Consider the following 57,671-nt stretch of genomic DNA (forward strand, 5'->3'; position numbering starts at 1 on the left):
CAGCGACTGTTCGGTTGTGCGTGAGAACAGCGAAGATCCCAAGCTCCCCGACGGTTGTAGCCGGAGGGTGGACGGGCGACATCGCCGAGCGAGGGGCCTGGCGGCCGCCAGGCCCCTCGCTACGTCGATCCTTGAACAGGATTCGACGACAGCTTCCAGATACAAGGGTGGCGCGAAGCGCCGGGTGGGGTCTCTCCGCTGGGAAGTCTTCAACGATTGGCCTGAACGAAACACCTTGCTTGAGAGATCTTCCTTGCGGAGACACCCCACCCGTCGTGCTGACGCACGCCACCCTCCCCACGCTTCGCGTGGCGGAGGGAGAGACCAAGAGCGGAGCATGAGCATGGAGCGTATCGGCGTCGGCCTGATCGGGACCGGATTCATGGGCAAGTGCCATGCCATGGCCTATGGCGCGGTGAAGGCGGTGTTCGGCGACGTGCCGGTCATCGACCGCGTCGCGCTCTGCGATGTCGATCAGGGCCATACACGCAAGCGAGCGGAGGAATGGGGTTTTGCCCGGGCGACGACGGACTGGCGCGATCTTCTGGCCAACTCTGAGATCGCGCTCGTCTCGATCACCTCGCCCAACGGCCTCCATCGCGAGATGGCGGTGGCCGCACTCGATGCGGGCAAGCATGTCTGGTGCGAGAAGCCGATGGCGCTGACGCTGGCCGATGCCGAGGCGATGACGCAAGCCGCGGCAAAGGCGAACGGCCAGGCGACGGCCTTGGGCTATGGCTATTTGCGCAATCCGGCGCTGCAATATGCCAAGCGGCTCATCGAAGAAGGGGCGATCGGCGAGGCCTTCGATTTCAGGGGCAGTGTGGATGAAGACTATATGGCCGATCCCGACCTCGCCTGGTCCTGGCGGCTCAAAGCGCGGGAGGCGGGGCTGGGGACGTTGGGTGATCTCACGGTTCACCTCATCTCGCTGGCGCAGGAATTGATGGGCCCGATCGCCAGCCTGACCGCGATGGTCGATGTGGTGCATGAGGAGCGGCCGGTGCCGGGCGGGCATGAGCGCGCCAAGGTCGAGAATGACGACATCGCCCATGCGCTCCTGCGTTTCGCCTCGGGCGCGCGCGGTGTCATGACCTCGAGCCGCGTGGCGCATGGACGCAAGAACGGTCTCAAGGTCGAGGTGCATGGCTCGAAGGGCATGCTGTGGCTCGACAATGAGCGGATGAACGAGCTCAATCTCTATCTGGCCGAAGGGCCGCCGGAGCGCCGCGGCTTCCGCCGCATCCTGTCGGCGCCGCATCATGCCGATTACGGCCGCTTGTGTCCGGCGCCCGGCCATGGGCTCGGCTTCAACGAGCTCAAGGTGATCGAGCTCGCCGAGCTGCTCTATGGGGTGACGGGCCGGCCCTCGGCCTCCGTCACTTTCGCGCAAGGGCTCGAGATCGAGAAGGTGATCCACGCTTTCGCCCGCTCGGCCGCCAAAGGCCAGTGGGTGAGGGTGGGATAATCCCCTCTCCCCCGCTGGGGGCGAGGGGGTTCCGTGTGACATTTCCCACAGCCTGTGCCGCACAGTTCCTGTTATCATACTGTCATCCAACTTTAATTTGATGCCCGGCCAGTGCGCCGGCCCGGGGGCGCTTATCTGCTCTGCCGTGCCGGCGCGCTTTCGAGAGGGCGTTCCGAGGGAGGCTTCCATGAGCACGTCCTTTCAAGTGACGGGCAGCAATGCCAATGCGCCCTTTACGCTGAAGATCCATCGCGGCGACGGCATGGTGCTGCTGGCGATGAACTGGCGGAACGGCAAGCCGCCGCGCGACTTCGTCGGCTTCGCCATCGAATATCGCGAGCCCGGCTCCGACCGCTTCTGGCCGCTCAAGAACCGCATCGGCTTTCCGGGCGAGCGGGTGAAATTCTCCGATCCCAGCATTCCCTCGACCAAGGCGCCGTTCCAGAAATTCCGCTGGGTGCATTTCCCGCGCCATTCCGAGAAGCCGGGCGACTTCCGCTATCGCGTGACGCCGATGTTCATGAACAGCGAAGGCGTGCTCGGCAAGGGTGAGGCGCAGACCGCCGATGTGCGCCTCAGGCGCGACACCATCCCCGGCCATCTCAATGTCGCTTTCACGAGGGGCTATGTGTCCTCGCAATCCTTCGCCGACAAATTCGCAGCTGACGGCAAACTCTCGACGCTCCTGCCCGACAAGGCGAAAGAAGGTCTCGCCTTCAAGGCGACGCATAAGGGGGCGAAGGCGGCGCATGAATGGATGGGCTTCGAGGCGCGCCAGGTGCTCCACGAGGTGCTGGACGAGGCGGTCGCCTCCAATGCGCAAGTGCGCATCATCGCCTATGATTTCAACTTGCCGGAGCTTCTCGACAGGCTGGTCAAGCTCGGGCCCCGCCTCAAGATCATCATTGACGATTCGAAGGGCACCGGCGGCGGCCACCACGCCGAGGATTCGCCCGAGAGCATCGTCGCCAAGAAGCTCAAGGCGAGCGCCGGCGCCCAAAACGTCAAGCGCCAGCACATGGCCAATCTCCAGCATCACAAATCGATCGCCGTCTCGGGTGCCGGCCTCCACAAGGTCGTCTATGGCTCGACCAATTTCACCTGGCGCGGTTTCTATGTGCAGTCGAACAATGCCGTGGTGGTGACGAGCGAAAAGGCAGCGGATCATTATTTCGATGTCTTCGACGCCTATTTCAACGCCGGCGATGCGGGCGACTTCCGCTCAGATGCGGCGGCGAAGGACTGGCAGGATCTCGAGCTGACGGATATTGACGCGAAAGTCGGCTTCTCGCCCCATGCCAAGGAGGAGGGCCTGCTCAAGGGCATTGGCGAGGATATCGACAAGGCGAAGACCTGCGTCTTCTTCTCGCTCGCCTTCTTAGGCCAAATGACCAAGGGGCCGATCGGCCCGGCCTTGGGCCGCGCCATCAGGAGCAAGACGGTGCATGCGCTCGGCATCGCCGATGCGCAAGTGAAGGCCGGCAATCTCGGCGTCACGGTGCTGAGCCCCGACAACAAGCGCCGCGTGGTACGCGCTTCGGCGCTCACCGGCAATGTGCCCGCACCCTTCCGCACCGAGCCCACGGGTCTCTCGGGCTCGGGCGGCCAGCATCGCGGCACGCGCATGCATCACAAGTTCCTGGTGATCGATTTCGACACCGCCGATGCCCGCGTCTATTTGGGCTCCTATAATTTCTCCGAGGATGCCGATCTCAACAATGGCGAGAATCTCCTCTGCATCAGGGACCGCACCGTGGCCACGAGCTACATGATCGAGGCCTTGCGCATCTATGATCACTATCGCTTCCGCTCGCTGCAGGAAGATGCGAAGAAGTCGAAGGGCAAAAGCGAGAGCAAGAAGGTGATCACGCTCAAGCTGCCGCCCAAGACGTCCGCCGAGAAGCCGTGGTGGCAGCGCGACTGGGACGATCCCATCCGCAAGCTGGACCGCGAATTGTTCGCTTGAACACGTGATCAGGAAAATTGGGCATCGGTTTTCCGTCCGATTACGCGCCTAAACAGAGTTCGGAACTCTAACCCGGCGGCAATACTATCCTCCTTGTCCATTTATGAATGGCGCTCAATAGCCCATGCAGCAAATGCGCGCTTGTCTGGAAAGGTGAGCATCACCAGATGAACACATAGAGGTCTTGCTTGTTTCAGATTCCAGACAAGGAACATCGCCATGCGTAAGCTGATCTTTTCCACTCTCCTCATTCTTCCATTGCTGGCTGGCGCCGCGCTTGCCGCGAGCAGCAGCGGCACGGTGAGCGCCGTCAACACCAGGACGGGCACTTTGCAATTGTCCAACGGCGCCACCTATTATGTGCCCAACCGTGTGATGCTGTCGCGCTACCGCCAGGGCGACGTGGTGCGCATCCAGTATGAGCGCCGGGAAGGCTTGAGAGTCGCGGACGACGTCGTGAAGACGGGCAGCAGCGAAGGTGCCACAATCGTGACGCCGACGCGCGATGTCGGCGTGAACAAGAATTTCATGAATCAGAAGAGCGACATGTGCGAGCCGACGCCGAGCAACCGCAATCCGTGCTACGATATCGGCGGGCAGTGATACGTCAGTAACGACCGCTTCCATCGTTCCCCTTCTCACGCGCGAAGCGTGGGAGAAGGTGGCCGATAGGCCGGATGAGGGCTCTTTGGTGTTGAAGAAAGAGCCCTCATCCGCCCTCTCGCCTTCGCGAAGCCGGAGTTTCGTTTCGGCGCAGCAAGGTTGCTTCGCTTCGGCGGAGCAAGGTCGGGCCCCCTCTCCCATCCTTGCGGACGGGAGAGGGGGATAATTGAGCGATAGTAATCCGCCCGCTCTAGGCCGCGCGGGAGAGCCCGTCGGCTTGCTCCAGCGCCTGGTCGAGATCGGCGATGATGTCGTCGATATGCTCGATGCCGACCGAGAGCCGCACATAGCCGGGCGTGACGCCGGTGGCGCGCTGCTCGTCTTCCGAGAGCTGCGAATGCGTGGTCGAGGCCGGATGGATGGCGAGCGAGCGCGCATCGCCGATATTGGCGACATGGTAGAAAAGCTTCAGCGCATCGATGAAGCGCCGTCCCGCCGCCATGCCGCCCGCCAGCTCGAAGCCGACGAGGCCGCCGCGTCCGCCGTTCAGATAGACACTGGCGCGCCGGTCGATTTCCTTCGACTTGTGCATGCCGGGATAGATGACGCGCGTCACCGCGTCGTGGCGCGAGAGATATTCGGCCACGCTTTGCGCATTGCGGCAATGCTCGCGCATGCGCAAGGCGAGTGTCTCCAGCCCCTGGATGAACTGGAAGGCGCTGAACGGGCTCATGCAGGCGCCGATGTCACGCTGCACCGTCGTGCGGGCCTTGATCAGATAGGCGATCGGACCCAAGGGCTTCACCACCTCGGTCCAGACGAGGCCGTGATAGCTGGGATCGGGCTGGTTGAGCATCGGGAAGCGCTCGGCATGGGCTTCCCAGTCAAAATTGCCGCCATCGATGATGACGCCGCCGATCGAGGTGCCGTGGCCGCCGATATATTTCGTGGTCGAATAGACGACGATCGCCGCGCCATGGTCGAAGGGCCGGCAGATGATCGGGGCCGCGGTATTGTCCATGATGAGCGGGATGCCGAGGCTCCGGCCGATGCGCGCCACTTCCGCGATCGGGAAGACCGCGAGCTTGGGGTTGGGCAAGGTCTCGGCATAGTAGGCGCGGGTGCGGGCGTCGCTGGCGCGGCGGAAGGCTTCCGGATCGGTGGGATCGACGAAGCGCACCTCGATGCCCATGGTCTGGAACGTATGGGCGAAGAGGTTCCACGAGCCGCCATAGAGATCGGTCGAGCTCACGATATTGTCGCCGGCATGGCAGATATTCTGGATGGCGAGCGCGCTCGCCGCTTGCCCCGAGCTCACCGTCATCGCCATGGCGCCGCCCTCGAGCGCCGTGAGCCTGAGCTCGAGCGCCTCGTTGGTCGGGTTGGTGATGCGGCTATAGATATGCGCCACTTCCTTGAGCGCGAAGAGATTGGCGGCGTGCTCGGTGTCGCGGAACTGGAAGGATGTCGTCTGGTAGATCGGCACCGCCACCGCGCCGGTTGCGGAATCGCTGCGCGGACCCGCGTGCAAGGCGAGCGTGGCGGCATGCTTCGAAGAAGTCATTGTCGTCTCCATATAATGAAAGAGTGTGATGAGGTTCAGGCCACGCGCGGTTTGGGGCGCGCGGCATGGGCTTCGGCGGCGAGAATATGCGTGTTGAGCATTTTTGCCGCCGCCGCGGTATGGGTTACGGGCAGCATATGGCCGGCGGCGCTCACTTGCAGCACTTTCGCAGCTCCCATTGCGCCGGCGACGAGCCGCATCAGATGCTGGACGAGAAGTGGTGAGTGCTCGCCGAAGACGCCGAGCGTCGGTGAGGACACGCGGGCGCAATCGGCCAAGGGCCAGGTCTCGAGGTCGAGCGCGGCGAAGTTCGCCAGGATCATCGGCAGCTTCGCCGTCACCTTCTGGCGGGTCTCCGGCGCATAGGCGGCAAAAGTGCCCGGGCCATTCCAGAAGTCGATGAAATGCGCGACACCCACCTCGGGCGCGCCTGCCGCATCGGCTTCACGCAAGCGCTGCTCGACGCTCGCGATGTCGGCATGCATCTGGCGCTCGATCGGATGGCCGTCGCGCAGCAGATGGAACATCGCCGGCTCGAACATCGTCAGGCTGCGGACGAGGCTCGGCCATTCGATCGCGATCCGGAGCGCCAGCGCCCCGCCATAGGAGTGGCCGACGAGGTGGAAAGGCTGGCCCAAACCGCGCAACCGGTGGACGAGCGTCTGGGCTTCCTGTGAAAGGCTTCGCGGCGCGGAGCGAATCTCATGCACGCCATAGTCCGGCAGATCGAGGGTGAAGATCTCGAACTGATGCGGCAGATGGCTGATGAGCTCGCGCCACTGGCGCGGGCTCGCCGCCGTGCCATGCAGGAAGACGATGGGTGCTACGGGGGTGCAACACATGGGCATGTCAATCACGGCGGTACACCTTTCCATGGGCGGCCGAGAGGATGTCGGCGCGCGTCAGGCCGATATCCTTCAGCATGAAGTCATTGAACCGACCGAGCCGGCTTGTATCGCACCGGGCCTTGCGGTGCCGTGCGAAAGCCCACAAAGCCTTGGCATTCAAGACAAAATCCGACAGGTGAGCGGTCAAGCTCCCGGGGGAAGCTTTGCTCATTGCAATCTCCATTCGCTGTGCTGTATCTGAGTAGTAACCTAGGGTAATAACCCACCCATGCGGGACCGCTTCATCAGCGCCCCGTCTCGCGAGGGTGGTTCTACTCGAAGTTCTGCCGGGGCTTAATGACTGTGCCGCCGGATCAATTGACCGATCAGCCGGATATGGAGCACGTGCGTTGGAGGACACACTTTCCGATATCTTTCGCACTTTGCGGCTGAAGGGCGGCATATTCCTCGATGCGCGTTTCACCGCCCCCTGGTGTGTCGCGTCCAAGGTTACGCCTCAGGACATCACGCCATTCCTCAAATCGCCGGCCGAGATCATCACCTTGCATTATGTCGTTACCGGCCGGACCTATGTCGGGATCGGCGATGGCGAGCGCGTTGTGGTCAATAGCGGAGAACTTGTGCTCCTGCCGCGCAATGATGCCCATGTCATGGGGAGCGGCGTCGATGGCGAGCCGATCAACTCGCATCATCTGATCGAACTCGCGCCCGAGGGCGGCCTGGCGCGCATCGTCCATGGCGGCCAGGGCGAGCTCTGTCATATCATTTGCGGCTTCCTCGCGACCGAGGAGCAGCGCAATCCGCTCATCCAGTCCCTGCCGCCGCTGCTCAAGGTCAATATCCGCGAGGCCGTGTCGCGCGACTGGATCGAATCTTCGGTGCGCTATGCCGCGGAGGGCTTGCATCATGGCGCCGTCGCCGCATCGCCGGTGATGGGCCGCTTGTCGGAATTGCTCTTCGCCGAGGCGGTCCGCGCCTATGCCATGGGCCTGCCGGAAAGCGAGCGGAGCTGGCTCAAGGGGTTGAGCGATCAATATGTCGGGCGCGCCATCGCGGCACTCAATGCCGATCTCGCGCATGACTGGACGGTCGATGAGATCGCCGCCAAGGCCGGCCTGTCGCGCTCGGCCTTCGTCGCGCGCTTCACCGATGCCGTCGGCCTGCCGCCGATGAAATACCTGACCTTGTCGCGCCTGGCGCTCGCCAAGCAGTTGCTGCTCGACCGGCGCCAGCCGGTGGCGCAGGTCGCGGCCAAGGTCGGCTATGAGGCAGAGGAAGCCTTCAACCGCGCCTTCAAGCGCGAATTCGGCCAGCCGCCGGCCAAATGGCGGGACCTGCAGTAGCGGCGACGTTCTCGCTCGGTCGTTCCGATATCGTCATCCCGGCGAAAGCTGCTATCACGTGGACACATCTCGCAGGCAAGCCTTTTACCCTCGCCCTGCAAGCGAAGCGCAGCGGGGAGAGGGTAGGGGCCCGCCGCGACCTTGCTCCGCCGAAGCGAAGTCTCCTTGCTCTACCGAAGTGAAATCTCGGCTTCGCGAAGGCGAGAGCGGTGGGAGGGGCAATGGGCGTCGCAGGACTATTTTGCCTCCTTGATGAAGGAATCGAGTCCACTTCCCCACTAAGCCCCTCACCCTCCCATTGCTTCGCAATGGGCCCCTCCCTCTCCCCGCTAAAGCGGGGGCGAGGGGAAGGCGGCAATCCGGCCCGATATGTGAATCAGACAACGGCTTTCGCCGGGGTGATGGAGCTGGTGAATCGTCTGTTCCCCAAAAGCATCAGAAAATTTTCAGAATTCGGCCGGGATTCGGAAGCGCCCTTTGCGTCATAAGGGCCCCGTTGGTTCTCCCCACCAACCCTTCGCCTCCCCCAAGGCGTCCCTCGGCCGGCATGAGCCCTCCCGAAATCATGCCGGCCGAGCCCCTCGGAGGGTTTTCGCGAATATTACGAGGAGGCAAGAATGCTGAAGAATTTCAATAGCTTGCTATCGAACCACCCGCTGGTGGCGGCAGTTCCCTTGCTGGCGGGCGCGGCTTTCCTTGCGGTGCTCGGCTGGCCTGAGAGCGAGGCCCGCGACATCGCCCCAGAGCCCCAGGCCGAACTGCACCTCGTCCGCACGACGACGGTCCGGGCCGAGCTCATCGGCGAAAGCTACAGCGCCATTGGCGAGATCCGCCCGAGGCAGGAGAGCGATTTCGGCTTCCGTGTTTCGGGAAAGCTCGTCGAGCGCCTGGTCGATGTCGGCGCCACGGTGGAGAAGGGAGCCCTTCTCGCCCGCATCGAGGATCAGGACTATCGCAACCGCCTGCTCAGCGCCAAGGCCGACCGCGCCGCCGCGGAAGCCGTCTTCGTCGAAGCCGAAGCCGCCGAAGCGCGCAGCAGCGCTTTGATCGTGAAGGGTTTTACGACCCGCGCCAATCACCAGCTGGCGGTGAAGAACCTGCGCTCGGCCGAGGCCAAGCTCGATTCCGCCAAGGTGGCCTATGCCATGGCCGAGGACCAGTTGCGCTACACCGAATTGCGCGCCGATTTTTCCGGCGTGGTGACGGAAGTCATGGCCGAGCCCGGGCAAATCGTCAATGTGGGGCAAATGATCCTGCGTATCGCCGACCCATCCGAGAAGGATGCGGTGTTCTCGATCGCCGAATCGGCCTTCGCGCATCCGCCGGAACCGGGCGAGACACCCAAGATCACCGTGTCGCTGTTGAGCAACCCCAACGTTGCCGTGACGGGCACGGTGCGCGAGATCGCACCCGTCGCCGACGACACGACACGGACTTACAAGGTCAAGGTGGCGCTCATGGACGCCGGCGATGAGATGCGCTTCGGCGCCTCGGTTTCAGGCCGCGTCGAGCGCATGACCAAGCCCGTCATGGTCCTGCCCGGGAGCGCGCTCTTCGACCGCGCCGGCGCCCCCGCCGTGTGGGTCGTTGAGAAGGGATCCGAGGTCAGGCTCAAGCCCGTCACCGTGGCGCGCTACGAGACCGACCGTATCATCGTCAGTGACGGCCTCGCCCAAGGTGATATCGTGGTCACCGCCGGGGTCAACCGTCTGCGCGAAAACCAGAAGGTTAGATTGCAGGAGAAGTGAGATGAACGCCCTCAACACGCAAGTGCTTATCGTCGGCGCGGGGCCTACCGGCCTCACTTTGGGCCTGTGGCTCAAGCGGCTCGGCGTGGACATCCGCATCATCGACAAGGGTTCGGGCCCCGGCGACACGTCGCGGGCGCTCGCCGTGCAGGCGCGCACGCTCGAATTCCATCGCCAGATCGGCATCGTCCAGGACGTGCTGTCGGCGGGCGTCAAGATCAAGCAGCTCACCATGCGCAGGCCCAAGGGCATCGCGGCCGAGATTGCCTTGAGCGAATTCGGCGCAGGCGTGACCCGCTATTCTTTCGCCTTCGCGCTGCCCCAGGATATTCATGAGCGCGTCCTCCTCGGCCATCTGCAGGAAGCGGGCGTCACGGTGGAGCGGCATACCGAACTCGTCGATTTCGAAGATGACGGCCAGGGCATCACCGCCAAGTTGCGCAAGGAAGACGTAACGAGCTTCGCCCGGGTGGATTATCTCGTAGGCTGCGACGGCGCCCGCAGCGCCGTACGTCATGGCATGAAGCTCGGATTTCCGGGTGGGACTTATGAACAGTCCTTCTATGTCGCCGACGTCAAAGGCCACGGCAATATCACGCATGAGGGCATCGACATTGTGCTCGGCGACTATGGCTTCGCGCTCATCATGCCGGTCAGGCAGTCCGGGTCGATCCGCCTGATCGGCGTTGTGCCGAAGCGCGTCGAGGCCGAGCCCAATCTCACTTTCGAGATGATCCGCGCGGATGTCGAGCGCGAGAGCGGCGTTAAGGTCGAGACGCTCAACTGGTTCTCCTCCTACCGCGTGCATCATCGCGTCGCCGATCATTTCCGCAGTGGTAGAGCCTTCATCGCCGGCGATGCCGGCCATATCCACAGCCCGGCCGGCGGCCAGGGTATGAATACGGGCATGGGCGATGCGGTGAACCTCGCTTGGAAGCTCGCCGCGGTGCTGCAGGGCCGGGCCAAGCCTGAGCTGCTCGACAGCTATGAGCCGGAGCGCATTGCCTTCGCTCATTCGCTGATCAAGGGTACCGACCAGGCCTTTCGCCTGGTGAGCGGCCGCTCCTGGCTCTCCGACGTGTGGCGGCGCTTCGTGATGCCGAACATCCTGGCGCGCCTGCTTCAGACGAAACTCGGCTCGCGCTTCTTCTTCGGGCTGATCTCGCAGACGCGCATCAACTACCGCGGCAGCGCCCTGAGCCAGGGCAAGGCCGGCAAGGTCGAAGGCGGCGACCGCCTGCCCTGGGTCGACCATGAGCAGGGCGACAATTTCGCAGCCCTGTCGTCGCTCGACTGGCAAGTGCATGTCTATGGCGAGGCGCAACCGGCCCTTGCCGCGAACGTCGCCAAAGCAGGTCTTGCGCTCCACCGCTTCGAGTGGACTGCGGCGGCCGGCAAAGCCGGGCTCGTGCGTGATGCAGCCTATCTCGTCAGGCCCGACGGGCATGTCGGCCTCGTCACCGAGACGCAGGATGCGCAAGCCTTCGCGAGCTATGTCGCCAGGCTCGGTATCAAGCCGCGCCACGTGAATGGCGGAAGCGGGAAACAAAGTCTCTCTTCCGCCGCCTAGAGCAGCCTAACTCACCACTGAATTCGTCGAGCGGACCGGCATGCGCCGATCCCTAGAGGATATCGTCATGCTGTCTTTCAACCTCTCTGACTGGGCTTTGCGCCACAAGAGCGTCGTCGTCTATCTGATGATCGCGGCGGCCGTCGCCGGTGCCTTCGCCTATGCGCGCCTGGGGCGCGAGGAAGATCCGGCCTTCACCATCAAGTCGATGGTGATCAAGACGACGTGGCCGGGCGCCACTACCGGCGATACGGTGAAGCAGGTCACCGACCGTATCGAGAAGAAGCTCGAGGAACTGCCTGATCTCGATTACGTCAAGAGCTACACCAAGCCTGGCGAATCCGTCGTCTTCGTCAATCTCAAGGACACGGTCAAGGGCGCCGATGTCGAGCCGCTGTGGTACCAGGTGCGCAAGAAGGTCGAGGACATCAAGTCGACCTTGCCGTCCGGCGTCCAGGGGCCGTTCTTCAATGACGAGTTCGGCGACACCTTCTCGCTGATCTATGCTCTCTCGTCCGACGGCCTCACCCATCGCGAGCTCAAGGACCTGGCGAGCGATCTTAGAGCCGAATTCCTGCACGTCCCCGATGTCGCCAAGGTCGAACTCATCGGCCAGCAGGATGAGAAGATCTATCTCGAATTCTCGACCCGCAAGGTGGCGGCGCTCGGCCTCGATGTCTCGTCCTTGTCGCAGGTGCTGCAGGCGCAGAACGCGCTCGCGCCGTCGGGCGCGGTCGATTCTGGGCCTGAGCGCATCGCCATCCGCGTCTCGGGCGAGTTCAAGTCCGAGGACAGCCTGCGTGCGATCAATTTCTACGCCAATGGCCGGTATTTCCGCCTGGGCGACATCGCCGAGGTGAAGCGCACCTATGCCGACCCGCCGCAGCCGATGTTCCGCTTCAAGGGCGAGCCCGCGATCGGGCTTGCGATCTCGATGACAAAGGGCGGCGATGCCCTGGCGCTGGGCGAGCATGTCAAGGAAAAGGTCGCGGAGCTTAAGGCCGACCTGCCCCTTGGCGTCGATCTCGATCTCGTCGCCGACCAGTCGCAGGTCGTCGAGGAATCGGTCGGCGAGTTCACCAAGAGCCTCGCTGAGGCAATCGCCATCGTGCTGGTGGTGAGCTTCCTGGCCTTGGGCTTTAGGCCCGGCATCGTCGTCGCCGTCGCTATCCCGCTGGTGCTCGCCATCACCTTCGTGGCGATGGACTATTTCGGCATCTCGCTGCAGCGCATCTCGCTCGGCGCGCTCATCATCGCGCTCGGCCTCCTGGTCGATGACGCCATGATCGCGGTCGAGATGATGATCTCCAAGATGGAGGAGGGCTTCGACAGGGTCAAGGCGGCAACCTTCGCCTATACATCGACCGCCTTCCCGATGCTCACCGGCACCTTGGTGACCATTGCGGGCTTCGTGCCGGTGGGATTCGCCAAGAGCGGGGCCGGCGAATATTGCTTCTCGCTCTTCGCCGTCGTCGGCATCGCCCTCGTGGTCTCCTGGGTCGTGGCCGTGCTGTTCACGCCCTTGACCGGCGTCGCCATCCTGCCCGCGAAGCTCAAGTACAAGGCACATCACCGCGGACAGGGCAGGTTCTCAAGGCTCCTCGACAAGGCGATGCGCGCCAAGTGGACGGTGCTTTCGGCGAGCGCCGGCCTCTTCGCGCTCTCGGTCGTCGCCGTGGGCTTCGTGCCGCAGGAATTTTTCCCGAAGTCGGACCGGCCGGAAGTCATGGTCGATCTCACTCTGCCGCGCACCGCCTCGATCTCGGCGACGCGAGAGGCGGTGGACCGGGTCGAGAAGCTGCTTGCCGCCGATCCCGATATCGAGCGCTGGAGCTTCTATATCGGCCGCGGCGCCATCCGCTTCTATCTGCCGCTCGATGCGCAGCTCGAGAACGACTTCTTCGCGCAGGGCGTGGTCGTGACCAAGGGCCATGCGGTGAGGGCCGCCGTCATCGACCGGCTCGAAAAGGCGCTGGCCACCGGCTTCGATGACGTAATGGCGCGCGTGACGCCGCTCGAAATGGGCCCGCCCGTCGGCTGGCCGCTGAAATTCCGGGTGAGCGGCCGCGAGCCTGAGAAGACCAGGCAGATCGCGCAGGATTTCGCGCAGGTGCTGGGCGCCAACGCCAAGGTGCGCAACATCAACTATGACTGGAACGAATCGGCCAAGGCGATCCGGGTCGAGGTCGACCAGGACCGGGCGCGCGCATTGGGCCTCTCCTCGCAGCAGCTCGCCGACAATATCAATGCCGTGCTGTCGGGCGCCAAGATCACGCAGCTCAGGGACGAGACCTATCTCATCGATGTCGTCGCCCGCGCGGTCAAGGAAGAGCGCGCCGATATCGATACGCTGAGGTCGCTGTCGCTCAGTCTGTCCAATGGGCAGCGCGTGCCGCTCGACCAGGTGGCTGAGCTTTCCTATGGCATCGAGCAGCCCTTGATCTGGCGCCGCGGCAGGCTGCCCACCATCACGGTCCAGGCCGATGTGGCAACGGGCGTCGCGGCCGCCTCGGTGGTCAAGGAGCTCGAGCCTGCCATCGCCCGATTCCGCGCCAAGCTGCCCGCGGGCTACAGCGTCGAGCTTGGCGGCGTCATGGAGGACAGCGCCAAGGCGCAGAAGAGCATCTTCGCCGTCTTCCCGCTGGTGCTGTTCCTCATGTTCACGCTGCTGATGGTGCAGCTCATGAGCTTCCAGCGCCTGCTGCTGGTGTTCATGACGGCGCCCTTGGCGCTGATCGGGGTCGCCGGAGCGCTCCTCGTCTCGGGCTCGCCCATGGGCTTCGTCGCTATCCTCGGCGTCATGTCGCTGATCGGCATGGTGATCCGCAATTCGGTGATCTTGATCACCCAGATCGACCAGCATATCGCCGAAGGCGAGGAGCCGTGGTTGGCGGTGATCAGCGCCACCGAGCATCGGCTGCGGCCCATACTGCTCACCGCCGCGGCGGCGATCCTCGGCATGATCCCGATCGCGCCCACCGTCTTCTGGGGCCCGATGGCCTATGCGGTGATGGGCGGTCTGGTCTCGGCCACCGTGCTGACGCTGGTCTTCCTGCCCACACTCTATGTCGCCTGGTTCCGCATCAAGCCTTCCGATGTCCATCGGATGACGGATGCCGCTTCATCCGCGGCGCCCAGCCCCGCCGGCCTGCCGGCAATCGCCTGAACCTTAAACTCAGTCTTAGGAGAAACCCATGTCTGCCTCTGCTAAAAATCGTTTGCCCTTCGCCCTGGGCCTAGGCCTGGTACTGATCCTGGCCGATCTCGCGGCCTTGCCGCTATTGCCGGGCTTCACGAGCCCCGCCGAGGCACGGATCGGGCGGCCTCTGACGCCGCTCAGCGGCGCTGGCGTCGCGCGGCGCACGACGCGCCGGGTCATCACCCGCTCGGCCATCTATGTCGCGTCCCTGCCGGCGGCTTGCGCGCGCGTCACAGTGAACGGCACAACGGTGTGGCGTTGCGGCGGCACCTACTACCAGGCCTATAATGGCCGCTATGTCGTCGTCTATGTGAAGTGACTCAATCCCCTCTCCCCCTTCGGGGGAGAGGGTTAGGGTGAGGGAGAGCCGGCGGGCAATGTTGTCTCAGAATGGAAACACTTCACTGTCGGTTCCCCCTCACCCTCCCAATGCTGCGCATTGGGCCCCTCCCTCTCCCCCGTAGGGGGCGAGGGTATTCCGGCATCAGCTCTTCTCCCCCAGCGCCAGCAGGACGCCTTCCTCGAAATGCGCCGCATCGGCGGGACTCTCGAAGGGGATGATCTTCATATAGGCGCGGGCCGAGAATTTCCCGCCCATGTCGTCGATGAGCGCGATCTGCCGCCGCGCTTCGTCGATCTCGCCGAGTTGCGCATAGCAGGCGGCGAGCCTGGTCCTGATCCAGGGTGTCTGCTTGGTCGATTGCTCGAGGGTTTCCGCAGCGGCGCGATAATCGCCAATGAGATAGAGCGCCAGAGAACGGTCGAACTCAAACCAGTAAGGCTGCAGCGGATCGATGCGCTGGGCACGCGCCAGCCACGCCAGGCCGTCGACAGGCTTGCCGCGCATCACCAGGAGATAGCCCATCTGCTCGATGCAATCGGCGTCGAAGGGATTGAGCTCGAGCGCGATGCGCAGATAATGTTCGGCCGCCTCATGCTGGCGCATGAAGGCGCGGACCAGCGATTGGATGCGTCGGGAGGTGGCCTGGTCGGGCGCCAGTTGCGCGCCCTTGTCGGCGAAATCGCGGGCCTGGGCCAGGATCTCGGGCTCGACCGGATAGAATTCGGCATTGAGCGAGCGCGCCAGCGCCAGATAAGTATAAGCGAGGCCATAGGCCGGATCGCGGGCGATCGCCGCGTTGAACAAGGCTTCGGCGCCCTCGAGGTCCGCCTGGGCCGGGTCGCGCAAGAGGGTCACGCCTTTCAGCACCAGCTCGTAGGTGGCGAGGCTGGTGATCGGCTTGCGCGACGAGCGCTTCAGCCCGGTGGCGGTGACCCGGTGGACGAGCCGGCCGATGATCGCCTCGACGATGTCGCGTTCGATGGCGAAGAAGCCTTCGCCTTCCGCCTGGTAGCGCTCGCCCCAGAGCTGGCTGCCGACCTTGGCGTCGATGAGATTGACGGCGGCCAGCACCCGATCCTCCTGTCGCCGGACCGAGCCTTCGACAAGGAAGTCGGCGCCGATGCGCGAACGGATTTCGCCCCATTCGGCGGCGGCGTGCGAGGCGAAGGAGAAGCTGGTATTGCGCGCCAGCACGGTCAGCGTGCCGAAGCGGGCGAGGCCGTTGATGATGTCCTCGGCGAGGCCGTCGACGATCGCCTCATTGGCAGGATCGCCGCCTTCATTGCGGAAGCGCAGCACCGCGACGATCGGCTGGTTGCCGATCTCGGGCAGGGCTTGCGGTCCGGTCCCGGCTGCCAGCATGTAGCCGCGCTTCGACACCGTGCGCACCAGCTCATCGCCCAGCACCTTGCGGATCTCCCGGATCGACTGGGTAAGCGAATCCTCGGTGACATAGACGCCGGGCCAGACGGTTTCGAGAAGCTCGCCCTTGGGGACGACACGGCCCATATTGCGGGCGAGATGGGTGAGGCACGCATAGGCCTTGGGCCTGAGAAATAAGGGCTCGTCGTCCTGCTCGATCGTGCCCTTGCGCAGATCGAGCGTGAACCGGCCAAAGCGAAAGACCTCATCCGCGACCGACATTTCCTTCCCCAGGAAGCTTACCGGCCTCTTCTTCGTAACACAGTCCCGCCCTGCCACTCTAGGGCGCCTGCGGCTGCGGCACCTCATGCTCGATCGGAGCGAGTTCCTCACCACCGATCGCCGCCTCGAAAGTGCGCAGGCGCTTATAGATCGACTGCAATTCGACGATGGTCGTCCAGGCTCTGACGAGATACTGGAAGGACTGGCTCACCTGCGAGAAGACGTTGAGGATCTGCTGCATCGGCCCGAGCGTGAGCTTGCCGGCGACAATCGAGGGGATCAGAACAAAGTAGCCGAAGATATTGTCAGTCTGCAGATAGAGGATACGACCGACATTGAAATAGCAGTAGTGCAGGTAGAGGCGGAAGTAATTGGCTCTGACCGCCCGGAACAATTCGGCAAGTGTCGGCGGCTGGGCGCGCTCGGCATGATCCTCGCCGAAGACGAGCTCCTTACGATAGGCAGCCTCGACCCGCTGATTGCGGAAATAGAGCCCCGGCAGCTTGATGCCGAGAAACGCCAGAAAGGTCGTGCCAAAAACCGACCACAGAACGGCGGCAATCACCAGCGCATTCGGCACGGCTCCGACGACCGGGAGCTCCGTGACGAGGGTGGAATACTGCGCGAGTATTGGAAGGAAGGCGATGAGTGTCATGACGCTGTCGATCAGGTTCACACCCAGGCTTTCCATGGTCTGGGAGAAGCGCATCGTGTCGTCCTGAACGCGCTGCGCCGCACCTTCGATCCTCCGCAGCGTCGGCCAATGAGAGACATAATAGTCGTTCATGGCGGTGCGCCACCTGAAGATATAATGACTGGCGAAAAAATGCGTCAGAGTCCCGATTACCACATAGACGAAGGCCAGCTTGAGGAAGCCCCAGAGCCCTTCAAAATATTGTACGGGCGTCACCGGCGCCGTCTTGGCAAGGCCGGCCTGGATCAGGTCGAAGAACGGGCCATACCATTTGTTGATGGCAACGCTCACTTGCACCTGGAAATAGACAACGAAAATGATGAGGGCTGAACCCAGGATCGACCAGCGCGCCCAGGGATGCGGCGCGTAGATCAGCCAGAAGGCGGCAAAGATCCCGATCACGACGACATAATAGATGTAGAACCAGATGAAGCCGCGAGACCAGAACACATTGATGGTGGCCGGATCCACCGCATCAGGCGTCGTGGGCAGGACGCCGAGCATGAGGCCGAGCGCGCTGCCGAAGCGGTACCAGACCGCGACCGCGAGCAAGGTCCAGACGAGCACCGACCAGAAGAACAGCCTGGGCTGCGGAAAGAAGGAAACGAACATGGGGGATCCTTTCGCCGGGGAAGCCTCACTAGAAAGCAGCGGAAACGGCGAAACAAGGGCGAAGGCGATTACATTGTCTTAAGCTTAAGGCCTATTTCCCTCTGATCCGCGCGCCGGATGCCGTCTCGAACAGGAATACGGCCGGATCGGCGAAATCGATGCCGATCGGCTCATCCATCTGATATTGCGCCGACTTGTCGGCCTTGACCGTGATCGTCCGCTCGCCGATCTGGGCCGAGATCAGCGTATGGTCGCCGATGAGCTCGAGCGCATAGACGCGCGCCTTGATCTTGCCTTTGTCGGGCGCCGTCACCCGGCAGTCCTCAGGGCGCAGGCCCGCGGTGACCTTCTGCTGCGATTGCGCGATGCCGGTCGCGAATCTTCCTTCCGGCCAGGTGAATTGCCCATTGGCGAGCTCGCCCTCGAGGAAATTCATCGGCGGCGAGCCGATGAAGCCCGCGACGAAGAGATTGGCGGGATCGTCATAGATGCGCCGGGGCTCGGCGATCTGCTGCACCACGCCCTTGTTCATGATGGCGACGCGATGGGCGAGCGTCATCGCCTCCACCTGGTCATGGGTCACATAGATGGTGGTGACGCCGAGCTCGGCCTGGAGGCGCTTCAGCTCGGAGCGCATGGCGCCGCGCAATTTGGCGTCGAGATTGGAGAGCGGCTCGTCCATGAGAAAGACCGACGGCCGTCTGACCATGGCGCGGGCGAGCGCCACGCGCTGGCGCTGGCCGCCCGAGAGCTGGCGCGGATAGCGTCCGAGGAATTCCTCAAGGTGCACTTTCGTGGCGGCACTCGTGATCGCGGCATCGCGCGCCCTGGGCGCCACTTTGCGCATCTTGAGCGGATAGCCGATATTCTCCGCCACCGTCATATGCGGATAGAGCGCATAGGACTGGAACACCATGGCGACGTCGCGGTATTTGGGCAGCACCTGGGTGACGTCGCGCTCGCCGATGAGGATGCGTCCCGATGTCACCGATTCGAGTCCCGCCACCATGCGCAAGGCCGTCGTCTTGCCGCAGCCCGAAGGCCCGAGCAGCACCAGGAACTCGCCGTCGGCAATGGTAAGGTCGAGGCCCTTCACCACCTCGACCGGTCCGAAAGACTTATATATCTGTGCAAGCGTGACCTTCATGCGAACGGCTTTCGTAGAACACCCTCGCCCCCAACGGGGGAGAGGGAGGGGCCCATTGCGCAGCAATGGGAGGGTGAGGGGGAACGGGCCGCAATTATCCGGATTGTGTCGTGCCGCCGGTTCCCCGTCACCCTAGCCCTCTCCCCCGTGGGGGGAGAGGGGATTGAGAAGAGAGCCATAAACATCCCGCTCACCCTTTCACCGCGCCGACCAGGAGCCCGCGCGCAATGTGTTTCTGCAGCACGCTCGCGATCGCGATGACGGGCGCGATCATGACCACGATCAGCACCGACATGTTCCACCATTGCGGACCCCGCGTCGTGTTCTGCGCCGAGACCAGGACCGGCATGGTCTGCGCCTTGGCGTTGGAAAGGAAGAGAGCGAGCAGATATTCGTTCCAGGCGAGGATCAGCACCAGGAGGAAGGTGGCGACGAGGCCCGAGCGCACCAAAGGCAGCGCGATGGTGGCGAAGACCCGCAGCTTCGAGGCGCCGTCGATCTCCGCACTCTCCTCGAGATCGCGCGGGATGGCGGCGAAGAAATCACGCGTCAGCCACACGACGATCGGAAGGTTGACCGCGGTATAGGTGGCGATCAGCGCTGCTTGCGTGTCGAGGAGGCGGAGCTGCTGGAACATCACATAGATCGGCAGCACCGCGACGATCGGCGGCATGATGCGGTTGGAGATGATCCAGAATTCGACGTCATTGTTGCCGACGGCGGCTTGCGTGCGGTTGACCAAAGTGACGAGGGCGATGACGAAGAGGGCGAGCGCCACCATCGCGGCGCTCGGCCATTGGACGCCCAAGCCCGCCACCGCGACGATGACGGCGATGAGGAGCAGGATGAAGAGGGCGACGCCCAGAAGTTTTACCTGGAAGCGGATGCGCACCAGCGCGTAAGCCGCGAGCGCGCCGATCAGAACGCTGAGGATGGTGCTCATGAGCGCCACGACGACCGAATTGAGATAGGGACCGAGCGTATAGTTCTGCAGCAGCATGAAGTCCCAGGCGGCGAGCGAGGGCTGGAAATCGATGAAGGGAATATAGAACGGCCCGTTGTCGACCTCGCCTACGCCCTTGAAGGAGGTGATCAGCACCCAATAGAGCGGCACCAGCACGACGAGCGCCCAGAGAAAGAGCAGCGCATAGGTGATGACGAAGGCGACAGGCGACTGCTTGTCGATTGCAGCGGGCTCGAACAGGCGCTGGGCGAGGCTCCTTTCGGGTGCAGCGCTCATGCTTCATGCCTCCGCGCCGGGCGCACGACGAAATTGAAGAAGGACACGCAGAAGACGGTCGAGATGAAGAGCAGCATATAGCCGACGGCGGCCGAGCCGCCGAGATCCTGGGTGCGCCAGGCGATGAAGGAATGGAGCGTCAGGGATTCGGTGGCAAGCCCCGGGCCGCCGCCGGTCAAGACATTCGGCAAATCGATGATCTTGAAGGCTTCGATGAGGCGGATGAGCACGACGGTCGCGGCGATGGGCGCGATGGCGGGCCAGGTGATGTCGCGAAAGATCTGGAAGCCGTTGGCGCCGTCGAGCTTCGCCGCCTCGACCTGGTCGCGCGGCTGGTTCTCGACCGCGGCCAGGAGCACGATGAACATGAAGGGCGTCCATTGCCAGGTGTCGCCGACCAGCACCATGAGTCGCGCCGACCAGGCTTCCGTCGCCCATGACCATTCGGTGATGCCGAAGGCCTGGGTTAAGGGCGCGAAAGGCCCTTTCTGCATGTCGGCCAGCATGCGGAAGGTGTAGGCGATGCCGACCGGCGTCACCATCAGCGGGATGAAGAACAGGACGCGGAAGAAATTGCGCCCGCGGATCGGCTGGCCGCAGAGGAGGGCGAGACCGAGGCCCAGCGCGAATTGGATGGCGACGCCGACGACGACATAGAGCAGCGTGTTGACGACCGTCCCTGGCACGCCGCCTTGCGCCGTGGTGAGGATCACGACGAGGGCGAGACCCATGGCGGTCGCAGCCGCGATCAGCCGGCCGAGCGTGCCGCCGATCGTCGGCTGGCCCGACGTGAAATAGCGATAGAGCAGATAGAGCAGGAGGCCCGCGATGAGAAGGACGAGCAGCCACTGGAAGACACTCAACCGTCCGAAAGCACCGAGCAGATGATATTGCTGCGAGCCGAAGAGGAGTTTTCTGAAATTGGCCAGCCCGATGAAGCGCAAGGTGAAGCCGCCGGGTGCCAGAGCGAAGCGCGACAGCGCGAGGTAGGCGGAGATGATGAGCGGGAAGAGCGCGAAAGCGAGGATGACGATTACCGCCGGCAGCACCATCACCGGTCCGCAATTGCGGTCGAGCCATTCCGCGAAGCCGCGGGGGGAGGTGGCGTGATCAGCGGTCGCGGTCAAAAGCCCTTCTCAATTCTTTCTCCGTCCTCCCGTCGTCCCGGCGAAAGCCGGGATCCATTGAATTCTTTCAAGGGGCGCAATGCCGCCCGCTTGCTCTTATTCAGGGGGCCCCGGCTTTCGCCGGGTTGACGTTCTTTCGCCGGAATGACGGCATGGCGATGATAATCCGGCGCGGCTCTCGAAGCAGCCGCGCCGGATCAGGCGTCCCCTACTTCGCGCCAATCGTCGCCTTGTAGAATTCGAGCTGCTGGTCCTTGCCGATCTCGTCATTGAGCTCGTTCCAGCCGTCGACGACCGCTTTCACCGTCGCCTCCTTGTCGATCTCGCCCGCGAGGAAGCGCGACACCGCCTCGTCGAGCACCACTTGCTGGTATTTCTGGTTCTGCGGGATGCGCAGATCGAGGATCATGTTCGGGCTGCTCATGCTCTGATTGATGGCGCCGAGATAGACCTTGGCCTCGTCCTCGCTCATGCCGGCATTCTTCCACAGGTCGCTATAGGAGAGCTGCGAAGTGCGATAGGGGTTGAAGCCGGTGCCGCCGATGGTCACGTCGGAGTTCGACTGCGCCGGCTGCGTCATAAAGGAGAAATAGGCATAGGCCGCGTCCTTGACCTTGTCGCTCGCCTTGGCGTTGATGCCGCCGCCCCAGCCGCCGAAGGCCGCGAAGGGCGCATGATTGACGCCGTCGATGGCATGCGGGCAGGTCTCGGCCGAGCAGGCCTCGAGCTTGCCTGAATCCCAGTTGAGCACTTCCTTGGCGCCCGGCATGATCGCCGCACCCCATTTGCCCATGACCTTGGACTGCTTGGGATCGATCGAGATGGTGCCGACATCGCCCCAGTCGAGATTGAGGGCGCAGCGTCCCGAAGCGAAGAGCGGACGGGTATCCGAGACGTCGAGATTGAGCTCGTCCGGCGGCCCGTATTGGGTCGAGTCCTTGAGGAAGTCGAGCGCCTTGCGGAAGGCCTCGTTGTCGACGAGCGGCGTCATGTCCTTGGTGTTGAAGAAGGTGCCCTGGCTCGTGCCCTTGGACTGGGTCATCGAGCCGACCACGTCCGAGACGAACCAGTAGCTCTGGGCATTGCGCTTCTTGGCGATGCAGGAGCCGAAATCGGGCGTGCCGTCGCCATTCATGTCCTTGCCATGGGTGGCCTTGGCGACCGCGAGATACTCGTCCCAGGTCGTCGGCACTTTCTGGCCGGCTTCTTCCAGGACGTCCTTCCGGTAATACATCATGTGGAAGTCCCCATCGAGGGTAATCATATAGGTCTTGCCGTTGTACTTCTCGGAGAAGTCGCGGAAGAACGCACCCACGTCATCCTGCTTGATGTCCTTGTCGGCATCGACGCGTGGGGTGAGGTCCTCGAGAAAACCACCGGCGATATAGTCGACCATCCATTGCGGCGCGAAGACCGCGGCGTCGACCGAATTGGTGCCGCTCGACCAGTCGGTGAGGATCTTCTGATAGAGATCGGAGAAGGGCACGGCGACGACATTGATCTTGGCGCCGGTCAGCTTCTCGAAGTCGGGGGCGCGCCGCTGCAGCGGCTCCTGGATGGCGCCGGTCTGGGTGATGACATTGACCGTCACCCCTTCAAAGGGCTTGTCCTGCGCCACGGCCGGCGTCGCAAAAGCACACAAGGCCGAAACGCCGGCCAGCAACCAACCAAGTCTCATGTGATGTCCTCCCATATGGCCTGAATTTATCCAGTGTTTGTCATACAATACCGGCATCCACGGGTGAGTCCAGACGGTAAAAGTGGGCGGTGTCCCTGCCTCATGTTTGTGCAGATGCGAGTCAGCCCTCTCCCCCGCTTTTGCGGGGCGAGGGTAAGGAAGTGCTCACCCGTTCGCGCGCAGATTGCTGGGGGCGGTGCCGATCACGCGCTTGAAGGCGCGGCTGAAGGACGCTTCCGATTCATAGCCGAGCTTGCGGGCGACGACCGAGATGCGCATGCGGTCGCGCATCAGCCATTGCCGCGCCTGGTGCATGCGGACCTGCGCCACATAGCGCGCCGGCGTCTCGCCGACGATCTCGGTGAAGCGTTCGGCGAAGCCCGAGCGCGAGGCGCCCATCAGCCTGGCCAGCGCCTCGACCGACCAGTCGCGGCTCGGATCGAGATGGATCTGGGCGAGGACGCGCCCGACCTCGGGATTGCGCGCCGCGGCGATCCAGCCCGTGGCATCGCCGCAGGCCCGCTCGACCCAGGCCCTGATGATGCCGGCGGCCAGCACATCGGCGAGCCGTGCCAGGATGCCGCTCGAGCCGATGCGGTTCATCGTCACCTCGCAGGCCATCGCCTCGAGGAGATGAGGAATGGCGGGCTCGCTCAAGGCGAGTTCGCAGGACCGCATGAGCTCGGGCATGGCCTTGAGCAGGGGATGCGCGCGGTCGACATTGAAAGTGAGGCTGCCGCAGAAAAGGAGCGTGCTCTCGCCCTCGCCGCCGCCCTTCACATCGAAGATGTTACCGGAGACCGGTGCGATCTCGTAATGGGCGAGCGGCATCGGCTCGACGCCGGGGGCGCTGGCGAGCTGATGCTCGGCGCCGCGCGGCAAGAGGGCCGCATCGCCCGGTTTGATCGCGATCCACTCCTTGTCGGGTGTGAGAAGCCAGCAGCCGTTGCGGCCGATGAAATGGAAGCGCGCCGCTTCCTGCGCCGGCATCAGGATGGCCCAGGGCGCCTTGAGCTCGCAGCGGCCGTAATCGACGCCGTCGAGCCGCAAGCCGCGCAGCATGTCGCTCAAAGGATCGCTCGCGCTGCGCAGAATTCGTTTGGACGATCGGTCAAGCATTATGGCGTTTCTATCATAGAAGCCCCAAGGGGGCACAACTATCTCCAGCATCTCTGCATGTTGGAGATTGCATATGTCCGATTCCGCTTCTTGTGCCGCGACCATGGAACAGGTCGCTACGTCAGCGTCCGACGAATTCTCGCCGGTGTGGCCCGCCGTCGTCTCCTTGTCGCTCGGCGTCTTCGGCCTGGTCACCGCCGAGTTCCTGCCGGCGAGCCTGCTCACGCCCATGGCGAAGGATCTCGCCATCAGCGACGGCTCTGCCGGCCAGGCGGTGACGGCAACGGCGATCGTGGGCGCGATCGCGGCACCCTTGATGGCGATCCTCACCCGCGGCATCGACCGCCGAACCGTGCTGTGGGCCTTCTCCGTCCTCCTCATCGTCTCCAATATCATCGCCGCGACGGCGAGCGGCCTCGCCATGCTGCTCATCGCCCGCATCATGCTGGGCGTGGCGCTGGGCGGCTTCTGGTCGATGTCGGCGGCGATGGTGATGCGCCTCGTGCCGATGCGCCTGGTGCCGCGCGGCATGTCCCTCATGATGACCGGCGTTTCGGTCGCCACCGTCACCGCGGCACCGGTCGGCGCCTATATCGGCGAGCTCTGGGGATGGCGCACGGCTTTCTTCACCGCTGCCGGCGTCGGGCTTCTCGCGCTACTGGTGCAGATGCTCACTTTGCCGAAGCTGCCGGCTCTCGGCGCCGCCAATCTGCGCACGCTCTTCGATCTCTTGAAACGGCCGAGCCTCAGCGTTGCGGTGCTGACCGTGCTGCTCGCCATCTCCGGCCATTTCGCCGGCTTCACCTATGTGCGTCCGTTCCTCGAGCAGGTGCCGCATCTGTCGATCGAGGCGATCGCGCTGACGCTGCTCGCTTATGGCATTGGCGGCTTCTTCGGCAATTTCGCCGGCGCTTTCCTGGTCGAGAGGAGCCTCAAGGCCAATATGGTGCTGGGCATTCTTTTCATCAGCCTCATGGCCCTTGTCCTCATCCTCTTCGGATCGGCGCAAGGGATTGCCGCGGCCGCGGTGGCCTTCTGGGGCTTTGCTTTCGGTCTGCTGCCCGTCGGATTCCAGAGCTGGATCATACGCGCGGCACCCGATGAAGCGGAAAGTGCGGGCGGTCTCCTGGTCGCGACCTTCCAGGTCGCCATCGCCTCGGGTGCCATATTGGGCGGCGTGCTCGTCGATAACGCCGGTGCCACCGGTGCGGTCGGCTTTTCCGCCATCGCGACGCTTCTCGGCGCCGCTTTGGTCTTTGCCGCAACGGGCAAGGCGGCCGCGCCCGAGAGGTGACGGCCGTCATGCCTCTTGCCAGGCGCGCATGAAAGCCTGCAACATCGGGGGATGATCGACAGGCTATTCTCGCTCGGGGGGAAGCGGGCACTGGTCACGGGCGCCAGCCGCGGCATCGGCCGCGCTCTGGCCGAAGGCCTGGCGGCCGCCGGCGCCGACATGGCTGTCGCCGCCAGGCGGCTCGAATCCCTCGACGGCACCGTCGCCGCCATTCGCGAGCTCGGCCGCAAGGCGATGCCCATTGCCATGGACGTCACCCAGATCGCCAGCATCCGCGCCGGTGTGGCGGAAGCCGCCGTCACTCTGGGCGGGCTCGACATCCTCATCAACAATGCCGGCATCGAGCAAGTGGCGCCCTCGCTCGATATCGAGGAGTCGCTCTGGAACCGCATCGTCGACACCAATCTCAAGGGCGCCTTCTTCACCGCGCAATCGGCCGCCCGGCTCATGAAGAAAGGCGGCGTCATCCTCAATATCTGCTCGCTCACCTCCGAGCGCGGCGTGCCGACGGCCGCCCCCTATGGCTCGTCCAAATCGGGGCTCCTCGGCGCCACGCGGACGCTGGCCGCGGAATGGGCCCAGATCGGCATCAGGGTCAATGCCCTGGCGCCCGGCTATTTCCGCACCGATTTGACCGAGGTTTTCTATCAGAGCGAGGACTGGCAGGCCTCCATGCTCGGCAAGATCCCCATGGGCCGCTTCGGCGAGCTTGACGACCTTATCGGCGCCAGCGTGTTCCTGTGCTCCGATGCGTCGCGCTATGTGACGGGCGTGTGCCTGCCGGTCGATGGCGGCACGCTCGCCGCCCTGTAAACCCGGCCCTCCGGGCCGCCATGCAATGCAATATTGTCAGTCGGGCGAACCCATGTCAGATGTTGTATCCGGCGTGTCGGACCTGCGAACAGGCCGTTGCGCCGGATGGGGAACGGGGAATGTTCCGCGATCTTAGCACCAGCACAAAGCTTCTGCTTTTGTGCGGCCTTTTCATCCTTTCGCTCGCCGTAACGACCTACAGTCTCGTTACGGAGAAGCAGATAGCTATTCAATTCGCGCGAAAGGAGCTCATCGGCAGTCAGTACATTGCCGCTCTGCGCCCGACCTACGAGGTTGTCCTTGCCCAGCAGGGGGAGCGGGGGACGGTTGCCCTCATTCGCACCGACGAGCTCATCCGTGTGCTTACCTCGGGGCGGGCCGGGAGTGCCGTCGGACTGGAGACTGCCGAGCTCGAGCAGGCGCTTGTCAAGGCCTTGCGTGATCTGCCGCTGACCATGGCTGAAAGCGCCAATGGCAATGATCCCGTGCAAAACGTGCTCGCCAAGGCGCGAAGCCTGATCGTGCGCGCCGCCGACGATTCCAACCTGACGCTCGATCCCGATATCGACAGCTACTATCTTCAGACGATCGTCACCACCAAGCTGCCGGCATGGCTTGCCCAGCTGGCCCGGATGCAGGCTCTGTTTAGCCGCTCCGTTCCATCAGGCACCTCGGTCGAGGAACACAGGGTCCGCTTTCAGGTGCTGGAAGGCGTCCTGCAGTCGCTCCTGGACGACACGGCAGAGGATCTCAAAGCGGCGTTTCGAGGGAACAACGGCGACAGCGTGAAGAAGGCGACCGAGGGCGCGCTCTATACCGCCATCGCCGCTTCACGTTCCTATCTCGATGACTTGAAAGCCGGCATGAACGACAGCCCAGCCGACCCGGCCTCAGATCTTCTCGACCAGAGCTTTGCAAGGGCCACGAGCAGCGCAACCGCCGCGTGGACGGCCGTTCAAGGCGAGCTCGATCGTATTCTGCGGCAGCGTATCGACGGGCTGCTGGCCAGGCTGCGCGGCGGTGTCGGAGCGACGGGTGTGCTGGCAGCGCTCAGCCTTCTGGTCGCGTATCTGACCCTTCGCTATATCGTGACGCCGCTCAGGCGGCTCGAGGCGGTGGCGACAAACGTGCGCGAAACCAAGGACTATCGCCTGCGCGTCAACTATGACGGCAAGGACGAAATCGGACAGGTGGCGGTTGCGTTCAACGACATGTTGTCCGAGCTTTCCGCGACGCGTGAGCGGGAGAAGGCCGAGCAGACGGAACTGGCGCGCACCAGCAAGCTGATGACCATCGGGGCGATGACCGCCTCGATCGCCCATGAGGTCAATCAGCCGCTGGCCGCCGTCGTGACGAACAGCAACGCGGCGTTGCGCTGGCTGGCAAACCAGGAGCCCAATCTCGATGAGGCCCGCGCCGCGCTGAAGCGCATCATCGACAACGGCCATCGCGCGAGCAAGGTGATCGGCAGCATACGCGCGATGTTCAAAAAGGATCTTGCCGAACGAACCCGTTTCAATGTCAACGACCTGACGCGCGAAGTCCTGATCCTCGCTCAGGACAGTCTTCAGGCTCATCAGGTGACGCTGCGCACCGAGTTGCGTGAGGGGGTCCCCGAGGTGCTTGCCGACCGCGTGCAGCTGCAGCAGGTCCTGCTCAATTTGATCATCAACGGGGCCGAGGCAATGGCTGGGGTCACGGATCGCGAGCGCCTGTTGCAGGTGTCGTCCGCCGTCCACGATGCCGATGGGGTCGTCATAACGGTGACCGATTCGGGCACGGGCATCGACCCCAAGGACATCAACCAGATTTTCGAGCCCTTCTATACGACGAAGGCGAGCGGGATGGGGATGGGATTGGCGATCTGCAAGTCCATTGTCGAGTCGCATGGCGGCCGGCTATGGGTGACGCCCGCAAATCCATGCGGAACGGCGTTTCACGTCGCGATGCCTGGTTATATGGTTGGCGAGGGATGAACAAGAAAACATCGGAAACACAACCGGTCGTGTTCGTCATCGACGATGACCCGTCGGTGCGCGAGGCGCTCAGCAGCCTGTTTCGGTCCATCGGCCTGAGAGTCGAGCTGTTCGCATCGACCGCGGAGTTCCTGAGCACGGAACCATCGACCGCCCCCAGTTGCCTCGTGCTCGACGTCAGATTGCCAGGATTGAGCGGGCTCGATTTTCAGACCGAACTGGCGAAAGCCAATATGCACATTCCCATCATATTCATAACGGGGCATGGCGATATTCCGATGACGGTCAAGGCGATGAAGGCGGGGGCGGTCGAATTCCTCACCAAGCCGTTTCGCGATCAGGATATGCTGGACGCCGTCCAGCTTGCATTTGCGAAGGATCGCCAACGCCGCGAGAGCGAGAAGACGACGACCGACCTCAGGGCCAATTTCGAAACGCTCACCTCTCGCGAGCAAGAGGTCATGGCGCTGGTGACGGCGGGACTCATGAACAAGCAAATCGCGGCGGAAATCGGCGTCAGCGAGATTACGGTGAAGTTCCATCGCGGCAACGTCATGCGCAAGATGGGCGCTCGCTCATTCGCCGATCTGGTGAAAATGGCGGGCGTCCTCGGGGTGCGCCGTGCCAAAGCACAGTGATTTATACCTATGTATAGTTTCACTCGCGCCGCCAATTGCTCAAATGTGAGGCAGTCACGGGGTCGACCTGCGACCACGCCTTCAAAAAGGATAATCAATCTTGCCGGAGCCTGTCGTGATTTCGATTGTCGATGATGATGAATCCGTACGCGAAGCCACGAAAGGCCTTGTGAGGTCACTCGGTTACACCGCCGCGACATTCGAATCGGCTGAGGAATTCCTCAACTCGGAGCGCCGATACGATACGTCCTGCGTCATTGCTGACGTTCAGATGCCGGGTTTGAGCGGGGTCGAGATGCAGAGGCGCCTGATCGAGGAAGGCCACGATCTGCCCATGATATTCGTCACCGCTTTTCCCGAAGATCGGGTCCGGGCAACCGCAATGGAGGCCGGCGCGGTGGGCTTTCTGAGCAAGCCTTTCAATGAAGAGCATCTGATCGGCTGCCTCGATAGCGCGCTCGGGCGCCGCAGCGCCGACTGATGGACCGCCGGTTCATGCCGGCGGCCGCGGCCAAGACCCCATACAATCAGTCCTATACCTAAGCATAGGCGTGCCCCGCACTTTCGAGGTCGCCGCTTTCCCTGCGTATCATTGAGCGATTGCGGGCCGGCGCTATACCTATCGCCAAAATTCCAAGAAGGAATTGGCTATAGGGAGGTCTTGATGACCAACGTGCGGTTCTTTCATTCAGTTCTCATCGGGCTCATCGCTGCGACGTTCTTGTCCGGCGCGATGATGGTTGGGCTGGCCATGACAACCGATCCCTCCGGCTATGAGCGGTTATATTAAGATGACCCGGTCCCTCAAGCTTCACAGCTGCGCTCTTTTCCTTGCATTTTGCATGCTCACGGTGCTTCCGGTGGCTTCCCGCGCCCCCTTCATCAGCGCAGCGGATCAGCGCGGCGAATCGACAATCCACAAGAACGGGCCCACGCCCATGTGGATGGCAGGAACATCCGCCCCGGCCAAAGCGAAGGCCTGGAGCTGACCAGCATTATGGCCGCTCCTCCTCCCCAGGGCGGCCAGCCCGGGCGTTTTCCCCTCACGCCCGCTAAAGCGTGATGGCGACTTAGAAAAAGCCATCACGCTTTATCTTTGTTCGAACCTGATCTGGCCGGTTTAAGCCCGGCCATACCCTTTGCGAGCCGAAGCTCCCATCCGGATTCGAATGACCGCGATGCGCCGGCGTCAAGCGCCGGGTGAGAAAGCTCCGAATCAACACCCAAAATTGTCCTTGCGCTTGTCACAGACATCTGAATAGACTGCAAAGCGCTTTGGCAAAGCGCTTTGGTAACTTTGGGTTGAGATATGTCTGTTGTCTCAATAGCGGATGTGGCTGCTGCAGCGGGGGTCAGCCCGACGACCGTTTCGCACGCGCTCAGCGGCAAGCGGAAGGTGAGCCCTGACATCGTAAGGCGCGTCAGGGAAGCGATGGATCGCCTTGGCTACCAGCCCAGCCGCACCGCGCAGAACCTGGCGCGCGGGACCACGCGGATCCTGGCAATCGTGGTGCCGGATATCGGCAACAGCTATTTCGCCGAGCTCGCCAAGGGCGTCGAGGCGGCGGCGGTGGAGCGCGGCTACAATGTGATCCTGTGCACCACCGGCTTCGATCACGAAAGAGAGATGCAATATCTCCAGATGATCAAGTCGCGCGCGGTGGACGGCATCATCTACTCGGCGGGCGCGCCGCCCACGAATAGCGAGCTCCACCGCCTGCTCGGCGACGTGCCGTTGGTATTCGTGGACGAAGAGATCGTGGGCACCGACTTCACCTCGGTTGTCTCGGACAGCGAAAATGGCGCCAAGCTGGTCGCCCGTCATCTGCTCGATCTCGGTCACCGCTCCGCCTTGCTGCTCGACATACAGGGCAATGGCGCAACGAGCATCCGCCGTGTCGGCGGCTTTCGCGCGGCATGGCGCGCCGGCGGCGGTGGCGATTTTCCGATCGTCAAATCGGATCTCACCGAACAAGGCGGCCGCGCCGCCGTGATCCCCTATATCGAGGCGATGCGCACCGGCGAGATCACCGCGATCTTCGCGCTCAACGATTTCATGGCGATCGGCGCCATCAATCAGCTGCGCAAGGCGGGAATAGACGTACCACGCAGTGTCTCGGTCGTGGGATTCGACGACGTCTCGGCCGGCGCCTACAGCTACCCTCCCCTCACCACGATACGCCAGAATGTTCTGGGCCTGGGTGCTGCGGCGACGGCGGCCCTCATCGACTCCCTTGATGATCGTAAGCCGCTCAGCGGCGAACAGGTGGTGCTTCCCGTCGAGCTGGTCATTCGCGAATCGACCAGCACCGCTCCGCGCCGGGAGGCGAGATAGCATGTCGAAATATTCGGTGTTCTTCGGCGACGTGGCGGAGGACGAGTATTACGCCGCGCCGTTCTTTCCGGCCCCCGGCGACAAGATCATCGTCAAGGCGCTGGAGCCCCAGTTCGGCGGCATGGTCGCGAACGCCGCCTCGATTTTCGCTCATTACGGGATGGCGACTTCCTTCATCTCGCAATTGAATTCGGGCCCCTTGACCCAGAAGCTGCTCGGTCAATTGCGCGCTGCCGGACTCAACACCGATCACGTCATCTTCGACGATGCGGTTCCCGATTCCAAATGCATCATTCTCATTTCCGGCAATCAGCACATCGTCATCATTCCGAAGCTGGGCATCACCAGGTCCGAGATCACGCCCGCGATGTTCGAGCACATGGCCGGCGCGGAATTCCTCTTCACCACCTTGACCGACGCGCGGCCGTTCCGGATGCGGGACCTGACGGCGCCGGGCGTACTGTCGGCATTGCGCCGGCGCGGCACCAAGATCGTGATGGATGTGGATGTTTACAACCTGGAAAACCATCCCTCCGGCTTGATCGAATATTGCGACATCCTGTTCATGAATTCCCTCGGCAAGCGGCGCTTCACCCAGGTCGGCAATGATATAGATGCGCTTCTCGAGGCCGGCGCGACCGCGATCGTCGTGACCAAGGACAGCGACGGCTGCGATCTCCATACGGCGAAGGGCATCAGGAGCATTCCCGGCTACAAGGTCGACGTCGTCGACGTGACCGGTGCCGGAGACACGTTCTCGAGCTCATTTCTCTATGCCTATTCGCAATCGGCAGATCTCGTGGCTGCCGCCGAATTCGCCAATGCGGCGGCGGCACTTTCCGTCGGCAAGGTCGGCGCCCGCGGCGGAATGACGACCGATAAGGCGGTGCGGGCCTTCATGAAGGAACACGGCGGTGCTCGTATGAACGACCAACAACCAAGATCAAACCAGGGAGGAAAGGAAGACCATGTCACAGGATAATACTTTGTCGAAGACCATGCAGGGCTATGGGCGCCTGACGATATTCATGATTCCCATCGGCATCGCCATCAACTTCGTGGGCGGCCAGTTCGCGCTGTTGCTGAAGCTGCCGGTCTATCTCGACAGCATCGGAACGATCCTGGTCGGCGCCACATGCGGCGGCCTGCCCGGCGCGCTGGTGGGAGCCGTCTCGAACGTCCTCAATTCGATCACGTCGCCGCCCACCATGGTGTTCGGCATCCTCAGCATCATGTTCGGATTGCTGGCGGGGTGGCTCGCCAAGCGGGGCGTGTTCACCAGCCTGACGCTGACGCTGCTGAGCGCCATTCCCTTTGCCTTCATCGGCGGCGTGCTGGGCGCTCTGCTCACGATATGGGTGTTCGGCGGCCTCGCCGTCGGTGGCGGCGCGCTGGTGGTCGGAGCCTTGACCGCGGCCGGGTTCGACATCAATACGGCGAACTTCCTGGCGCAAGTGCCCATGGATGTGCTCGACAAGGTCCCGACGGTTCTCGTCGTCTATGCGATCCTGAAGGGCATGCCGAAGCGGCTCTTCGCCAAGCTGCCATTGGGCTATATCTATCTCGACAAACGCTCAGCGACGACGGCCGCCCAAAAGCCGACGGCGTGAGCCATGCAGCAAGACGCCACGAAGGAGCGTGCCGAGATCGACCGGGAGTTCGTCGAAGCTTTTCGACGCCCGGTAAGCCAGGGAAATTGGGTTCGGGATATCAACCCCCTCATCGCCTTCCTGGTGCTCGGCTGCCTCGCGATCATCCCCATCTGGATAGAAGGGCTGATCGCGCCGCTCGCGATGTGCGCGGCATTCGTGGCGATCTCGCTGTTGGCCGGCGTCGGCCGCCCCTTCATCCCGGGCTATCTGAAGCTGTTCCTGGCGGTCGGGCTGATCCTGTTCGTCCTCAGGGCGGCATTCGAGCCGGGCGATCTCGTGTTGTTCGAATTCGGCCCCTTGTCTCCGACCTGGGAAGGCGTGCAGAGCGGCGCCCGCTTCGCTCTTGTCGTGATGGTCCTGTGCGGGGCGCTGACGCTCTATGCCGCACTGATACCGGCAAAATACCTGATGCTGGCGCTCGAGCAGCAGGGCCTGACGCCGCGCGCAACCTATGTCCTGCTGGCCTCGTTCCAGGCGATCACCGATCTCGGAAAGAATGTCCGGGTCGTCATGGACGCGCAGAAATCACGCGGGATCGAGACGGAAGGTTCGATCCTGACGCGCAGCAAGGCGTTCTTCCCGATCATTGCGCCGGCCTTCCTGGCCGCGATGAACCAGACGGAAGAAAGAGCGGTCGCTCTCGATGCCCGCGCTTTCAGCTCCAAGACGCCGCATACGCGCCTCATATCGCTGCGCGGTCCGCGTCCGTGGGAGTTCGGGCTTTTGCTCGTCGCTGTGGCGGGTACGGTCGTCTCGATCATGGGAGCCTATCTGTCATGGCTCTAGTGTCGATGAACGACGTCAGCTTCACCTATGCCTATTCCGAGCAGCCTGCCTTGCGCGACGTCTCGCTGCAGCTGGAGGAAGGCCTCCTCTATGGCGTCATCGGCACCAATGCGAGCGGCAAGACCACCCTCTGCAGCCTCATCCGCGGCCTCATTCCCCTGTTCCACCCAGGCACCTTGACGGGCAAGGTCGAGATCAGAGGACGCAATCTCCTGGATTGGGATCCTGCGCACCTCGCCCGCGCCATCGGTTGCGTATTCGAGAATCCGTTCACCCAGATCAGCGGCATCAAGGACACCATCTTCGAGGAGATCGCCTTCGGCCTGGAGAATATCGGCGTGCCGCGCGAGGAGATGATCACACGCGTGCTGGGCGTGGTCGAGCGGCTGGAACTCCAGTCCCTCATAAAGAAGAATCCGAACGAGCTGTCCGGCGGTCAGCGCCAGAAAGTCGCGTTCGCGGCGATCGTCGCCATGGAAGCGGACTTCATCGTCATCGATGAGCCGACGTCCCAGCTCGACCCCGAGGCTTCCGATGCGGTGTTCGGCATCATCGGCGACTTGCGCAAGCAGGGCAAGTCGATCGTCCTCGTCGAGCATAAGATCGATCTGATGGCGCAGCATGCCGACCGGATCATCGTCATGAAGGACGGCAAAGTGTTGGCCGAGGGCCCGACCGGAGACATTCTCACCTCCGAGATCATGGACGTGGCGGACGTTCCCCGCCCGGAAGTGACGGATCTGGCCTTGGCGCTCAAAGGCACCGCCAAGGCCCTTCCCACCTTGCCCATCACCCGGGCGCAGGCCTTTGACGCCATTTCACCGCGATTGTCCGGCTGAGCGGCATGCCCATCACCTTCTCACATGTCTCCTTCGCTTACCCCAACGGCTCGCTCGCCGTGGACGACGTCAGCTTCACCGTCAATGCCGGCGAGCGGCTGGCCATTGTCGGTCAGAACGGCGCGGGCAAGACGACCACGGTCAAGCTGATGAACGGGCTGCTCAAGCCGACCAGCGGCACCGTCATGGTCGATGGCGTGGCGACGGCGGACCGCTCGACCGCCAGCATCGCCGAAACGGTCGGCTATGTGTTCCAAAATCCGGACGACCAGATCTTCGCCAGTACCGTGCGGGCGGAAATGGAGTACATGCCCCGCTATCGCAAATGGGACGATGCGAAGCGCGACGAGCGGGTAGCGCGCGCGGCGCGGCTGGCCGGTATCGAGGCATTTTTCGACGGCAACCCCAATGACCTGCCGCTGGTCATTCGGAAATTCGTGGCGATCGCCGCCATCCTCGTCGGCGAATGCAAATATATCGTGCTCGACGAGCCCACGGCCGGATTGGACCGTCCGGGACAGCGCCGGCTGATCGGCATGATCGACCAACTGGAGGCCGAGGGTATTTCGGTCGTCACCATAACCCATGACATGCGCTTCGTGGCCCAGGCCTTCACGCGGGTGATCGCGATGGCAAACTGCCGGATCGTCGCTGACGGGACCTGTTCCAGCCTGTTCTCCAGCGACGGGCTTCTCAGGCAAGCCAGCATCCGCCGGCCCGAGCTCGCCCAATTGGCGAAGGATCTCGGGCTCAGCGACACCGCCTATGGGCTCAACGACGTCGCCGCCCTCATCCCCGACATGCCTCGGGCGTCGCAACGCTGACCGACAACAAACAGGGTAGCCCCGCATGACCGCGAACGACTTTCTTTCGGCCTTCACCAATCCCATCCCCATATTCGCCATGCTGCATCTCAAGGGCGGATCGTCGCCTGAGAAGCTCGACATCGCGCGCCGGGAAACGGAGATCCTGTGGAGCAGCGGCATCGACGCGGTGATCGTGGAGAATTATTTCGGTTCCACCGATGATGTCGTCGCTATGTGCCAATGGCTGAAGGACAAGGCTCCGGAAGTGGTTTTCGGCGTCAACATTCTCAAGGACGACAAGCGGGCCTTCGAGGTCGCGAATGCCTTCGGGGCGCGCTTCATACAGCTCGACTCCGTCTCCGGTCATCTTACGATAGAAGCGGATGTCGAGTTCGGTGACTGGCTGAACCAGGAAAGGGCCAGGTCGGATGCCTTCGTGCTTGGCGGGGTGCGCTTCAAGTATCAGCCTTATCTGTCGGGCCGACCGCTGACCGAGGATCTTGTCATCGGAAAGTCGCGCTGCGATGCCGTTGTCGTCACCGGCGAGGGCACCGGGCTTCAGACGCCTTCCGACAAGACAGCGCAGTTCCGCGCCATTCTCGGGCCCGAATTTCCCATCGTGATCGGGGCTGGTGTCACACCGGAAAGCGCCGCGAGAGATCTCGCGAACGCCAATGCGGTCATCGTCGGCAGCTATCTCAAGGACAGTCATGTCGACACCGGTGACGTGGACAGGGATCACACTCTCCACTTCGTCCGAGCCATCCGTGCGCTCGGCGCGCAGAGAACAATTTCGAGGAATTGAGGGGCACAGATATGGCAGCAGACATCAGCAAAGACGCACCACCGGCCGGCCTCATCGAGGCGCAGAGATTGGCGATAAGGATCGCGGAGGCCATCGCGGCAGATGCGCGTCCCGGCGAAACCGAAATAGAGGTGCGCGATCGCGCTGACCGGTATGTGCGTGAATTCGGCGGCACGGCCCTATGGACGCCGACCACGATCGGCTTCGGGATCGGAACGCTCAGCTGCTTTCCGACCGATCGGCCAAGCACTCGCCAGCTGTGGAACCTGGACCTCGGCATCATCGACATTCATCCGATCACCAAGGACGGCTGGTGGGGCGATTGCACGCGAACATTCCAGCGAGGCGACAATGTCGCCCAGCGAAAGGCCCTGGAAACGGTGGAAGCGATTCACGAAGCTGTCCTTGCTTCGGTGCGGCCCGGCATGCGGGCCTGCGATCTCTTCGCCGTCTTCAAGGCGCGGCTGCAGCAGACGCCCTATCTTTTGCTGGATCGCCTGTCGAATATCGGCCACTCGCTGAGCGCCCATTCATCCTACGATGCCGGCTATATAGACGAGTGGAACGAGACTCCGATGACCGGGGCCTGGGCGATCGAGCCCTTCATCGGTAATCATCTCTATGGGGTGAAGAAGGAGGACGTCGTGTGGTTCGGGCCAACGGCCTGCACCCTCGTCAGGTAAGGGCCTCCCGCGGGAAACCCAGGATCGGCGCCGCTCCGCTGTCTCTTCCTTGCTGCGATGCTCCGCGCTATGTGACAGGCGTGTGCCACGCTCCATTCTTGGATTTCCCATGACCCGAACCGTCAACTTTCACGAGCTTTCGAAGCTGTCGCCGGCCGAGCGCCGGAAGCTGCTCCAGCGCACCGAGGCCGATCTCTCGTCCTATGAGGAGAAGGTCAAGGCGATCATCGATGCGGTGCGCCGGGAGGGCGATGAGGCGCTGGCCCGCTTCGCGCGTGATTTCGACAAGGCGCAGGTCGAAGCCTCCGAGATCGCCGCGACGGAAGCGGATTTCGCCCGCGCCGAGAAGACGCTCGCTTCCGAGGTCAAGGCGGCGATGGACTATGCCGCCGTCCAGATCCGCAAATTCCATGAGGACCAGAAGCCGGAAGAGATGTGGCTCTCCGAAATGCGGCCCGGCGCTTTTGCCGGCGACCGCATGCGCGCCATCCCGTCCGCCGCCTGCTATGTCCCACGCGGAAAAGGGGCATTTCCCTCCGTAGCGCTGATGACCTCGATCCCGGCCAAGGTCGCGGGCGTCAAGGACCTGATCATCGTGACGCCGCCCGGCCCCGACGGGAAGATCGACGATGCGACTTTGGTGGCGGCGCGCATGGCGGGTGTCGGCGGCGTGTTCAAGGCGGGCGGCGCGCAAGCCATTGCCGCGGTCGCCTATGGCACGGAGACAATACCGAAAGTGGCAAAGGTGATCGGTCCCGGCAGTCCGTGGGTGGCGGCGGCCAAGCGGCAGGTGAGCCATGTGATCGACACCGGCACGCCCGCCGGGCCCAGCGAACTGATCGTGTTCGCCGACGATACGATCGACGGCCGGCTTGCCGCCCTCGATCTCCTGATCGAGAGCGAGCATGGGCCCGACAGCTCCGTCTATCTCGTGACCTGGAGCCGGCGTGTCGCCGAGGAGGCGCGGGCGGCGATCCCGCTTTATTGGGAGAAGATGAGCGCCCAGCGTTCGGGCTTCTCATCGACCGTGCTTGGGGGTCCGATCGGCGGCATCGTGCTGGCGCGCGATGAGGACGAGGCGATCGCCTTCGTCAATGACTATGCGCCCGAGCATCTCGAGGTCTTGGCCAAGGAGCCTTTCCAATATCTCGGCCGCCTCGATCATGCGGGCGAGATCCTTTTGGGCGAGCACACGCCGACGACACTCGGCAATTTCGTGCTCGGGCCCAATCACGTCCTGCCGACATCGGGCTGGGCCAGGACCGCCTCGCCCGTCTCGGTCTTCGATTTCATGAAGCGCACCTCGATCGCCTATGTGACGGGGAAGGCCTATCCGGAGCTGGCGAAGAACGCGAAAGTTCTCGCGACCTATGAAGGCTTCGACGGCCATGCCAATGCCGTCTCGGAATTGCGGGAGGAGATTCTCAAGAAATAATCCTCTCTCCCGCGTCGGGGGCGAGGGTATGACATTGACGCCCGCTGAGGTTTGTCGTTTGATCCCGCGCGCAGATCGATCGGAAAAACAACAGGAGAGGGTACGTCCATGGTCTCATTTCTCAATCGTCGCGACATCATCAAGGCGGGGGCAGTCGCCGCCTTCGCCGGCGCCGGCCTGCGCGCCGCGCATGCCCAGGACATTCCGTCCAAGCCCGAGGCAGGTGCCGTAAAAATGGGCATCGAGCCCTGGCTCGGCTACGGCCAATGGCACATCGCCGCCAAGAAGGACCTGTTCAAGGCGCAAGGCCTCGAAAGCGTCGAGGTCATCAATTTCAACACCGATGCCGACATCAATGCGGCGCTCGCCGCGGGCCAGCTCAATTGCGGCAACATCGCCACCCATACGGCGATGAATTTCATCGCTGCCGGCCTGCCGCTCAAGATCGTGGCCCTGCTCGATGTCTCGAAAACCGCGGATGCGATCGTCTCGGACGGCTCGGTCACCGACATCAAGGGGCTCAAGGGCAAGCAGGTCGCCTATGAGGAAGGCACGACCAGCGACATTCTCTTGAACTATGCGCTGAGCCAGAACGGCATGACGATCGCCGATATCGAGAAGGTGCCGATGCCGGCCTCCGATGCGGGCTCGGCGCTGATCGCCGGCAAGGTGCCGGTCGCCGTCACTTATGAGCCCTATCTGACGCTCGCCATGCAGCAGAATCCCAAGGTGAAGATGATCTACAGCGCCGGCGAGAATCCGGGACTGATCTCCGACGTCTTCGTGGTGCGCGACGAGTTCCTGGCCGAGAAGCCGGGCCAGATCGTCGCTCTGCTCAAGGCCTGGGATGCGGCTTTGGCAGATTACCGCAAGGATACGGCGGGCGGCCGCGCCATCATCTCGGCGGCAGTGGGGGCGAAGCCGGAAGAGCTCGCCACGGCTTTCGACGGCGTCGTTTTTTATTCGCTGGCCGAGAACAAGACCGAGATGGCGAATTTCACCGGCAAGGTCATCCCCGAGGTGCACAAGGCGGCGCGCACCGCCGGCATCCTGCAGAAGGATGTCGATCTTTCGAGCGCCATCGATCCAAGGTTCGTGGATGCCGCGACCAAGTAAGGCAAGCGGCTTCGGCCGCTTGTTCACTCTCGGCGGACGCATCAGGACGGTGGAGTTCCTCGGCATCGCTGCCGCGGTCTTCGCCGTGCTCGGCATCCTGTGGTTCGCCAGCACCGCCGCAGGATTGGTGCGGCCGCTCTTTTTGCCGTCGCCCGGCCAGGTCGTGGCGCGGCTCGGCGAGCTCTGGGCATCGGGCCAGCTCCTCGCCGATATGGGCATCAGCATCTATCGCATCACGCTGGGCTTCCTCATCTCGACCGCCATCGCTCTGCCGATCGGCATTCTCATCGGCAGCTATCGCGGCTGGGAGGCGGCGATCGAGCCTTTCGTCGATTTCATCCGCTATATGCCGGTCGTCGCCTTCGTGCCGCTCACCATCCTGTGGACCGGCACCGGCGATGCGCAGAAATTCCTCATCATCTTCATCGGCACCTTCTTCCAGCAGGTGCTCCTGGTGATGGACAATGTGAAGGGGGTGCCGCGCGACTTCATCAATCTCGGCCGCACGCTGGAAATGCCGGAATGGCGCATCCTCAAGGGCATCGTGCTCCCGTCCGCCATGCCGGCGATCTGGGATTCGATGCGCATCAGCCTCGGCTGGGCCTGGACCTGGCTCGTGGTCGCCGAGCTCGTCGCCGCCACGTCGGGCTTGGGTTATCGCATCACCACCGCGCAGCGCTTCTTCCAGACCGATCTCATCTTCGGCTATCTCCTCATTCTTGGGCTTTTGGGCCTCTTGACCGACCAGGCGATGAAATATCTGGGCCGCCGGCTGTTCCGCTATCTCGAGGTCAGGTGATGGCGGAGGCGAAACTTTCCATTCGGAACTTGAGCAAGACCTTCGTCACCGACCGCGGCGAGACCGTGGCGCTGAGGGGCGTCGATCTCGATATCGGCGACAATGAGTTCGTGGCCCTGGTCGGCACGTCGGGTTGCGGCAAGTCCACTTTGCTTTCGATCGCGGCAGGGCTCGAGACCGCGAGCGAAGGCACGATCCGGATGGATGGCGCCGATATCGAAGGCCCCGGCCTCGATCGCGGCGTCGTCTTCCAGAGCTACACCTTGCTGCCCTGGCTCACGGCGCAGGCGAATGTCGAATTCGCTCTCAAGGCATCGGGGAAATCCTCGAAGGAGGCTGCCGCGATCGCCCGCGACCACATGCATCTGGTCGGGCTCGACGGTTTCGAGAAGGCCTATCCGGCCGAATTGTCGGGCGGCATGAAGCAGCGTGTCGCCATTGCCCGCGCCCTTGCCTATCGCCCGAAGATGCTGCTGATGGACGAGCCTTTCGGCGCGCTCGATGCCCTGACCCGCCATCACATGCAGGAGCTTCTGACCGGCATCTGGGAAAAGCACCGGCTTACCGTGCTCTTCATCACCCACGATGTCGAAGAGGCGGTCTATCTCTCCGACCGGGTGGCGGTGATGACCAACCGGCCGGGGCGCATCAAGCTCGTGGTGCCGATCACCCTGGAGCGGCCCCGGCGCTACATGATGACCGCGAGCCCGGAATTCCAGGCGCTCCACCGCGAGGTGATGGAGGCGATCCGCAGCGAGTCGCTGGTAGCGGCTGGCTTTGGCGCGGAGCTGGGATGATTCAACGTCCTCACGCTGAGGTGCCCGGCGCAGCCGGGCCTCGAAGCGTCCTTCAGGATAAAGTGAGCCTGTTGCAACACACCCTTCGAGGCTCGCTGCGCTCGCACCTCAGGGTGAGGGCATTGCTCCCTGTATCCCGCGTGCTTTACGCGAACCACCAGCGGTCTGCCGCGCGGCCGCCGTCCATGTTGAGGTTGCCGGCGACGGTGCCGGTGGCGATCTTGTCCGATGTCGCATCGATCATTGCCGGGAAGAAGGGCACGATGGTGCCGCCCTCGTCATGCAGGATGCGCTGCATCTCGCCATAGATCTCCTTGCGCTTGGTCTCGTCGAGCTGGGCACGGCCCTGTTTCATCAGCTCGTCGAAGCGGCTGTTGGACCAGAAGGTCTCGTTCCACGGCGCATTGGTGCCATAGGCGAGCGAGAAGATCGCGTCAGGCGTGGGGCGCGCGCCGAAATAGCTCTCGCAGAAGGGCTTCTTCTGCCACACATTGGACCAGTAGCCGTCGGCCGGTTCCTGCACCACCTGGATGTCGATGCCGGCCTTGGCGGCGCTTTCGCGGTAGAGCGAGGCTGCATCCGAGCCGATGTCGAGAATGACATTGGAGGCGCTGAGCGGCACGGTAAGCTTGTCGAGCCCCGCTTTCTTCAAGTGGAAGCGCGATTTCTCCGGGTCGAAGCCGCGCTGCGGCAGGTCGGCGGCGAAATAGGGCGTGCCGGGCGCGATCGGATGGTCGTTGCCGATCACCGCATTGCCGCGCAGCAGCTTGTCGACCAACTCCTGCCGGTCGATGGCGAATTTGAGCGCCAGGCGCACGTCGTTATTGTCGAAGGGCGCCGTCGTGGACAGCATCGGCAGCGTCATATGGCTGCCGCTCTGCACCTTGATGACCTTGAGGCCGGGCGCGCGCTCGATCATGTTCAGCGTCTTGGTGTCGACGAACATCACCGCGTCGAGATCGCCGGTGACGAGGCCGTTCATCCGCGCCGTGCTGTCGGCGATGGCGAAACATTCGACCTCGTCGAAATTGCCGTGCCCCTCCTTCCAGTAATTGCCGAAGCGCGTGCCGGTGCAGCGCACACCCGGATCGAAGCTCTTCATCACATAGGGGCCGGTGCCGATGCCGTCATTGAAATTGGTGGTGCCGTCGGGAACGATCTGGGCGTGATAGTCGGCGAGCGCGAAGGGGAAGTCGGCATTGGGCTCCTTGAGCGTGATCACCAGCACGTCCTTGCCGTCGGCCTTCATCTCGGCGATGCCGTCGAGCGTCGGCTTGATCGAGGATTTGGAATCGGGGCGGGTGTGGAGCTTGAGCGAATAGATGACGTCCTCGACGGTGAGGCTCTTGCCGTTGTGGAACTCGACGCCCTTGCGCAACCGGAAGACCCATTTGCGCGCACCCTCGGTTCCCTCGAAGCTTTCGGCCAGCTCCGGCTTGAGCTTGAGGTCGGGGCCGAGCTCGACGAGATTGCTGCGGCTCTGCCAGCTCATCATGCCGGGCGCGATATCGGCAAAGGTCGAAGGATCGAAGGCATCGGAGGTCGATGCGCCGACGATCGCATAGCGGAACTTGCCGCCCTTGCGCGGTGTCTGCGCCAGAGCCGGCGCTTCAGGCAGAAGGCTCGCCGCGGCGGCGGCCGACAGGCCGGCCAGGAATTGCCGGCGATTGGCCGCGATGAAACGGGTCATTGTTCTCTCCCCAGTTGTTTCCCATGCGCTTGTGATGCCGGCTGAGCCGGTCTTTTATGCTGTGCAGCTTTGGTGCGCGCCCTATTCCGGAAGGCGGCGCAATTCGTGGCAGGAGCAGTGAACCCCGCCGCCGCCTTGCGCGAACATGTCGTAGTCGACGGCGACCACCTCGAATCCGGCGGCCTTGAGATCGCGGTTCACATTCACATTGTGGCTCATCGACAGGACGCGCTTCTTGCCGAGGCTGACGACATTGCCGCCGAGCTTCACGCAGTCGGCATAGGCGACCGTGATGACCTCGATCTTGTGCCGCTTCTTCATATAGTCGAGCGCATAGGGCTGCAGCGCATCCTCGCAGACCAGCGCCAGGCCCTGTTCGAGCATGACGACGACCGCATCCATATGCACGAATTGCGGCGGTATCGGCGCGATGAGAACCTCCCAGCCCTTTTCCTTGAGCCAGCTCTGGACCTGTTCGGCGCCTTCCTTGCTCGAGCGGTCGCCCGACCAGCCGAGCAGCGCCACGCCGGGCTTGAGGATGACGAAATCGCCGCCTTCGAAATGCCCGGCGGTCACCCATTTCCAGATCGGGATCCCCGCCTTGCGGTAGAATTCGGAAGCCACGGCATAATCGCGCCGCCGCGGCGGCGTCTGAATGGAGGCGATGACGGCGCCCCACGGCGTCATGAAGCTCGAATCGCGCGTGAACACGCTCGACGGCAGGCCCTCGTCGGCGTCGGCGAAGTGACAGCGTATGCCGGCCTTCTCATAGGCATCCACCATCTCGCGATGCTGGCGCATCGCTTTCTGCTTGTCGAAGCGATAGCCCATCTGATCCTGATTGGCGAAGGTCACCGCCGATATGGAATTGAGCGGCACCCAGCGGAAATGATCGGGCTTGCCGAGCAGGACGTCGGTCAGTTCGCCGGTCTGGGCGGTGACGCCCCAGGCAATCGCGCCGCTCGCTCCATCCATGTATTTTCTCCCCGCATATGTTGAGTTGAATTATTATTGGCGATGCTCCCATTATTGGTTTCGGTTGCAAATGGAGAATTGTTCTGCCCTAATATGAAATAAATTCACAATAGGGCAATCGCGATCATGTCCCGCCAGATCAAGCGAAGCCGTTTGCCGCTGACCGCGCTGCGCGCCTTCGAGGCGGCGGCGCGCCACCGCAACCTGCTGCGCGCCGCCGATGAGCTGGCGGTGACCCACGGCGCCGTCTCGCATCAGATCCGCAGTCTCGAGACGGAGCTCAAGGCGCCGCTCTTCGACCGGAGGCGGCGGCCGATCGAGCTCACCCAGGCCGGCGAGCAGCTGCTGGCCGCCGTCCATGAGTCCTTCGAGCGGTTGACGCGCGTGGCGAGCGCCATCCAGAATGGCGAGATCGAAGGCGAGATCACGCTCTCCTGCGTGCCGGGCCTCGCCGCCAACTGGCTCGTCCCGCGTCTCGGCCGGTTCCTGTCGCTGCATGCCAATGTCGCCGTCCATGTCGTGACCGAATATTGGCGCCATCCGAAGATCGCCGATCAGTCGGATCTCGCCATCGCCTATGGCAGCGCCGAGCATCCCGGACGGCGCGTGGTGCGCCTGGCGCATGCGGAATTCTTCCCGGTCTGCAGCCCGGCGCTGCGCCAGCGCAAACCGGCGCTCCGGCGGCCGCAGGATATCGCCAGCCACACGCTGCTTCATGAATATACGGACGAGGCATGGTCACGCTGGCTTGCCGCAGCGGGGCTTGCCGGTCTCAAGCCCGCGCGCAATGTGTATTTCGACGGCGCGCATTTGTCGCTCGAGGCGGCGCGCGCCGGCTATGGCATCGCCATGGGCGACCTGGCGACGGTTCGCGACGATCTGGCCGAGCGGCGGCTGGTCAGGCTGTTTGAGCAGACAGTGCCGGCGGCCTTCCCCTATTACCTCGTGGCCCCACCCGAAGCCGAGCAGCCGGCCGCGGCGCGGGCCCTGGAGCAATGGCTCGTCGCCGAGTTCGCCAAGGAGATGTAGCTCATAGCCTCACGCCGCTGCCGGCCTGAGATGCGCCGACAACCGATATTCGATAAGGCCGAGGATGCGGGTGATCAGGAAATTGAGCGCCAGATAGATGGCGCCGGCGCAGGCGAAGACCTCGATGGCGCGATAGGTTTGCGAGATGATGCCATGGGCGATGCCGGTGATCTCCATCAGCGTGATGATCGAGGCGAGCGAGGTGCCCTTGACCATCAGGATGATCTCATTGCCGTAGGCCGGCAGCGCCTGGCGCAGCGCCACCGGCATGATGATCCGTCGCAGCACCAGGAAGGGCGACATGCCGGCCGCTTGCGCCGCTTCCACCTGGCCCTTCGGCACCGATCCCAGCCCGCCGCGGATGATCTCGCTGCCATAGGCCGCGGTATTGAGGGTGAGCGCCAGGATGGCGCACCAATAGGGCTCGCGGAACAGTCCCCACAGGCCCAACGCCTGCAGGGAGGGGCGGAACTGGCCGAGGCCATAATAGATGAGGAAGATCTGGACGAGGAGCGGCGTGCCGCGGAAGAGGGCGACGAAGCTCCGGATAGGCCAGTCGATGACCGGCATTTCAAGGCGCCGCGCCAGAGCGAGGAGGAAAGCCAGAATGGCACCATAGAGGATCGAGAAACCGGCAAGCTGCAAGGTCAATGGCAGGCCGGCCAGCAGCTTGGGAATGATCTCGGCGAAGAAGCTCACATCCATCAGCCGCTCCTGAAGCCGCGCGCGGTCAGGCGCTCGGCCTTCCCAAAGAAAACCCCGGTTGCGGAGGCGATGGCGAAATAGAGGAGGGCGGCGGCGATATAGAAAATGAAGGGCTGGCGCGTCGATCCGGCGCCGATCTGCGCCTGACGCATCAATTCGATGAGCCCGATGACCGAGATCAGGGCCGAGTCCTTGAGCACCAATTGCCAGACATTGCCGAGCCCGGGAAGGGCATGACGCAAGAGCTGCGGTGCGACGATGCGCCGGAGCATCAGGAGTCTCGTCATGCCGAAGGCCTGGGCTGAATCGAACTGGCCTTTTTCGACGGCGAGATAGGCGCCGCGATAGGCTTCCGCCTGATAGGCGCCTGAGATGATGCCGAGCGCCACCGTCCCGGTGGCGAAGGCCGGCAGCCCGAGAAAGCCTTGCGCGCCGAACCAGTGGCCCACAGCGGTGAGCGCCAGGCTGCCGCCGAAATAGAGGAAATAGATGGTGAGGAGATCGGGAACGCCCCTGAACACCGTCGCATAGGCATCGGCGATGAGGCTGAGGAAGAGCCTGCCGCTCAATCGCGCCGCCGCCGCGAGAGCGCCTAAAAGAGCGCCCAGCGCGAAGCCCGCGACCGAGAGGGCAAGCGTGACCGCGGCGGCCTTGAGCAGCGCCAGAGCCCAGCCCTCACCGCCGAAGCCGAGCAGCCCTAATCCATCCACGCCTCAAAACCTTACTTCGCCGGCGTCACATCCGCTTTCAGCCATTTGAGCGACAGCGTCTTGATCGTGCCATCGGCAATGGCCTCGTCGATCGCCTTGTTGAGCTTGTCCTTGAGGGCCTTGTCTTCCTTGCGCAGGCCCGCTCCCGTGCCGCGGCCGAAGAGGCCGGCATAGAAGCCCGGACCGGCGACGGCATAATTGGCGTATTCGGGCTTGGCCATTGTCGCGGCGAGCGCCGTCTGCTGCGCGAAGATACCGTCGATGCGCCCGGCGGCGAGATCGAGATCATGCTGCTCGGTGGTCTTGTATTCGCGGACCTCGACCGTGTCGCCGAAATAGGTTTTCACGAATTCGAGATTGACGGTCGCGGCCTGCGCGCCGATCACCTTGCCTTTGAGCATGGGCTTCATCTTCTCGATCGCCGCCTTGGCCTTGGCTTCGTCGGCGAGCGAAATTTTCTCGGCGGCAAGCCCGGCGAGCGGGCTGTCCTTGGCGACGGCGAAGCCCGCCGGATCGACGGCATAGGGCTGTGTGAAGTCGATGACTTCGAGCCGCTTGTCGGTGATGTACATGCTGGCCATGATCACGTCGAACTTGCCGACGGTCAAAGCCGGGATGAGGCCGTCCCAGTCCTGGGTCACCACCGTGCATTCGATCTTCATGCGCCCGCAGAGATTCTGCGCGAGCTCGACCTCCATGCCGTCGGGCTTGCCGTCGGCGGTGGTGAAGTTCCACGGCGCATAGGCGCCTTCCGTCGCGATGGTGATCTTCTCTTGCGCGGCGGCGGGCGACAGCGCCGCCATCGCGAGCCCTAAGCCCAGGCACGCCGTCGATAGTATCCTCATCATGTCCTCCCTGTTGCCGCGGCTTTTCGCCTTGTCAGTACTTCTTCTTGCTGGCGAACTCGGCCAGCATCGGCGCCGTGCCGAGAATATGGTTACGCATCACCGTCTCGGCATGATCGGCATCGCCGCTGCGCAAGGCGTCGATGACGATGCGGTGCTCCTGCTCGGCGCTGAGCGGCTTCGCGGCATAATCGAACCAGATGCGCAAATAGGGCTCGATCACCACATGCAATTGCACGATCTGGCGGATGAGCTTCGGCCGGCCGCTGAGCGTGACGATCTGGCTGTGGAATTCCTGATGCCGCGCCACCCAGTCGCCGCTGCCGCTCAAGCCGCTCTCCTCCATCCTGCCAAGGATGCGCTCGAGCTCGCCCAAAACCTCGCCGCCGATCCGGGGCATCGCCAGGCGCACGGCGAGACCTTCGAGCACCGAGCGGATCTCGAAGGTCTCGTAGATCTCGTCGAGCGACAGGCCGGCGACGATGCAGCCGCGATTGGGCCTGATGGTCACGAGGCCGTCCGCAGCGAGGCGCTGGAAGGCTTCCCTGACCGGCATGCGGCTCATGCCGAGCTCGATCGCGATCTCTTCCGGGATCAGCCGGTCGCCGGCGCGGTAGCGGCCGAAGCGGATGGCGGAATGCAAATGCAGATAGGCTTCCTGCTCGGCGGTCGCCGGCGCAGGTGAAACGACCTGGGACACGTTTCCTCGCTGGATATTTGTATTTGTGTATCCACAACTACAGCCTGCTTTCGGCACAGAGTCAAGCAGGCGCCGCCCCTCTCGGGACGGCGCTCACGGGATAGGCCGGTGATGGCTTGAACGGGCCGGATTTTCAGCCGTGATCGCGCACGGCGTGGAAGATCTTGCCGGCGGGCTCGTTGATGCCCTTGAGATAGAAGGATTCGAAATCCCCGGCGCCGGAATTCTGGATGAGCATGATGGTGGTGCCGGTCTTCTCGTCGCGGCCCATGATGCTGGTATGGCCCGGGATCTGGCCGAGATGGCCTTTGACGTCGATATCGCCATAGCGCATGACCAGCACGCCATGGCCATTGGCGACGGTGTTCGATCCTGGGAACTGCGCCGGCTTGATATTGTCCTTCATCTCGGCGAGCTGCTTGCGCCCGAGAATGCGTCCGTCGAACAGAGCATTGAGGAAGGTCACCACGTCGCGCGGCGTCGAGACCATGTCGCCCGCCGCATTGGCGCCCGACAAGGGGAACCATTCGGTCGAATCCCACACGCCCTCGACCGGAGCGCCCGCACCGCTCACATCCCATTGCGGCTTGTCGTCATCGTCATTGTGCATGTAGCCGCGCGCCTCGCGCGCCTTGGGGAATTTCTCGTCGGTTCCGACCCAGGTGTCGTTCATGCCGAGCGGCGTGAAGATGCGCCGGCGCAGATGATCGGAATAGGGCTTGCCGGTCTCATGCGCGATGATGAGGCCCGACAATACATAGCCGGTGTTGGAATATTCCATGCCGTGCCACGGCTCCTTCTGGACGCCGTGCTTGAAGGCGAAATCGACGACCTCCTGGCCCGTCCACACCTTGTCCGAGATCATCGGCATCGCGGTCTCGAAATCAGGGAGGCCGCTCCTGTGATTGAGCAGGATGCGCACCGGCATCTTGTCGCCCTTGGGGATCTTGGGGAACCAGCGGGTGATCGGCTCGTCGAGATCCACCTTGCCGTCCTCGACCAGGAGATGGAGACCGGTGGCGATGAAGCTCTTGGTGCAGCTCGCGATGCGGAACAGATGGTCGCCGCGCAGCGGCGTCTTCTTGAACTTGTCGGCGAGCCCGCTCTGATAGAGAGCGATGTCCTTGCCCGGCCGCCCGACCGCCAGCGACAGGCCGACGACGCCGCGCTTCACATGATCATCGAGGATGGTCTGGATTTTCTTGTCGAGTTCGCTCATGGCTCTCTCCTTCCCTGAAAAGTAAAATGACAGCGTGACATGTGGCCTTCGCCGACCGTCATCTGCGGCGGCTCGGTCTTGCAGATTTCCTGCGCCATGGCGCAGCGCGTCCTGAACCGGCAGCCGGTCGGAATATTGAGCGGGCTCGGTATGTCGCCCTGGGTGACGGGCTGGCGCTGGCGCTTGGTGAGCTCCATCTTCGGCACCGCGCTCAACAGCGCCCGCGTGTAAGGGTGCCGCGGATCGTCGAAGATCGCCTTGGCCGGCCCCGTCTCCATGATCTGGCCGAGATACATGACCGCGATATGGTCGGACATGTGGCGCACGACGCCGAGCTCATGGGCGATGAACAGCATGGTGAGGCCGAGCTCCTGGCGCAGGTCGGAGAGGAGATTGAGGATCTGCGCCTGGATGGAGACATCGAGGGCTGCGACCGGCTCGTCGAGAACCAGGAACACCGGCCTGACCGCGAGCGCCCGCGCCAGCCCGGCGCGCTGGCGCTGGCCGCCCGACAATTCGCGCGGCCGGCGCTCGGCCATGGCGCCGGGCAGGCCGACGAGCGACAAGAGGCGCCGCACCTCCTGCGGCACCTCGGCCTTGGCGACGATATTGTGGAAGGAGAGCACTTCGGCAATGGCGGTGCCGATGGTGAGGCGCGGATTGAGCGAGGAATAGGGATCCTGGAACACCATCTGCAGGCGCCGCCTGAGCTTGTCGCGTTGGACGATGGGCTCGCCTTCGAAGCTGATCGTTCCGCGCACCGGCCGGTTGAGCCCGAGAATGGCCCGGCCGATGGTCGATTTGCCGCTGCCCGATTCGCCGACGAGCCCCAGCGTCTCGCCCGCATGGATGGCGAAGGAGACGCCATCGACGGCGCGCACCGCCCGCGGCCGCGCCCCGGTCACGACATCGGTGAGGCTGCGCGGCTTGGCGAATTCGACGACGACATCGTCGACCTTGAGTGTCGGGATCGGGCTCATGAGGCGCGCTTCCGGTCGAGCTCCTCGACCCGTTCGGGAAAGAAGCAGGCTGTCTGGTGATTGCCCTGGACGGAGGCCAAGGCGATGGGGCGCTCGCGGCATTCGGCACTGGCGACGGCGCAGCGCTCGGCGAAGGGACAGCCGAGGCCGAGCCTTGCGAGATCGGGCGGCTGGCCCGGGATCGAGGCGAGTCGCGCGGCCTTGCCATGCACATGCGGGATCGAGCGCAAGAGCCCATGCGTATAGGGATGCGCCGGCCTTCGGAAGATATCGGCGGTGCGCCCGGTCTCGACGATGTGGCCCGCATACATGACGGCGACGTGGTCGCAGGTTTCCGAGATGACGCTCATGTCATGCGAGACGAGGATGATCGCCATGCCCGTCTGGCGCTGCAGCTCCATCAGGAGAGACAGGATCTGGTCCTGGATGGTGACGTCGAGTGCCGTCGTCGGCTCATCGGCGAGCAGCAATTTGGGCTCGCTCACCATGGCCATGGCGATGACGGCGCGCTGCATCATGCCGCCCGACCACTGATAAGGATAATCATCGACCCTGATCTCGGGGCTCGCAATGCCGACCCGCTTGAGGACGGCGATGGCCGCCTTGCGCGACTGCGCCCGGCTGAAGCCTTTGTGGACACGCAAGCCTTCGGCGATCTGATCGCCGATCGGCCAGACCGGATTGAGGCTGCTCATCGGGTTCTGGAACACCATGGCGATGTCCTGGCCGCGCACCTGGCGCAGATCCTGCGCCGAGGCGGCAGCGAGATCGCGTCCGGCGAAGCGGATTTCCCGGGCGCGGACAGTGGCCGGCGGCGACGGCAGCAGGCCGAGCAGTGCCCGGCACAGCACCGATTTGCCGCTGCCCGATTCGCCGACGATGCCGAGCGTCGCCCCTGCATCGACGGTGAGCGACAGCGCATTGTTGGCGATGACGGTGCCGCGTTTCGTCTTGAACTCGACGGTGAGGCCGGAAACCGAAAGCAAGGGTGAAGCGGATGTCATCGGTTCAGACCATGGTGTGGTGGCGTTCGCCGAGCCTTTGCGCCAGCCCGTCGCCGATCAAGGCGAGCGCGATGCCGGTGACGACAATGGCGAGGCCGGGCAGAGTGGCGATCCACCAGGCCTGGCGCATGAAATCTCGGCCTTCGGCGATCATCGATCCCCATTCGGGCAGCGGCGGCTGGATGCCGAGGCCGAGGAAGCTCAAGCCAGAGACCAGGAGGATGTTGAGCACGAAATCCGACGCCGAGAAGACGATCGACGAGTTGATCACATTGGGGAGCCCGTGGCGGAAGATGATGCGAGAGCGCGGGAAGCCCAGCACTTCGGCCGCGGTGATGTAGTCCTTGGTGCGCTCGACCAGCATCTCGGCGCGCGCCAGGCGCGCATACATGGTCCAGGCCAGGATGAAGATCGAGATGTAGATGTTCTGCACGCCGGGCCCGAGGATCGCCAGGATCACGATGATCAGCACCAGGAAGGGAAAGGCCATCGCCACGTCGATGATGCGCATGAGGATGGCATCGAAGCGTCCGCCGACATAGCCGGCATAGGCGCCGAGCACGACGCCATAGGTCATCGGCACATAGGTGGTGACGACGCCGATGACGAGATCGATGCGGGCGCCATAGAGCACGCGCGAGAAGATGTCGCGTCCGAGGCTGTCGGTGCCGAAGAGATGCGGGAAGCCCGGCGGCATCAATATGGCGTTGAAATCCTGCTCATAGGGATCGAAGGGTGCGATCCAGGGCGCGAAGATTGCGGCGAGCACGATCAGCGCCATGAGGGCGCTGCCGATCTTGAGCGACGGGCTCCAGGAGGCGATCTCGCGGAAAAACCTTTGGCTGAGCGATGCTTGCGGATGGTAGGCGGTCTCGCTCATGGCTCAAGCCTTCAGCACGCGCCGGTCGACCAGCATATAGCTCAGATCGGCGATGAGATTGACGATGACGACCAAGACGGCGAAGACGAAGGAGAGGCCCTGGATCAGCGGATAGTCGCGATAGCCGACCGAGCGCACGAGGAGCGAGCCCAGTCCCGGCAGGCCGAAGACATATTCGACGATGACGGCACCGCTCAGCAGCCAGCTGATATTGACGGCGAGCACGGTGATCACCGGGATCAGCGCATTGCGCAGCACATGCTTGGTGAGGATGCGCCATTCCGACAGGCCCTTGGCGCGCGCCACCTCGATATATTCGGAGGTCAGCACGTCGAGCATCGAGGAACGCATGGACTGGATGAGGATGGGGCTCAAGAACAGCGATATGGTCAGAGCCGGCATGGTGAGATGATGCAGCTTCTCGAGCGGCGTGCTGCCGAGCCCCGAGATCGGGAACCAGCCGAGCCACAGGCCGAAGCACAGCATGAGCAGCAGCCCGATCCAGTATGAGGGCATGGCGAAGCCGAAGATGCTGCCGAGGCGGATGACATGGTCCGGCCAGCGATTACGGTAGAAGGCGGCGACGAGCACCAGCGGCACGGCGATGAGGATCGAGAAGATGGTGGAGAGGCCGAGCAGCATCAGCGTCGGCCACAGCTTTTCGAGCACCAGCGCGGTAACCGGCGCCTTCTGGATCAGGCTGGTGCCGAGATCGCCCATCACCGCATGGCGCAGGAAGTCGAGATATTGCACGATGAGCGGGCGGTCCATGCCGAGCTGGCGATAGATCTCGGCGACTTGCGCATCGTCGATCCGGCCATGCATCATGATGCGGATCGGATCGCCCGGCACGAGATGGATGGTGAGGAACACGAAGACCGTCACGCCGAGCATGACGGGAATGGCGTGTATCAGCCGCGCCAGGCAATATCTGAGAACCAGCATTGCTGCTCCGGATCAGGCGCCCGCCGCGAAGCGGGCGCCTCCTGGATCGTCATCCGTTACTTGTTGAGCCACACATCGCGCAGCCACCACCAGCCGACCGCGATGTTCTTCCAGTTCTGGACGTGGTTCTTATGGCCATTGACATAGGGCAGGAAGTTGAGCGGCACGCTGTAGCCGTCATTATACACGATGCCCTGCACCTTGCCGTAGAGCTCGGCGCGCTTCGCCTTGTCGGAGGTCTGGCGCGCTTCGGCGAGGAGCTTCGTCACTTCCTCGTTCTTGTAGTTCGAGAAGAAGGCCGCGGTGGCACCGGTGCCGTCGGCCTGGATGCTCGCCAGCTCGTCATCGTCATTGATGTCGGAGGTGATGTAGCTGACATAGGCCTGGTATTCGCCCTTCTGTGTCATGCTGAAGGCGGTGCCGACGTCGAACTCGACGATCTCGACCTTGAGCCCGGCCTGCGACCAGCCCTGCTGCAGGATCGTCGCCACGGTGCGGAACGGCGCATTGCCGGTATCGACCATGAGCTGGATCGGCGTGCCGTCATAGCCCGCCTCCTGCACCAGCGCCTTCGCCTTCTCGATGTCATAGGGAAGCTTCTCGACCTTGTCGGACCAGAAGCTGACCTTGGGCATATAGGAGTTGGGGACCTCGCCATAGCCGAAATAGACGGCCTTCATGATCGCGTCGCGATTGGCGGCATAGTTGAGCGCCAGCCTGATGCGCTTGTCGTCGAAGGGCTTCTTGGCGTGGTTGAGATAGACATAGTCGAGCCGGAAGGAGGGCGAGACTTCGAGCGTCGTGTCCGGCATCGCCTTCACCGCTTCCGCCTGGTTGAGCGGCACGGCGAGAATGGCGTCGAAATCGCCGTTCTGCAGACCGAGCACGCGCGAATTGCTTTCCGGCACATATTTGAGGATCGCCTTGTCGACATAGGGCAGAGGCTTGCCGTCGGCGCCCATGCGCCAATAATGCGGATTGGGGACCATCACCACTTGCGTCCCGCGCTCATAGCTTTCGACCTGGAACGGCCCGGTGCAGACGGGCTTCGAGCCGAAGGCGGTCGGGTCCTTCTCGTAGTCGGCCTTCGACACGATCGAGGCCGCGAACAGCGATAAGGCCGATTCGAGCGCCGCATAGGGCTGCTTGAAGCTGAGCTTCACCGTCGCATCGTCGATCTTGTCGATCGCCTTCACCGGATCGAAGGCGAAGCCATAGGAGGCCTTCGGATCGGCGACCTTCTTCAAGGAGAAGATCACATCCTCGGCGGTGAGCGGGTTGCCGTTGCTGAATTTGACACCGGGGCGCAATTTGAGCTCGATCGACAGGCCGTCATCGGCCATCTTCCAGGATTCCGCGAGGCCGGGCTCGAGACCCGTGCCCGAGGCATCGGCGGAGATCAGCGACTCGCAGATCTGCGTGATGTTGTAGATCGAGCCGTTGTCCGACGGCGTGAAGGGATCGAGCGTCAAGGGCTCGTCGGGCCTGGCGACGGTGAGCGTTCCGCCGCGCTTGACGTCGGCCGCCGAGGCCTGATGCATGCCGGCGATCAGGCCGAGCATGGCGGCGCCGAATACCAGATACTTTGCTTTCATGTGCGTCTCCCTTGCTTTTCGTTGTTCACGGGTAGGCTTGTCATGCCCCCTTACGCAGCCGGCCGCTGCGGTTCGCCGAAGCGGGCCGGACTCAGCATATCGAGCGTCAGACCGAGATCGCGCAATCGCGCCGGGAACGGCCGTCCGGCCACCAGATCGGCGGCAAGCCCGGCAAGCGCCGGCGATGTCTGAAACCCGTAGCCGCCTTGCCCGGCGAGCCAGAAGAAATCGGGTACCGCGGAATCGAAGCCGATGACCGGCGTCTTGTCGGTTGCGAAAGTGCGCAGGCCCGCCCAACTGTGGCTGATGTGACGGATATCGAAATGGGTCATGGCCATCACCCGGTCGGCGGCGATGGCGATGTCGATCTCCTCGGCTTGCGCATCGGTGGCGGTGCTCGGCGTCTCGTCGGCGGGCGACACCAGGAGATTTCCGGCGTCGGGCTTGAAATAGAAATCCTCGCGGGCGCCGATCGACAGCGGCCACTTCGCGATGTCATAGGCGGACGGCGGCTGGAACAGGAATGCGGTACGCCTTTTGGGCGCAAGGCCGCGCGGCGCCGCACCCGCGAGGTGCGCGACGTCGTCGGCCCAGGCGCCCGCCGCATTGACGATGATCTGGGCGGTGATGGCCCCGGCGCGCGTCTCGATGTGCCAGCCGGAGGGCTTGCGGGTGAGGGCCATCACATCGCTGTCGGTGACGAGCCTGCCGCCCTCGCCGCGCAACTGCCGAAGAAACCCGTGCAGCAGGCCGTTGGTGTCGATGTCCATGGCGTCCGGCTCGAAGACGCCGCCCGCCACTTTGTCGCGCCGGAAGGCCGGAACCTTGGCCAAGACATCGTCTGCCGTCACCCGCCTGACCGAAGGGACAAGGCGATGGGCGGTTTGATGGATTTCCTCGAGCAGATCGCGCTCCGCTTCGCCGCCCACGAACATCGCGCCGCGCTCGGCGAGTATCGGAGCCTGGGCGAAGCCTACGGGCGGGCTCGCGAGGAAGGGCCGGCTCGCGATCGTCAAGGCGCGGATCGCGGCATTGCCATAGGTCTCGGTGAACAGCGCCGCCGAGCGGCCACTCGCATGGTAGCCGGGCTGCGTCTCGCGCTCGATGAGGATGGTGGATCGCGTCTTGGCGATTGCGGCAGCGGCGGAAGCGCCGGCAATCCCTGCTCCGATCACGGCGACCTCATACTCCACCGACGAAATTCCTTGCCACTGACGGATGATTGGATTTATGCCAGGGGACATTCGCATGTGGTTTTCCTATCAGTCAAGTAATTTTCCTATACGAAAATGGCGAGCAAAGTTGCAGGAAACGCGAAGCGCAACGGCAGGCGGCCCTTGCTGGGCGAAAGACTGCTCGAGTTGCGCAAGCGCCATAACTGGACGTTGAAGGATGTGAGCCGCAGGACCGGCGTGTCCGTCGCCACTCTGTCCAAGGTCGAGCGCAACAAGATGTCGCTCACCTATGACAAGATGCTGCAGGTCGCCGAAGGCCTCAAGCTCACCCTGGCGGAGCTGGTGGCGCCGCCGCCGGTCAGGCCCACGGCACGGCGCTCGATCGCGCGGCGCAAGGACGGACTGCTGCAGCTCACGCCGAACTACGAATATATCTACCTGTCGCCCGATCTCTCCAACAAGCGGATGATCCCCATCCTCACCCGCATCAAGACCCGCACCATCGAGAAGTTCGGTCCGCTGATACGGCATTCAGGCGAGGAGTTCATCTATGTGCTCGAAGGCGAGATCATGGTCCACACCGATCATTACGAGCCGACTCGCATCAAGGCGGGCGAAGGCGTCTATATCGACAGCACCATGGGCCATGCTTTCCTGTCGGTGAGCAAGAAGGATGCCCTGGTCCTCGGCATCTGCTCCAGCGAGGACCCGCATCATGCCGACAAGCTGCGCTCGCTCTTCGCCAAGCGTCAACGCAAGTAGTCTTCACTCGCGCGCGGCAGCCGGTTGTGCTTGTCGGCGCGGAATTGCAGGACGAAATAAGGCGGGATGCAGGTGCCTTGCGCGATCTTGCCGTACCAGCTCGCATCCGGCGCGCCGCAGGAATCGGGCGCCTGCTGACCCTTGGCGTCATTGAGCGTGATGGCCCGCAAGGTCCGAACCGACTCGCCGCGCTCGAGCGCCCCTCGCACGCAGATATAGTCCTCGCGGCAGGGATGGGCTGAATCGCAGGCCCGCAAGCCCGCATAGGTCACATATTTGTTGAAGCACACCGGCAGCGGTTGCCGCAAATCATCGAGACAGTCGTTGAAGCCGGTCGCCGCGACCTTGCCGCAGGTCGCCGAGCCCGGCAGGCTGCGGCAGCATTTCACCCTGACCATGCCGCCCGGAAAGCCGCCGGATTTGTCCTGCGCCCAGAATTGCTGCTGCGCGCCCAGATAGGTCGCGGCATTGGCGATGTTGAGATCGCCGAGGCGCTTGCGCAAATAGGGCGAGAGCTTGGTGCTCATCGGCGTTGAATCATAGGGATCGGCCTGCGCGCCATTGCGGCTGTAGGGCGGGAAGTCGCGCCGATAGACATCCCTGGCGATCTGGCCTTCAGCCCAGGTGACGGATCCTTCTTCGAGAATATCGCCGATCTCGACGCCGGAGGCGGAAACGCACAAGCCTCGTTCCGGATTGATCGGCGATTTCATGAAGGGTCGGCAGACGAGTCCCTTGGCGCAGGACCACGGGGCGAAGCTCGCATCGGCATTCGCCGTGCCGGCCAGCGTGTCGCAAGGCGCACCCCAGCCGTCGAAGAGGGCCGTGTCCGCGAGATCGCCGCGGAAGCGCATCTGCGGCCGCGCCGCGAAGCCGCGCGAAAAATCGATTGCGTGGAGGCTCGTGCCTTTGCCGATCTCGGCCATGATGGCGCGTCTTCGCGGCAGGTCGGAAAAGAAATGCGCCGATCCCGGCACCAGGATCTCATTGGCCCGCATATTGCCGGCGGTGTCGGCGCCGGTGAAATGGAAGCCGGCAATGGCGCGCGTCTGGTGGCAGCCGGTGCAGCTCATATCATTGAGGCGGGCGATGAGGCCGCGCGGCGACTTGATGAGGCCGGCGCGGCCCGCAATCTTGTCGAGCGCCGCGAGCGCCTGATCGAGCTCGTCCGGACAGATGAACGAGCTCCTGGCCTTGCCGGCACATTGGCTCGTGGAGCCGAGGAAGGGATTGATCGGTCCGTTGCGGAAGCGGCTCTCGCCGCCCGGCGCCACCGAGACGCCGGAGAAGCTTAAGTATTGCGACGGGATGATGAGCGTGCCCTGATCGAGGTCATAGAGACCGCGGTCGCTGAACAGGAACTGCTTGAGCTTGGCGAGCCTCTGCTTGAAGCGCGGGTTCTGCAGGATAAGGGCCCGGCACAGTTTGTCGGTCGTGCGACAGACACCCAGATAGCGGTCGATCTGGTTCTCGAGCTTCGTTTCGACGAACTGTTTCGTGTCCGAATCGAAATTGAAGACCATGAGCAGATACTCGGCATGGGTGCCGAAATCCTTCTTTTCCGCCGCCGGGATGCGCATGATCTGCATGTTGAGCTCGATGCGGTCGAAATTGGCCCGAGAAATTTGAGCCAAAGGCCCCGCGACCAGGGAGGTCGCGACGGTCGCGGCGGTATCGGCATCGGCGACGAAGCTCAGCGGCTGAACGGACCCGAAACGATCCCAGCTTTGCGCGATCTGGGCGCAAGAGAGCAGGTTCTCCCTGGTCTTC

52 protein-coding genes (1 of these 52 running past the window's edge) are annotated in these 57,671 nt (G+C 63.3%); 28 read left to right on the forward strand and 24 right to left on the reverse strand.

Annotated elements, in window-relative coordinates; genetic code table 11:
• The first annotated feature begins 343 nt into the window (after positions 1-343).
• The 3 genes from DS839_RS27395 (at position 344) to DS839_RS27405 (ending at position 4,037) form a co-directional block, all read left to right on the forward strand.
• Positions 344-1,468: a Gfo/Idh/MocA family protein gene (locus DS839_RS27395; RefSeq protein ID WP_119273694.1), complete on the forward strand. Its 1,125-nt coding sequence runs from the start codon at positions 344-346 to the stop codon at positions 1,466-1,468.
• A 187-nt stretch (positions 1,469-1,655) separates the two neighbouring features.
• Positions 1,656-3,434: a phospholipase D-like domain-containing protein gene (locus tag DS839_RS27400; RefSeq protein WP_119273695.1), complete on the forward strand. Its 1,779-nt coding sequence runs from the start codon at positions 1,656-1,658 to the stop codon at positions 3,432-3,434.
• 219 nt (positions 3,435-3,653) lie between these two features.
• A complete protein-coding gene (locus DS839_RS27405; RefSeq protein WP_119273696.1) occupies positions 3,654-4,037 on the forward strand; it encodes a DUF1344 domain-containing protein in 384 nt (127 codons plus the stop codon).
• A 250-nt stretch (positions 4,038-4,287) separates the two neighbouring features.
• On the opposite strand, the gene DS839_RS27410 is transcribed toward DS839_RS27405, so the two are convergent.
• The 3 genes from DS839_RS27410 to DS839_RS36695 are packed head-to-tail and all read right to left on the reverse strand — an operon-like array spanning position 4,288 to position 6,660.
• Positions 4,288-5,601: an O-acetylhomoserine aminocarboxypropyltransferase/cysteine synthase family protein gene (locus DS839_RS27410; RefSeq protein WP_119273697.1), complete on the reverse strand. Its 1,314-nt coding sequence runs from the start codon at positions 5,599-5,601 to the stop codon at positions 4,288-4,290.
• 35 nt (positions 5,602-5,636) lie between these two features.
• Positions 5,637-6,443: an alpha/beta fold hydrolase gene (locus tag DS839_RS27415; RefSeq protein WP_162918840.1), complete on the reverse strand. Its 807-nt coding sequence runs from the start codon at positions 6,441-6,443 to the stop codon at positions 5,637-5,639.
• A gap of 7 nt (positions 6,444-6,450) precedes the next feature.
• A complete protein-coding gene (locus DS839_RS36695) occupies positions 6,451-6,660 on the reverse strand; it encodes a YjiS-like domain-containing protein (RefSeq protein ID WP_162918841.1) in 210 nt (69 codons plus the stop codon).
• Between the two features lie 178 nt (positions 6,661-6,838).
• On the opposite strand from DS839_RS36695, the gene DS839_RS27425 reads away from it, so the two are divergent.
• From DS839_RS27425 to DS839_RS27445, 5 genes are all read left to right on the forward strand, one after another.
• On the forward strand, positions 6,839-7,792 hold the full coding sequence (locus DS839_RS27425) for an AraC family transcriptional regulator (RefSeq protein WP_162918842.1): 954 nt from the start codon (positions 6,839-6,841) through the stop codon (positions 7,790-7,792).
• A 617-nt stretch (positions 7,793-8,409) separates the two neighbouring features.
• Positions 8,410-9,540, forward strand: a complete 1,131-nt coding sequence (locus DS839_RS27430; RefSeq protein WP_119273701.1) for an efflux RND transporter periplasmic adaptor subunit — start codon at positions 8,410-8,412, stop codon at positions 9,538-9,540.
• A gap of 1 nt (position 9,541) precedes the next feature.
• Entirely contained in the window at positions 9,542-11,110 is a 1,569-nt protein-coding gene (locus tag DS839_RS27435; RefSeq protein WP_119273702.1) for an FAD-dependent monooxygenase, read from the forward strand.
• Between the two features lie 67 nt (positions 11,111-11,177).
• The gene (locus DS839_RS27440; protein ID WP_119273703.1) at positions 11,178-14,276 is read left to right on the forward strand and encodes an efflux RND transporter permease subunit; all 3,099 of its coding nucleotides are present in this window, start codon (positions 11,178-11,180) and stop codon (positions 14,274-14,276) included.
• A 28-nt stretch (positions 14,277-14,304) separates the two neighbouring features.
• The gene (locus tag DS839_RS27445; protein ID WP_368911952.1) at positions 14,305-14,628 is read left to right on the forward strand and encodes a hypothetical protein; all 324 of its coding nucleotides are present in this window, start codon (positions 14,305-14,307) and stop codon (positions 14,626-14,628) included.
• 165 nt (positions 14,629-14,793) lie between these two features.
• Here the strand turns inward: DS839_RS27445 and DS839_RS27450 are convergent, their stop codons facing one another.
• The 7 genes from DS839_RS27450 to DS839_RS27480 form a co-directional block, all read right to left on the reverse strand.
• Positions 14,794-16,296, reverse strand: coding sequence for a winged helix-turn-helix domain-containing tetratricopeptide repeat protein (locus DS839_RS27450; RefSeq protein WP_119273705.1), 1,503 nt, complete (start codon positions 16,294-16,296; stop codon positions 14,794-14,796).
• A 58-nt stretch (positions 16,297-16,354) separates the two neighbouring features.
• Positions 16,355-17,602, reverse strand: a complete 1,248-nt coding sequence (sbmA, locus tag DS839_RS27455) for a peptide antibiotic transporter SbmA (RefSeq protein ID WP_119273706.1) — start codon at positions 17,600-17,602, stop codon at positions 16,355-16,357.
• Positions 17,603-17,693: 91 nt separating this feature from the next.
• The gene (locus DS839_RS27460; protein WP_119273707.1) at positions 17,694-18,749 is read right to left on the reverse strand and encodes an ABC transporter ATP-binding protein; all 1,056 of its coding nucleotides are present in this window, start codon (positions 18,747-18,749) and stop codon (positions 17,694-17,696) included.
• Positions 18,750-18,939: 190 nt separating this feature from the next.
• Entirely contained in the window at positions 18,940-19,989 is a 1,050-nt protein-coding gene (locus tag DS839_RS27465; RefSeq protein WP_119273708.1) for a carbohydrate ABC transporter permease, read from the reverse strand.
• On the reverse strand, positions 19,986-21,116 hold the full coding sequence (locus tag DS839_RS27470; RefSeq protein WP_119273709.1) for a carbohydrate ABC transporter permease: 1,131 nt from the start codon (positions 21,114-21,116) through the stop codon (positions 19,986-19,988). The genes DS839_RS27465 and DS839_RS27470 overlap by 4 nt, the downstream gene beginning before the upstream one ends.
• Positions 21,117-21,324: 208 nt before the next feature.
• The gene (locus tag DS839_RS27475) at positions 21,325-22,794 is read right to left on the reverse strand and encodes an ABC transporter substrate-binding protein (protein WP_119273710.1); all 1,470 of its coding nucleotides are present in this window, start codon (positions 22,792-22,794) and stop codon (positions 21,325-21,327) included.
• Between the two features lie 165 nt (positions 22,795-22,959).
• On the reverse strand, positions 22,960-23,913 hold the full coding sequence (locus DS839_RS27480; RefSeq protein WP_119273711.1) for an AraC family transcriptional regulator: 954 nt from the start codon (positions 23,911-23,913) through the stop codon (positions 22,960-22,962).
• A gap of 73 nt (positions 23,914-23,986) precedes the next feature.
• Here DS839_RS27480 and DS839_RS27485 point away from each other — a divergent pair, with 73 nt between their 5' ends.
• The 18 genes from DS839_RS27485 to DS839_RS27570 all read left to right on the forward strand — a co-directional run bounded on the left by DS839_RS27485 (position 23,987) and on the right by DS839_RS27570 (position 40,687).
• The gene (locus DS839_RS27485) at positions 23,987-25,207 is read left to right on the forward strand and encodes an MFS transporter (protein ID WP_119273712.1); all 1,221 of its coding nucleotides are present in this window, start codon (positions 23,987-23,989) and stop codon (positions 25,205-25,207) included.
• A gap of 51 nt (positions 25,208-25,258) precedes the next feature.
• A complete protein-coding gene (locus tag DS839_RS27490) occupies positions 25,259-26,020 on the forward strand; it encodes an SDR family NAD(P)-dependent oxidoreductase (protein WP_119273713.1) in 762 nt (253 codons plus the stop codon).
• Between the two features lie 119 nt (positions 26,021-26,139).
• Positions 26,140-27,996, forward strand: coding sequence for a sensor histidine kinase (locus tag DS839_RS27495; RefSeq protein WP_162918843.1), 1,857 nt, complete (start codon positions 26,140-26,142; stop codon positions 27,994-27,996).
• Positions 27,993-28,634 (forward strand): response regulator transcription factor, encoded by a 642-nt coding sequence (locus DS839_RS27500; RefSeq protein ID WP_119273715.1) that lies wholly within the window; start codon positions 27,993-27,995, stop codon positions 28,632-28,634. Before DS839_RS27495 ends, DS839_RS27500 begins: the two co-directional genes overlap by 4 nt.
• 100 nt (positions 28,635-28,734) lie before the next feature.
• Entirely contained in the window at positions 28,735-29,115 is a 381-nt protein-coding gene (locus tag DS839_RS27505; protein ID WP_119273716.1) for a response regulator transcription factor, read from the forward strand.
• A 183-nt stretch (positions 29,116-29,298) separates the two neighbouring features.
• The gene (locus tag DS839_RS37050) at positions 29,299-29,424 is read left to right on the forward strand and encodes a hypothetical protein (RefSeq protein ID WP_368911953.1); all 126 of its coding nucleotides are present in this window, start codon (positions 29,299-29,301) and stop codon (positions 29,422-29,424) included.
• A gap of 519 nt (positions 29,425-29,943) precedes the next feature.
• Entirely contained in the window at positions 29,944-30,969 is a 1,026-nt protein-coding gene (locus DS839_RS27515; RefSeq protein ID WP_162918844.1) for a LacI family DNA-binding transcriptional regulator, read from the forward strand.
• Position 30,970: 1 nt separating this feature from the next.
• On the forward strand, positions 30,971-31,951 hold the full coding sequence (locus tag DS839_RS27520; RefSeq protein WP_162918845.1) for a carbohydrate kinase family protein: 981 nt from the start codon (positions 30,971-30,973) through the stop codon (positions 31,949-31,951).
• Positions 31,938-32,579 (forward strand): ECF transporter S component, encoded by a 642-nt coding sequence (locus DS839_RS27525; RefSeq protein WP_162918846.1) that lies wholly within the window; start codon positions 31,938-31,940, stop codon positions 32,577-32,579. Before DS839_RS27520 ends, DS839_RS27525 begins: the two co-directional genes overlap by 14 nt.
• A gap of 3 nt (positions 32,580-32,582) precedes the next feature.
• The gene (locus tag DS839_RS27530; RefSeq protein WP_119273720.1) at positions 32,583-33,407 is read left to right on the forward strand and encodes an energy-coupling factor transporter transmembrane component T; all 825 of its coding nucleotides are present in this window, start codon (positions 32,583-32,585) and stop codon (positions 33,405-33,407) included.
• Positions 33,398-34,246 (forward strand): energy-coupling factor ABC transporter ATP-binding protein, encoded by an 849-nt coding sequence (locus tag DS839_RS27535; RefSeq protein ID WP_119273721.1) that lies wholly within the window; start codon positions 33,398-33,400, stop codon positions 34,244-34,246. Before DS839_RS27530 ends, DS839_RS27535 begins: the two co-directional genes overlap by 10 nt.
• A gap of 5 nt (positions 34,247-34,251) precedes the next feature.
• Positions 34,252-35,070: an energy-coupling factor ABC transporter ATP-binding protein gene (locus DS839_RS27540; RefSeq protein ID WP_119273722.1), complete on the forward strand. Its 819-nt coding sequence runs from the start codon at positions 34,252-34,254 to the stop codon at positions 35,068-35,070.
• A gap of 25 nt (positions 35,071-35,095) precedes the next feature.
• Entirely contained in the window at positions 35,096-35,857 is a 762-nt protein-coding gene (locus tag DS839_RS27545; protein WP_119273723.1) for a BtpA/SgcQ family protein, read from the forward strand.
• Between the two features lie 11 nt (positions 35,858-35,868).
• Positions 35,869-36,540 carry a M24 family metallopeptidase gene (locus tag DS839_RS27550; RefSeq protein WP_119273724.1) on the forward strand — a complete coding sequence of 224 codons (672 nt, stop codon included), beginning with the start codon at positions 35,869-35,871 and terminating at the stop codon, positions 36,538-36,540.
• Positions 36,541-36,649: 109 nt separating this feature from the next.
• Entirely contained in the window at positions 36,650-37,975 is a 1,326-nt protein-coding gene (hisD, locus tag DS839_RS27555) for a histidinol dehydrogenase (protein WP_119273725.1), read from the forward strand.
• Positions 37,976-38,083: 108 nt separating this feature from the next.
• On the forward strand, positions 38,084-39,091 hold the full coding sequence (locus DS839_RS27560; protein WP_119273726.1) for an ABC transporter substrate-binding protein: 1,008 nt from the start codon (positions 38,084-38,086) through the stop codon (positions 39,089-39,091).
• A complete protein-coding gene (locus DS839_RS27565) occupies positions 39,075-39,890 on the forward strand; it encodes an ABC transporter permease (protein WP_119273727.1) in 816 nt (271 codons plus the stop codon). The genes DS839_RS27560 and DS839_RS27565 overlap by 17 nt, the downstream gene beginning before the upstream one ends.
• Positions 39,890-40,687, forward strand: coding sequence for an ABC transporter ATP-binding protein (locus tag DS839_RS27570; protein ID WP_119273728.1), 798 nt, complete (start codon positions 39,890-39,892; stop codon positions 40,685-40,687). Before DS839_RS27565 ends, DS839_RS27570 begins: the two co-directional genes overlap by 1 nt.
• A gap of 145 nt (positions 40,688-40,832) precedes the next feature.
• On the opposite strand, the gene DS839_RS27575 is transcribed toward DS839_RS27570, so the two are convergent.
• Together DS839_RS27575 and DS839_RS27580 are read right to left on the reverse strand one after the other, a co-directional pair.
• Complete coding sequence (locus tag DS839_RS27575; protein WP_119273729.1) at positions 40,833-42,377, reverse strand: ABC transporter substrate-binding protein; 1,545 nt, start codon at positions 42,375-42,377, stop codon at positions 40,833-40,835.
• Positions 42,378-42,458: 81 nt separating this feature from the next.
• Positions 42,459-43,352, reverse strand: coding sequence for a dimethylarginine dimethylaminohydrolase family protein (locus tag DS839_RS27580; RefSeq protein ID WP_119273730.1), 894 nt, complete (start codon positions 43,350-43,352; stop codon positions 42,459-42,461).
• Positions 43,353-43,478: 126 nt separating this feature from the next.
• Between DS839_RS27580 and DS839_RS27585 the strand changes: the two genes are divergently transcribed.
• Complete coding sequence (locus DS839_RS27585) at positions 43,479-44,381, forward strand: LysR substrate-binding domain-containing protein (protein WP_119273731.1); 903 nt, start codon at positions 43,479-43,481, stop codon at positions 44,379-44,381.
• 9 nt (positions 44,382-44,390) lie between these two features.
• Here DS839_RS27585 and DS839_RS27590 read toward each other — a convergent pair whose 3' ends face one another.
• The 11 genes from DS839_RS27590 to DS839_RS27640 form a co-directional block, all read right to left on the reverse strand.
• Positions 44,391-45,086: an ABC transporter permease gene (locus DS839_RS27590; RefSeq protein WP_162918847.1), complete on the reverse strand. Its 696-nt coding sequence runs from the start codon at positions 45,084-45,086 to the stop codon at positions 44,391-44,393.
• Positions 45,086-45,796: an ABC transporter permease gene (locus tag DS839_RS27595; RefSeq protein WP_119273733.1), complete on the reverse strand. Its 711-nt coding sequence runs from the start codon at positions 45,794-45,796 to the stop codon at positions 45,086-45,088. The genes DS839_RS27590 and DS839_RS27595 overlap by 1 nt, the downstream gene beginning before the upstream one ends.
• An 11-nt stretch (positions 45,797-45,807) precedes the next feature.
• Positions 45,808-46,641: a transporter substrate-binding domain-containing protein gene (locus tag DS839_RS27600; protein WP_119273734.1), complete on the reverse strand. Its 834-nt coding sequence runs from the start codon at positions 46,639-46,641 to the stop codon at positions 45,808-45,810.
• Between the two features lie 34 nt (positions 46,642-46,675).
• Positions 46,676-47,341, reverse strand: coding sequence for a GntR family transcriptional regulator (locus DS839_RS27605; RefSeq protein WP_119273735.1), 666 nt, complete (start codon positions 47,339-47,341; stop codon positions 46,676-46,678).
• A 133-nt stretch (positions 47,342-47,474) separates the two neighbouring features.
• Entirely contained in the window at positions 47,475-48,560 is a 1,086-nt protein-coding gene (locus DS839_RS27610) for a serine hydrolase domain-containing protein (protein WP_119273736.1), read from the reverse strand.
• A complete protein-coding gene (locus DS839_RS27615) occupies positions 48,557-49,540 on the reverse strand; it encodes an ABC transporter ATP-binding protein (protein WP_119273737.1) in 984 nt (327 codons plus the stop codon). The genes DS839_RS27610 and DS839_RS27615 overlap by 4 nt, the downstream gene beginning before the upstream one ends.
• The gene (locus DS839_RS27620; RefSeq protein ID WP_119273738.1) at positions 49,537-50,544 is read right to left on the reverse strand and encodes an ABC transporter ATP-binding protein; all 1,008 of its coding nucleotides are present in this window, start codon (positions 50,542-50,544) and stop codon (positions 49,537-49,539) included. The genes DS839_RS27615 and DS839_RS27620 overlap by 4 nt, the downstream gene beginning before the upstream one ends.
• A 4-nt stretch (positions 50,545-50,548) precedes the next feature.
• On the reverse strand, positions 50,549-51,424 hold the full coding sequence (locus DS839_RS27625; RefSeq protein ID WP_119273739.1) for an ABC transporter permease: 876 nt from the start codon (positions 51,422-51,424) through the stop codon (positions 50,549-50,551).
• A gap of 3 nt (positions 51,425-51,427) precedes the next feature.
• Entirely contained in the window at positions 51,428-52,369 is a 942-nt protein-coding gene (locus DS839_RS27630; protein WP_119273740.1) for an ABC transporter permease, read from the reverse strand.
• Between the two features lie 56 nt (positions 52,370-52,425).
• On the reverse strand, positions 52,426-53,964 hold the full coding sequence (locus tag DS839_RS27635) for an ABC transporter substrate-binding protein (RefSeq protein WP_119273741.1): 1,539 nt from the start codon (positions 53,962-53,964) through the stop codon (positions 52,426-52,428).
• A 50-nt stretch (positions 53,965-54,014) separates the two neighbouring features.
• Positions 54,015-55,139, reverse strand: coding sequence for an NAD(P)/FAD-dependent oxidoreductase (locus DS839_RS27640; RefSeq protein ID WP_368911954.1), 1,125 nt, complete (start codon positions 55,137-55,139; stop codon positions 54,015-54,017).
• Positions 55,140-55,253: 114 nt separating this feature from the next.
• Between DS839_RS27640 and DS839_RS27645 the strand changes: the two genes are divergently transcribed.
• Positions 55,254-55,901, forward strand: a complete 648-nt coding sequence (locus DS839_RS27645; RefSeq protein WP_119273743.1) for a helix-turn-helix domain-containing protein — start codon at positions 55,254-55,256, stop codon at positions 55,899-55,901.
• Here DS839_RS27645 and DS839_RS27650 read toward each other — a convergent pair.
• A protein-coding gene (locus DS839_RS27650; protein ID WP_119273744.1) for a hypothetical protein crosses the window boundary here: on the reverse strand, positions 55,889-57,671 show its 3' portion. It continues 539 nt past the right edge of the window; the window shows 1,783 of its 2,322 coding nt (coding positions 540-2,322); its start codon lies beyond the right edge, outside the window; it ends in the stop codon at positions 55,889-55,891. The two genes, DS839_RS27645 and DS839_RS27650, sit on opposite strands and share 13 nt — an antisense overlap.

The sequence above is a fragment of the Taklimakanibacter deserti genome (assembly GCA_003574785.1).

Excerpts from the sequence above, each read along its gene's own strand:
- DS839_RS27395 (WP_119273694.1), top strand. The coding sequence starts at position 344 with ATGGAGCGTATCGGCGTCGGCCTGATCGGGACCGGATTCATGGGCAAG.
- DS839_RS27400 (WP_119273695.1), top strand. The coding sequence starts at position 1,656 with ATGAGCACGTCCTTTCAAGTGACGGGCAGCAATGCCAATGCGCCCTTT.
- DS839_RS27405 (WP_119273696.1), top strand. The coding sequence starts at position 3,654 with ATGCGTAAGCTGATCTTTTCCACTCTCCTCATTCTTCCATTGCTGGCT.
- DS839_RS27410 (WP_119273697.1), bottom strand. The coding sequence starts at position 5,601 with ATGACTTCTTCGAAGCATGCCGCCACGCTCGCCTTGCACGCGGGTCCG.
- DS839_RS27415 (WP_162918840.1), bottom strand. The coding sequence starts at position 6,443 with ATGTGTTGCACCCCCGTAGCACCCATCGTCTTCCTGCATGGCACGGCG.
- DS839_RS36695 (WP_162918841.1), bottom strand. The coding sequence starts at position 6,660 with ATGAGCAAAGCTTCCCCCGGGAGCTTGACCGCTCACCTGTCGGATTTT.
- DS839_RS27430 (WP_119273701.1), top strand. The coding sequence starts at position 8,410 with ATGCTGAAGAATTTCAATAGCTTGCTATCGAACCACCCGCTGGTGGCG.
- DS839_RS27435 (WP_119273702.1), top strand. The coding sequence starts at position 9,542 with ATGAACGCCCTCAACACGCAAGTGCTTATCGTCGGCGCGGGGCCTACC.
- DS839_RS27440 (WP_119273703.1), top strand. The coding sequence starts at position 11,178 with ATGCTGTCTTTCAACCTCTCTGACTGGGCTTTGCGCCACAAGAGCGTC.
- DS839_RS27445 (WP_368911952.1), top strand. The coding sequence starts at position 14,305 with ATGTCTGCCTCTGCTAAAAATCGTTTGCCCTTCGCCCTGGGCCTAGGC.
- DS839_RS27450 (WP_119273705.1), bottom strand. The coding sequence starts at position 16,296 with ATGTCGGTCGCGGATGAGGTCTTTCGCTTTGGCCGGTTCACGCTCGAT.
- sbmA (WP_119273706.1), bottom strand. The coding sequence starts at position 17,602 with ATGTTCGTTTCCTTCTTTCCGCAGCCCAGGCTGTTCTTCTGGTCGGTG.
- DS839_RS27460 (WP_119273707.1), bottom strand. The coding sequence starts at position 18,749 with ATGAAGGTCACGCTTGCACAGATATATAAGTCTTTCGGACCGGTCGAG.
- DS839_RS27465 (WP_119273708.1), bottom strand. The coding sequence starts at position 19,989 with ATGAGCGCTGCACCCGAAAGGAGCCTCGCCCAGCGCCTGTTCGAGCCC.
- DS839_RS27475 (WP_119273710.1), bottom strand. The coding sequence starts at position 22,794 with ATGAGACTTGGTTGGTTGCTGGCCGGCGTTTCGGCCTTGTGTGCTTTT.
- DS839_RS27480 (WP_119273711.1), bottom strand. The coding sequence starts at position 23,913 with ATGCTTGACCGATCGTCCAAACGAATTCTGCGCAGCGCGAGCGATCCT.
- DS839_RS27485 (WP_119273712.1), top strand. The coding sequence starts at position 23,987 with ATGTCCGATTCCGCTTCTTGTGCCGCGACCATGGAACAGGTCGCTACG.
- DS839_RS27490 (WP_119273713.1), top strand. The coding sequence starts at position 25,259 with ATGATCGACAGGCTATTCTCGCTCGGGGGGAAGCGGGCACTGGTCACG.
- DS839_RS27495 (WP_162918843.1), top strand. The coding sequence starts at position 26,140 with ATGTTCCGCGATCTTAGCACCAGCACAAAGCTTCTGCTTTTGTGCGGC.
- DS839_RS27500 (WP_119273715.1), top strand. The coding sequence starts at position 27,993 with ATGAACAAGAAAACATCGGAAACACAACCGGTCGTGTTCGTCATCGAC.
- DS839_RS37050 (WP_368911953.1), top strand. The coding sequence starts at position 29,299 with ATGACCAACGTGCGGTTCTTTCATTCAGTTCTCATCGGGCTCATCGCT.
- DS839_RS27515 (WP_162918844.1), top strand. The coding sequence starts at position 29,944 with ATGTCTGTTGTCTCAATAGCGGATGTGGCTGCTGCAGCGGGGGTCAGC.
- DS839_RS27520 (WP_162918845.1), top strand. The coding sequence starts at position 30,971 with ATGTCGAAATATTCGGTGTTCTTCGGCGACGTGGCGGAGGACGAGTAT.
- DS839_RS27525 (WP_162918846.1), top strand. The coding sequence starts at position 31,938 with ATGTCACAGGATAATACTTTGTCGAAGACCATGCAGGGCTATGGGCGC.
- DS839_RS27530 (WP_119273720.1), top strand. The coding sequence starts at position 32,583 with ATGCAGCAAGACGCCACGAAGGAGCGTGCCGAGATCGACCGGGAGTTC.
- DS839_RS27535 (WP_119273721.1), top strand. The coding sequence starts at position 33,398 with ATGGCTCTAGTGTCGATGAACGACGTCAGCTTCACCTATGCCTATTCC.
- DS839_RS27540 (WP_119273722.1), top strand. The coding sequence starts at position 34,252 with ATGCCCATCACCTTCTCACATGTCTCCTTCGCTTACCCCAACGGCTCG.
- DS839_RS27545 (WP_119273723.1), top strand. The coding sequence starts at position 35,096 with ATGACCGCGAACGACTTTCTTTCGGCCTTCACCAATCCCATCCCCATA.
- DS839_RS27550 (WP_119273724.1), top strand. The coding sequence starts at position 35,869 with ATGGCAGCAGACATCAGCAAAGACGCACCACCGGCCGGCCTCATCGAG.
- hisD (WP_119273725.1), top strand. The coding sequence starts at position 36,650 with ATGACCCGAACCGTCAACTTTCACGAGCTTTCGAAGCTGTCGCCGGCC.
- DS839_RS27560 (WP_119273726.1), top strand. The coding sequence starts at position 38,084 with ATGGTCTCATTTCTCAATCGTCGCGACATCATCAAGGCGGGGGCAGTC.
- DS839_RS27565 (WP_119273727.1), top strand. The coding sequence starts at position 39,075 with ATGCCGCGACCAAGTAAGGCAAGCGGCTTCGGCCGCTTGTTCACTCTC.
- DS839_RS27570 (WP_119273728.1), top strand. The coding sequence starts at position 39,890 with ATGGCGGAGGCGAAACTTTCCATTCGGAACTTGAGCAAGACCTTCGTC.
- DS839_RS27575 (WP_119273729.1), bottom strand. The coding sequence starts at position 42,377 with ATGACCCGTTTCATCGCGGCCAATCGCCGGCAATTCCTGGCCGGCCTG.
- DS839_RS27580 (WP_119273730.1), bottom strand. The coding sequence starts at position 43,352 with ATGGATGGAGCGAGCGGCGCGATTGCCTGGGGCGTCACCGCCCAGACC.
- DS839_RS27585 (WP_119273731.1), top strand. The coding sequence starts at position 43,479 with ATGTCCCGCCAGATCAAGCGAAGCCGTTTGCCGCTGACCGCGCTGCGC.
- DS839_RS27590 (WP_162918847.1), bottom strand. The coding sequence starts at position 45,086 with ATGGATGTGAGCTTCTTCGCCGAGATCATTCCCAAGCTGCTGGCCGGC.
- DS839_RS27600 (WP_119273734.1), bottom strand. The coding sequence starts at position 46,641 with ATGAGGATACTATCGACGGCGTGCCTGGGCTTAGGGCTCGCGATGGCG.
- DS839_RS27610 (WP_119273736.1), bottom strand. The coding sequence starts at position 48,560 with ATGAGCGAACTCGACAAGAAAATCCAGACCATCCTCGATGATCATGTG.
- DS839_RS27615 (WP_119273737.1), bottom strand. The coding sequence starts at position 49,540 with ATGAGCCCGATCCCGACACTCAAGGTCGACGATGTCGTCGTCGAATTC.
- DS839_RS27620 (WP_119273738.1), bottom strand. The coding sequence starts at position 50,544 with ATGACATCCGCTTCACCCTTGCTTTCGGTTTCCGGCCTCACCGTCGAG.
- DS839_RS27625 (WP_119273739.1), bottom strand. The coding sequence starts at position 51,424 with ATGAGCGAGACCGCCTACCATCCGCAAGCATCGCTCAGCCAAAGGTTT.
- DS839_RS27630 (WP_119273740.1), bottom strand. The coding sequence starts at position 52,369 with ATGCTGGTTCTCAGATATTGCCTGGCGCGGCTGATACACGCCATTCCC.
- DS839_RS27635 (WP_119273741.1), bottom strand. The coding sequence starts at position 53,964 with ATGAAAGCAAAGTATCTGGTATTCGGCGCCGCCATGCTCGGCCTGATC.
- DS839_RS27645 (WP_119273743.1), top strand. The coding sequence starts at position 55,254 with ATGGCGAGCAAAGTTGCAGGAAACGCGAAGCGCAACGGCAGGCGGCCC.